The organism is Streptomyces sp. NPDC037421 (assembly GCF_055602105.1).
Genome location: NZ_JBVJWV010000003.1, coordinates 39,157 through 81,556, shown reverse-complemented (window position 1 = coordinate 81,556; position 42,400 = coordinate 39,157). Strand labels below are relative to the sequence as shown.

22 protein-coding genes are annotated in these 42,400 nt (G+C 72.3%); 3 read left to right on the top strand and 19 right to left on the bottom strand.

The features are described 5' to 3' along the window. A partial coding sequence (locus ACZ7IF_RS05845) for an NB-ARC domain-containing protein (protein WP_470963674.1) occupies window positions 1-1,481 on the bottom strand: 1,481 nt, incomplete at its 3' end. Window positions 1,482-1,537: 56 nt separating this feature from the next. After that, window positions 1,538-2,014, bottom strand: a complete 477-nt coding sequence (locus ACZ7IF_RS05840) for a hypothetical protein (RefSeq protein WP_470963671.1) — start codon at window positions 2,012-2,014, stop codon at window positions 1,538-1,540. A 120-nt stretch (window positions 2,015-2,134) separates the two neighbouring features. On the opposite strand from ACZ7IF_RS05840, the gene ACZ7IF_RS05835 reads away from it, so the two are divergent. Beyond that, the gene (locus tag ACZ7IF_RS05835) at window positions 2,135-2,707 is read left to right on the top strand and encodes a protein kinase domain-containing protein (RefSeq protein ID WP_470964612.1); all 573 of its coding nucleotides are present in this window, start codon (window positions 2,135-2,137) and stop codon (window positions 2,705-2,707) included. A 258-nt stretch (window positions 2,708-2,965) separates the two neighbouring features. Here the strand turns inward: ACZ7IF_RS05835 and ACZ7IF_RS05830 are convergent, their stop codons facing one another. The 17 genes from ACZ7IF_RS05830 to ACZ7IF_RS05750 form a co-directional block, all read right to left on the bottom strand. Next, window positions 2,966-4,444 (bottom strand): type 1 periplasmic-binding domain-containing protein, encoded by a 1,479-nt coding sequence (locus tag ACZ7IF_RS05830; protein WP_470963668.1) that lies wholly within the window; start codon window positions 4,442-4,444, stop codon window positions 2,966-2,968. A gap of 4 nt (window positions 4,445-4,448) precedes the next feature. Continuing rightward, window positions 4,449-6,449 (bottom strand): hypothetical protein, encoded by a 2,001-nt coding sequence (locus ACZ7IF_RS05825; protein WP_470963665.1) that lies wholly within the window; start codon window positions 6,447-6,449, stop codon window positions 4,449-4,451. A 737-nt stretch (window positions 6,450-7,186) separates the two neighbouring features. Next, window positions 7,187-8,212: an RICIN domain-containing protein gene (locus ACZ7IF_RS05820; RefSeq protein ID WP_470963662.1), complete on the bottom strand. Its 1,026-nt coding sequence runs from the start codon at window positions 8,210-8,212 to the stop codon at window positions 7,187-7,189. A gap of 124 nt (window positions 8,213-8,336) precedes the next feature. Further along, complete coding sequence (locus ACZ7IF_RS05815) at window positions 8,337-14,075, bottom strand: PA14 domain-containing protein (RefSeq protein ID WP_470963660.1); 5,739 nt, start codon at window positions 14,073-14,075, stop codon at window positions 8,337-8,339. Between the two features lie 423 nt (window positions 14,076-14,498). Further along, entirely contained in the window at window positions 14,499-16,766 is a 2,268-nt protein-coding gene (locus ACZ7IF_RS05810; protein WP_470963657.1) for a serine/threonine-protein kinase, read from the bottom strand. Between the two features lie 45 nt (window positions 16,767-16,811). Beyond that, window positions 16,812-16,952 (bottom strand): hypothetical protein, encoded by a 141-nt coding sequence (locus tag ACZ7IF_RS05805; protein WP_470963654.1) that lies wholly within the window; start codon window positions 16,950-16,952, stop codon window positions 16,812-16,814. Between the two features lie 21 nt (window positions 16,953-16,973). Next, the gene (locus ACZ7IF_RS05800) at window positions 16,974-17,999 is read right to left on the bottom strand and encodes a MupA/Atu3671 family FMN-dependent luciferase-like monooxygenase (RefSeq protein WP_470963651.1); all 1,026 of its coding nucleotides are present in this window, start codon (window positions 17,997-17,999) and stop codon (window positions 16,974-16,976) included. Window positions 18,000-18,039: 40 nt separating this feature from the next. Further along, a complete protein-coding gene (locus tag ACZ7IF_RS05795) occupies window positions 18,040-19,098 on the bottom strand; it encodes a peptidogalycan biosysnthesis protein (RefSeq protein WP_470963648.1) in 1,059 nt (352 codons plus the stop codon). Then, window positions 19,095-20,189, bottom strand: coding sequence for a MupA/Atu3671 family FMN-dependent luciferase-like monooxygenase (locus tag ACZ7IF_RS05790; RefSeq protein ID WP_470963645.1), 1,095 nt, complete (start codon window positions 20,187-20,189; stop codon window positions 19,095-19,097). The genes ACZ7IF_RS05795 and ACZ7IF_RS05790 overlap by 4 nt, the downstream gene beginning before the upstream one ends. A gap of 86 nt (window positions 20,190-20,275) precedes the next feature. Beyond that, on the bottom strand, window positions 20,276-21,082 hold the full coding sequence (locus ACZ7IF_RS05785; RefSeq protein WP_470963642.1) for an ABC transporter permease: 807 nt from the start codon (window positions 21,080-21,082) through the stop codon (window positions 20,276-20,278). Then, window positions 21,079-21,846: an ABC transporter permease gene (locus tag ACZ7IF_RS05780; protein WP_470963639.1), complete on the bottom strand. Its 768-nt coding sequence runs from the start codon at window positions 21,844-21,846 to the stop codon at window positions 21,079-21,081. The genes ACZ7IF_RS05785 and ACZ7IF_RS05780 overlap by 4 nt, the downstream gene beginning before the upstream one ends. Beyond that, window positions 21,843-22,838 carry an ABC transporter ATP-binding protein gene (locus ACZ7IF_RS05775; protein WP_470963636.1) on the bottom strand — a complete coding sequence of 332 codons (996 nt, stop codon included), beginning with the start codon at window positions 22,836-22,838 and terminating at the stop codon, window positions 21,843-21,845. The genes ACZ7IF_RS05780 and ACZ7IF_RS05775 overlap by 4 nt, the downstream gene beginning before the upstream one ends. Window position 22,839: 1 nt before the next feature. Beyond that, the gene (locus tag ACZ7IF_RS05770; RefSeq protein WP_470963633.1) at window positions 22,840-23,682 is read right to left on the bottom strand and encodes a hypothetical protein; all 843 of its coding nucleotides are present in this window, start codon (window positions 23,680-23,682) and stop codon (window positions 22,840-22,842) included. Continuing rightward, a complete protein-coding gene (locus tag ACZ7IF_RS05765; RefSeq protein WP_470963630.1) occupies window positions 23,679-25,952 on the bottom strand; it encodes a lantibiotic dehydratase in 2,274 nt (757 codons plus the stop codon). Before ACZ7IF_RS05765 ends, ACZ7IF_RS05770 begins: the two co-directional genes overlap by 4 nt. Before the next feature lies 1 nt (window position 25,953). Then, window positions 25,954-31,581 (bottom strand): type I polyketide synthase, encoded by a 5,628-nt coding sequence (locus ACZ7IF_RS05760; protein ID WP_470963627.1) that lies wholly within the window; start codon window positions 31,579-31,581, stop codon window positions 25,954-25,956. Beyond that, entirely contained in the window at window positions 31,574-35,224 is a 3,651-nt protein-coding gene (locus tag ACZ7IF_RS05755) for a condensation domain-containing protein (RefSeq protein WP_470963624.1), read from the bottom strand. Before ACZ7IF_RS05755 ends, ACZ7IF_RS05760 begins: the two co-directional genes overlap by 8 nt. Further along, entirely contained in the window at window positions 35,221-38,367 is a 3,147-nt protein-coding gene (locus ACZ7IF_RS05750; RefSeq protein ID WP_470963622.1) for a non-ribosomal peptide synthetase, read from the bottom strand. Before ACZ7IF_RS05750 ends, ACZ7IF_RS05755 begins: the two co-directional genes overlap by 4 nt. A 319-nt stretch (window positions 38,368-38,686) precedes the next feature. Between ACZ7IF_RS05750 and ACZ7IF_RS05745 the strand changes: the two genes are divergently transcribed. Continuing rightward, entirely contained in the window at window positions 38,687-40,327 is a 1,641-nt protein-coding gene (locus tag ACZ7IF_RS05745) for a condensation domain-containing protein (protein ID WP_470963619.1), read from the top strand. A gap of 132 nt (window positions 40,328-40,459) precedes the next feature. Beyond that, window positions 40,460-42,286: a hypothetical protein gene (locus ACZ7IF_RS05740; RefSeq protein WP_470963616.1), complete on the top strand. Its 1,827-nt coding sequence runs from the start codon at window positions 40,460-40,462 to the stop codon at window positions 42,284-42,286. The last annotated feature ends 114 nt before the right edge of the window (window positions 42,287-42,400 follow it).

Sequence of the window (42,400 nt, the reverse complement as noted above, 5' to 3'; positions counted from 1 at the left end):
CCTGTCGCCCCCTGCCACTGAGCGAGGTTGCCCCGGGCGGTCAGAGTGTCGGGGTGGTCCGGGCCAAGGCAGCGGCCGGCGACACCAGCGAGGTGCCGGTAGTGGTTGGCGGCCGCGGCGACCTGTCCGCTGTCGCCGAGGCTGTTGCCGGTGCGGAACAGCACCGGATGGGCGTCTGGACGCCACAGTGCTTCTTCGGCGTGGCGGGTGAGCGCGTCGCTGTTGGCCCGCAGGGCCTGGGCAAGGTCAGTGTCGCGCTCGATGTCCGGCCAGGCCGACAACAGGGCGTCGGCGGCGGTGCGAGCGAGGGTGTCTTGCTGGTCGGCCGGAAGGGCGTCACGGACAGCGCGTTGGATGAGCTGGTGGACGCGCACCGCCTGGTGAGGGGTACCGGGGGTGTGGTCGATCAGGCTGAGGCGGCGCAAGGCATGCAGCGCGCCGACCGCCTGTGCTTCCCGGACCATGGTGCCGGCCCCTCCATCGGCGCCGGCCTCCGTGAGACGGGCGAGGGCGGGCCGGCTGGTCAGGACTGCTGCGGGGACGCCGTTGGGATCGAGCATCGCGGCGAGCTGGAGCATGGGGCGGGCCAGGCGCGCAGGGCGGAGCTGATCGGCGCGGTCGATGGACAACGACCATGCAGCGGCCACGCTGACGCTCTGGTCGTCCGGCAACGCGCCGGGCTCGGGGAGCAGATCAGCCAGCCGGCTCCGCTGGTCGGCGAGGAGCCGCCGGTATGCGGCGCAGTCCAGGTCGGTGTCGATGAGATAGGCGGTGGCCTGAGACAGAGCGAGGGGAAGGTGGCCGAGATCGGCTGCCAGATGCGCGAGCTGCCGCTCGTCCTCGTGGCGGCCGTGGGAGGCCAGGCACGCGCTCAGGTATGCGATGGCCTCGGCAGGGGTGAACAGGCCAACCGGCATGAGGCGTCGGCCTTCGCCAGTAAGGGCCGCGTCACGGCGACGCGTCGTGACAAGGGTCCGGCCATGCGGGCTCTCCGGCGGCCACAGACCTTGGACATCGGCAGGATCTGCGACGTCATCAAGGACGACCAGCCATCGGCACGGCGCGGTGTCGGATCTGGGCTCGAGCCAGGCCAGGAAGGACTCGGCAGCACGCTCGGGATCGGCCGGATCGGCGCCCAGTACCTGCACGGCGGCCTGACCGAAACCGGACACGGCCGCCGACCGCGTGCTGGCCGTGATCCACACGAGCAGGTCCACGGTGCCGGACTGCCTGGCGTGACGAGCGTAGTCAGCGGCCAACTGCGTCTTGCCCACCCCGCCCGCCCCCACCAGTACGGGGGACAGCGCCGCCGCTTGCCGACCACCAATGGCCTGACGTACCTGCTCCGCCACGGATCGGTGCTGGAAGGACCGGGCCCTGGGCGGGATCACGCCGACCAGATGCGGCCACGTCACCGGGGCCCGATGAGCCGCATAGTGAATCACTTGGTCGGCATGGACGACGGCCACGCTGTGGTTCACCGCCTGGGTGACAGTGCGTGCGTTGAGATCAGGGGCTGGTGCGGCGCCGGGTTCGCTCAGCCCTGGTGCGAACCCGGCACGGTAGGGGTGCCGACCTGCGCACCCCCATGGAGCACCCCGGCCGCGACCGAACCTCCGTCGGCACGGATCTCCACGTTCCCGCTGACGGCCAGTCCACCCTCACCAGCCGACACACCGGCCTGCGGCGCATGCTGTACCAGCAGGACACGCAACTGCTCGCCGGCCCGGGTTCGTTCCGGCGCGTCCAAGCTCTCCAACAGGCCTTCGATACGGGTCTGCCAGACCGCCTCATGGCGAATCATCGCCCGCTGCGCTCCGTCGGTCCCGCTTCCCTCGAGCGCGGCTGCGGTCTCGTTCAGCCGTTCCAGTTCGCTCTGCTCTCGCTGTTCGTCGCCCCGGCCGAACCAGCGGGCCACCGCCTGCCGTAGCCCGCCCCAGGCATCCGTCCCTGCAGCCTGCGCCACCGCGCTACCGCCTGCTGCCGCGAGTGCCAACAACGTCTGATCCAGCATTCCCGCCCCCTGACCACTGGCCTTCCCAGCACAGTAGCGTCACCTGCCCTGCCGTACGACGGCCTTGCCGAAGACTCCCTCGTTCACTGAGCGGGTGCTGCCGGACGGGTTCGTGTCCACATACGGGATCACGGCATTGGGCAAGGCAAGGGTGATTGCTGGCCGCTACCGCGTCCTCGAGCACTGGGCGGGGGCGCCATGGGGCAGGTGTGGCGCGCCCTCGACGAGCGGCTCGACCGCCCTGTCGCCCTCAAGACCGTGGCCCTTCCGTCCGACACGGCTACGGCGGAGCAACTACTCGCCTGGTCACAGCGCGAAGCACGCTCGATGGCCCGGGTCAAGCATCCCGGGGTGATCTCGGTCCTGGACGCCGTCGAGTGGCGCGGCGCGCCGGTCATCGTCATGGAACTGGTCGAAGGCCCCTCGCTCGACAAGGTGTTGAGCGAGCGCGGGCGGCTGGAGCGGGGCGCGGTGATCCGGATCGGGCTGGCGCTCGTGGCACCGTCCGACTGTGGAGCACCAACATCTGACGGGGGTCCCGAAAGGCCCGTCGCCCGGGAAGTAGTCGCTGAGACTTCGAACATGATCGGCCGGACAGGTCCAGGTGTGCTTGCGTTCCCCTCCGAGCCGCGCCCAAGCCGGGCGCCAGCGAGCTCAAGCGAGCATCCCTCATGGGTACGCCGAGAGCCCTGACGGCAGAAACCGGTGACCACGCCAGGACCGCAACCGTCCACGCGACAGTGGCGGCCCGCTCGGCGACGGCGCGTGCGCGTGTCCAGTCCGCGACCGGCATGCAGCCGGCCATGGCCCCAGGCGGCCTCGCGCACTTGGATCAGCACCCCTCCCGCCGGCCGGGCAGCCCTCAGCCATTCGGCCACGGCACGGGCCTGGACCGGCCGAGCGGAGGACCGCCCGCCGGCATCCCCGACCTGGCCGTCCCGCGGGACGGCGTCACTGCTCCTGCGGCGGCTTGCCCTCCGCCGCCGACACCTCGACGAACTCGACCTGGCCCTTGCCGTTGAGGCGCAGGACCGGGACGGCCTTGTTGCGCGGATTGCCGTTGTTCTGGAAGGAGATGAAGCCGCTGGCCCCGGCCACCTGCTGGGTGCCGTCCATCTGGTGGAACATCCGGGCCACCGCCTCACCGGCGACCTTCCCCTGCCACCGGGCGGCCATCTGGATGCCGTGGGCCGCGGTGAGGACCGCGTCGTGGCCCATCAGCGCCCCGCCGTCCGCGCGGGGGTCGTGCGGGAACCACTGGTCCAGCAGCCCGCCCGGCTGGAAGTTCTTCGCCGACGGCGCGGACACCGCCTGTGGCGCGGAGCGGTACATGTCGGGGTGGGAGAGGCCCGTGTAGAGCACCTCGATGCCCGTCTCGGCGGCGTGGGCGAGCTGCTCGGCGCTCAGGTTGGTCGTGTCGTCCCCGGCGAACACGGTGAACTGCTGCTCGGTGCAGCTGCGGTTGGAGAGCGCGTCGAGGAAGTGGGTGAGGTGCCTGCCGCGGCCCGCGAAGTAGACGAGCTGTGGGCGCTGCTGGCACAGCTGCCCCGGGATGTAGCGCAGTTCGTTCTGCCAGGCGCTGCTGACGGAGGAGTCGTAGGTCATCCGCTCGGAGACGAGCCTGTGCTTGTCGCCTTCCTGGAAGGCCTTGGTGAATGCGGTGCCGAGGGTCGAGGCGTAGAGGTTTCCCTCCGCCACGTCCTGGAGGACGACGGCAGTGGCGACGCCGCGCCGTTTGAGGTAGCCGGCGGCCGCGTACGCCTCGTCCTCGTTGGTGGGGGCGATCCGTACGAAGCCGTTGATGCCCTGGATGTTCGTGGCGGTCATGGTGGCGCCGACCATGGCGATGCCGTTCTCGGAGAGGCGCTGGATGGCCGCGAGGTTCTCCTTGGTACTGGGACCCAGGCCGGCCACCGCGACGAGCCGGTCCGGGGTGTCCTTGCGGGCGATCAGCTCGTCGACGGTGTGCTTCCACCGCGCTGACCTGCTGCCCGGGTTGGCGATCAGCAAGCGGATCTTGGGGGTGGCGGCGAGGTCGCCCTGGTTGTGCCGGTACTGGGCGAGGTAGGCGCCCTGCAGTTCGTGGCGGACGCCCTCGGCCGAGTTGCTGTCCTCGGCCGAGGTGGTGAACGAGGTGAAGTACGCGACGCTGACGTACGGTTCCTTGTCCGCGTTGGCGAGGACCCTGCGGTTCTCCTCCTCGATCTTCTTGCTGACGGCGTCGAGGTGCGGCGCGAAGACGTAGGAGCCGTCGGTCACTCCGACGCACTCGTCGTCCGGTCCCTGTTCGACGACTCCGTCCCCGCATCTCGCCTGGCGTTCCTGCAGCCAGCCGGCCCCCAGCCAGAACGCGGCGACCAGCAGGACGGCGGCCACGGCCGCGAGGGCGACGCGGCGGACGACGTGCAGGGGCCATTCGAGTCTGGGCACGCGCTCAGCCCTCCCAGCCCGCGGTCTGGGGATCGCGCCAGTGACGGTACCGTTCCGCCTCGTTGAACAGGGCCACGATGTCGTTCCTCCGCAGTTGGGACAGCTGGGTATAGCCGTCGGCCATCAGGTCGCCCAGCCGCATGGCGGGGTCGGCGAGCGGATCGCTCCACACCCAGCGGGTGGTCACCAGGGTGTGGATCACGGACTCGGTGTCCATGACGCGCCCGGGCCTGCGCTGGACGAGCCCGGCGAGGAGTTCCAGCGGTCCGCCGTCGGCGGGCAGGCGGTTCGGCGCGGCGGTGATCGCGTCGAGCTCGGAGATCCACTGCGCGGCCGGTACGGCGGTGAAGCGCCGTGCCAGGTGGGCGGTGACCTCCTCGGTCCGCCCGCGGGCGAGCTGGTGGTACATCTCCTGCACCGGTTTGCCCTCGTCGCGGTAGTACTCGGCGAGGAGTTCGTGCACGGCGTCCCACCTGTCCGGACGTGCCGCGAGCCGCCACAGCAGCAGACGGCGCAGCCAGGGGTGGAGTACGGGGACGACGGCGACGGGCCCGTTCAGCAGCCAGCGGGAACGGATGTCGCCGAACAGGGAGTCGTCCGGGCTGAGCAGCCGGGTGGCGACGGAGAAGTCCCGTGCAGCCGCGCATTCGGCGAGCGTGGCGCGCTGGGTCCCGTCGAAGTCGCGCAAGAGGTGCCCGAGGGCGGTGTCCGCGAGGGAGGCGGAGTCCTCGCCGGCGCGCAGCGGCCGGTCCGGCAGGGTGCGCAGCCAGCGGTCCTGCTGGGGGCCGGATTCCCGAGGGGGCCCGGCCTGGCGGAGTACGTCGAGTACCTGGTGGACGGCGCGCGGCAGTCCGCCGGTGAGGCGGTGCACGAAGGGGGTGAGCCGGGTCAGCGGGGCCAGATCGCTGTTCCCGCCGAGCTGGAGTTCTATCCGGATCCGTACCTCGTCCAGGTTGAGGTCGCGCAGGCGTAACGGGTACCACCAGGAGTCCTCGCTGTCGCGGGTCGGCCGATGGGCGTTCCAGTCGGCCAGGGAGGCCCGGTCGGGGCCCCGTAGCTGCCAGGGCCAGGACTCGCCGGTGGCCGGGCCCCAGCGGGGCAGCCAGCGGTTGGAACTGGCGACGACGGTCAGCGGGTCGCTCGCGTGACCGGCGACGACCGTCTCGTCGTGCCGGGCACGCAGCAGCAGGTCGAGGAAGCGGCGGCCGTACTCGGTGTGGGAGTTGTCGAGGAGCAGCAGGTAGGAGCGGGGCATGAAGTTGCGGGCGGTGTTGCGTCTGAGGTCCTCCAGGAAGGCCGAGAAGAGGACGAGGTCGAGCCGCTCCTGCTCGTTCTCGTCGCCCTCGTGGCGCCAGAGGTTGAGCTCCACGAGGGCCTCCATGGGGTCCGCGCTGCGGGTCATGGGGTGGCGTCCGTACCAAGTGGCCCCGGCGGTGAGCCGACTGCCCGGTCTGCCGCCGAACAGTCCGGGCATGGTGCGGCGGCCCCGTCGCAGGGCGTCCTGGAAGAGGGCGTGCGCGGCGGTGGAGGCGCCTTCGGGCATGCCGACCGCGCCCATGGCCACTTCGAAGAAGGCGGCCAGGTAGTCGCCGTGCCGGGCCTCGTTCTCCTCCTGGAACCGGTCGAGCTGCCGCCGCACCGCGCGCCGGCCGTCGGGAAGGCTGCGCATGCGCAGCTCCTGGTCGGAGGCGAGCAGGCCGAGGCTGAGCAGCGGGAAGTGGGAACGGCCGTAGCGGGGCAGTTTGCGTTCGAGCTGGCGGGCCAGGAGTCCGAGGGCGTAACGCGGCAGCAGGGACTGGGCCCCGCCGAAGTTGACGAAGGCGAAGGGGTAGTCGGGCCCGAAGTGCTCCATGAGGGCACTGTGCGCCTCGCTGGCTCCGCTGCCCGCGGGGCCGAGGAGTACGGTCAGGGGCCGCTCGGCCGCCGGGTTCTCCTTCAGGCATGCGTCGACCAGCGACAGGATGCCGCTGCGGCCCCGCAGGCCCATGCCCGTACCCGGCTCCATCACGCGTGATCCCCCCCAGGACGACGTTTCCGAGAAGTAGAGACTGCCATCCGGAGCCGGAGTCAGACAGGGGTTTCGGCCACTGGAATCGTTTCGCTCCGCGGCTCCTGCCCCGCGCGGGGCCACGGGATCCGCCGCGGGACCGTGGCCGGGTTCCGTCGCCCTGACATCACCTCGGCAGCCCCCGGGGCATCCCGGGGTGGGAAGGCCACGGCGCCGGCATCGCCGCGGACACGGGGGCGGGGTCGACATGCCGGGCCTTTCGTTCTCAGAGCGCCGGTACCAGCCGTGCGCCCATCCGGCGGACTCCGTGAATCCCCTTCGCGGGGAGCAGGCATTCCGGGATCCCTCCGAAGCCGATCCCCGCCCGGCACCCACACACGGTGAACGACGACGCTCTCTCAACCAGGGAACGAAAATCCCAGCTCACGCAGGGCAGTGCTTCCATGATCGCGACGACGTCCACCCGTGGTCTCCCCCTCATGAAGCGCTCCGCTCCGCGCCACCGGGCGAGCCTGCCTACTCCGGGCCGGACCCTGACTCCTCACGCCGATGCCGCTTCCGGAGCCGTTCGGCCTGGAGTTCGCCACCAGCGGTTTCCGACAGGCGTTGTCATTGCCTGCGGCCTTGTCGCACGTCGGGGGACGGCCTCCGTGAGACCGCCCCCCATAGCCCGCCGCACTCCGGCCGCCCAGCGGAACCCACGGGTCAGACGGCGAGATCCCGCTGGGTACTTGTCAGACCCCGGCGCAGTTGGTGAATGTTGCTCTGGTCCGTGCGCTGTAGATGCTCGCGCCGCCGTTGAGGTCGTACTTGAGGGGCACGGTGATGGTGTCGTCGGCGGTCCACGGGAAGCCCTGGGTGTCGAAGGTCCAGGTGCCGGTGGCCTTCGTCGCCAGTTCGGACAGCGTGACCCACCCGTACTGGCGTGGGGGCACGCTCACCGTCAGCTTGTTGCCCATTTCCTGCTTGAGGTCCACCGTGGTGGCGCCGTTGACCTCGGCGGTGACTTCGAGCTGGAGCTTGGCCAGGCCGATGTCGCCACCGACCGACAGGCTCCCGCCCAGTTTGAAGCCGATGGTGTTGGTCCACCCCGTGGTGGTGTGCAGCGAGAACTCCCACGGGATCGTGGTCGAGGTGTCGTTGAACCAGATCGGTGAGACGCACGTCTCGGGCAGGGTGAACGGCGGTGTCTGGCTGGTCGTGGACCACGCGCACGTCGAGGTGTCCTTGTTGCACCGGGCGGCCGCGTAGTCCACGGCGGTGTTCCACGCCGTCTGGTAGACCTCGGCGGGCAGTGTCCACTGCTGGTACGGCGTGTTGTCGCAGCGGTAGGTGTACGCCCAGTTGTCGGTGGCGGGAGGTATCTGGACGGTCAGGCAGGAGTTGTCGCTGACCTGGCGGATCCTGAACGCCTTCTGCGCCGATCCGGCGACCGGTTGGAAGTACCACTGTTCGGACGCGCGCCCATCACAGGGCTGTTGCCGCAGCTGGTAGCGGGCGGTGGTCAGGTCCATGCACTTGCCGGTGGTGGTGTTGACGATGGCGAACCCCGAGCCGAAGCTGGTGCCCGTGTTGATGCGCCACGTCGTGGCGGACCCGGGTGCCGGGTTCACGGAGATGGGCGCGTTGTCGTCGAAGCTGCCGCCCTGGACGTCCAGGAGCTTGCCGTGGCTGACGTTCGTGAAGGTCAACTGGATCAGCGCCTCGGCCGACGCGCCGCCCTCCTCGCGAGCGGCAGCGGGGGACGCCGTGATCCCCACGGCCGCACACAACACCGCCGCGACAACGGCTGCTCTCCTCCAGATGGCGCGTCCGTGTCCCGTTGCTCTTCTTGTCACCAGCGTGATCCTTTCGTAGTGCGCAGATCGAGCGAGGGCGCCCCTGTCACTTGTCCGACTTCCAGCCGTTGCACCAGCGGCAGAGCAGCTGGCCGTTGTCAGGGGTTCCGGAACCACCGTGAGCCTTGGGCTCCATGTGGTCGACGTTCCACTCGTCATGAGACGGCGTCACGCCGCGCTGTGATTTCTGCGGCTGGACGACTTCTCGGCCGCACCATTCGCAGAGGTTGTATCCGTTGTACTTGTCCGCGTTGAGGGTGACGACGTCCCTCTTGCCGGCCCGCGTGAAGTCCTGCCTCGGTCGGCACGCCGCGTTGTGCACCAGGAGCCGGCTCCGCCCGGCCTGGACGTAGTAGGTGTGGATTCCGCTGACGCTGAGGTTGTAGACGGTCGCGTCGGCGACGTCGCCGCGATCGCGGACGGAGGTGACCTTCAGCGCCGCGGCGCCGGGCGCGCCGCGGACGAGGTCGCCGGCTCGGACGTCGCCGGCGTCGGCCCAGCCACGGCCCTCGATCCAGACGGGGTGTCCGGCGGTGGCGGTGATCGTCGCCTGCTGCGGCCCTTCGAGGCCGATGTCGATCAGATGTTTGGTGCCGTGGCCGGTGATGACGTACGTGACGGGTTCCGACGCGGTCTGGCCGGTGGCGGGATCGGTGGCTTGGACGAGGTCGCCTTCGCGTACGTCACTGATCGGCTTGACGGTGCCGTCGGCCATCACGACCGGGGTGTCCGGGGTGAAGGAGTTGCACGACTTCTCGACCGCCTCGGCGGCCTTTTCGAGCGTCGAGGCCTCCCTGGCCGCGCTCCTGGCGACGGTACTGGCCAGCTTGCCGCCGGGGATCATGCCGAGCGCGTTCATGGCGGCGGCCTCCTTGTTGCCCTGTGCGAGCTGCCCGGCCACCGCCACTCCGGAGGCGACCGTCCCCACCGGCCCGGGTACGAAGGACACCACTTCGGCCGCGGTGGTCCCGACGCGGACCACGGACTTCCACGAGAACGTCCCTGCCAGGTCCAGTCCGTTGACGGGGTCCGCGTCGACGTAGTCGTAGTCGTTGGCCGACCCTCCCGGTACCGGGTCGATCTGCAGGAAGCGGCCCAGGACCGGCAGGTAGACGCGTGCGCCCATCTCGATGGCCTGCTGGCCCGCCAGGTGCTCCACCGGCCGCTGGTGCTGGCCCAGCCACCCGAAGTCCATCCCGCCGGCGGCGGTGGCGGGGACGGGGATGTCGGTGAAGGCGCCGGTGGCGGGGTCGATGTTCTGGCCGAAGGGGTCGTAGAGGTGGATGTCGCCGGTGCGGGTGGCGGTTCCGTCCGCGGTGAACAGCACGTCACCGTGGATATTGGGGTAGGCCCAGTTGGTGGTGGCGTTCTTGTCGTAGTTCTTGGTCAGCAGCACGCCGCCGGGCAGCGCCACGATCCGCTGCAGCAGGCCGCCGTCCTTGTCCAGGATGAGGTCTGCGTCGTCGTGCTTGGAGCTGTGGGAGTAACGGGTGGTGCCGTTCTTCGACCCGTCGGCGGCACCGGTGACGGTGCGGGCCGTGAGCCTGTTGGCCGGGTCGCGCGTGTAGGAGATCGTCTTCCCGTCGGCGGTGGTGGTGGCGATGTGCCGCCTGGCGGCGTCATACGCCAAGGTGTCGCCCCCGAGAGTGACCGTGTCGCCGTGGGAGTCGTACGTGAGGGCCAGCGCGAGGCCGCCGCTGGTGGAGGTCAGCCGGTCGGCGCCGTCGTAGCAGTAGCTGGTGGTGACCGGCGCGGCGCCGTTGAGGCTGTCGGTCGATGCGGTGCGGTTGGTGTTCAACCCGGCGGCTTTCGCCGTCCCGCAGCCGTCGGCCGGGTCGAACCGGTAGGTGAGCTGGTGGTGCGGCACGGTCGCCGCGACCAGCCGGCCCACCGTGTCGAAGGTGTAGGAGTAGTTCGCGACGGGCTTCCCGTCCAAGGTCACCGCGTCGTCGGTGACACGGTTGTCGCGGGAACGGGTCACCGTGTCGACGACCGTGGACGCCGAGGTCTTCCAGGTCAACGCCGTTGGCTTGCCGGAGCTGTTGCGCGCCAGTGAGTCGAGGCGGGATCCGTTGCCGTAGACGACACCGGCCAGTTCGGCGGCGGCGTCGTAGGAGGGGGTGGCGACGGTGGTCCCGTCCACCTTGACGCTGGTCAGCTGGTTCGCGTCGTTCCAGGCGTACGCCACCGTGCTGGACGTGCCCTTGACCGTGGTCGTGTCCTTGATCAGCCGTCCGACCTGGTCATAGGTGGCGGTCGAGGTGACGCCGTTGGCGTCGGTGTAGTCGACCTCCTGGCCGAGGAGGTCGATCCTGGTGGTGATCGACCCGTTCGCGTCGGTCACCTTCGAGGTCAGCGGGTCACCGCCGACGGCGTAGTCGGTGACGACGGTGCGCGCCGGCTCGCCCCCGTAGGCAGGAAAGGTCTTCTTGACCACCCGTCCGCGTGTGTCGTAGCCGGTGCAGGTCCACGGCTCGTCGTCGACACGCTCGGCTACGACACGGCCGGTCTCGTCGTACACCGTCTCGCCGGTGAGCGCCGTCCCGCCGGCCGGTTTGGCCTCGGTGGCGGTTCTGGCCATGCCGCCCTGGTTGGCGGCCGGTGCGTTCGGGTCACAGGGGTTGGTCCGGGTCTCGGTGTCGCCGTAGTAGACCGTCGTGGCGTGCTTGTCGGGGTCGGCGAGGTCGCCGTTGGGTTTCGCGGTGGCCAGCCTGCGCAGGTACTTGTCGCCCGGCCGCTCATAAGTGGTCCGTGCCGTCAGGCCCAGTCCGCCGGGGTCGGCCGTGGTGGCCACGGTGAGTCCGTACACCGGGTCGATGCCCGCCGCGGGGTCGGAGTAGCCGGTGGCGGTGCGCTTGGACGGGGCCCGTTCCCGGGTGCCGCCGGAGGTGTCGTCGGTGGTGGAGCTGGTCACCCACCCGTACCGGGGCGCGAGATTCGTCCCGGGCACCGGCGTCGGTGTGGCGGCGCCCGGCGGGGTCCAGGTGAAGGCCAGGGCCCCGGTCGTGCCGGAGCGGTTGTAGTAGTCGACGCGGACACGGTGCCGGCTGCCGGCCGTGGTGTTGGTGTACTTGCCCGCGACCGCGGTGGAGGGTTTGTCGCTCCAGCTGTCGACGGTCAGCACGTCGTCCACCCACAGCCGCACTCCGTCGACCGCGGTGAACCCGAGGCCGTAGTCCCCGGTGGCGGGGAACTCGACCTCGCCGGTGAACCGCCCCGACCAGCCACCGGAGTTCGCCACCGGCGGGCTCCCTCCCCAGGACCGTGACAGTTCCCCGTCGGAGGGGCCGACCCCGGTGGCGAACACCCGAGGAACGCCAGCCAGTTCCGGGTTGTCGTAGAAGGCGGCCGAGAGCCCCGCCAATCCCTCGTCGTAGTTGGTGTGGCTGTGCGGCATCTTCGCCGCACACGCGGCCGTCGGGATCTGTCCGGTGAAGCAGGACGCCGGTGCGGGCCCGTACTTGTCGACCGGGCGGTCGGCGTGGTCGTACACCGTGGTGGAGCGCCGGCCGGCACTGTCGACCGCGGCGGTGGCCTGGTCCTTCGCGTTCCACTCCGCGGCGATGCTCGCCCCGGTGAAGTCGGTGGTGACCAGCGTGCGCCCGGCGTCGTCGTAGGTGACGGTGCGCGAGCGGGTGGAGTCGTACACCCCGGCCAGGGCCACGGTGGCCTGCTTGCGCTCCAGGTAGTACTGGTAGAAGTGCTCGGCGCGTTTGTCGCCGGAGCGGCCGTCCGGGGCGGGTTCCAGGACCTGGACCGCGCGCAGGGACGGCGGTTCCTGGGGCTGTTCGATCACGGAGTCGTAGCCGATCACCGTGCAAGCAGCGGCAATGTCACCGGTGTTGGTGCACCCGTTCTCCGCGGACGGTGCCTGCCGGGCCACCCAGTCGTAGGCCAGGCTGCCGCGGAGGGTGGTCAGCGGTCCGATGCCGTCCAGGGCCTTCTGTTTCTCCTCCTCGTTGTCACCGGCCTGCTCGTAGCGCTCCTTGGCCGAGGCCCGGCCCAGGTAGTCGAAGTCCTGCATGGCCGCGCCGGGGTTCTCGATCCGGGCCAGGGTGCCCATCTGGTACCACAGCCGGGTCTCGCCGCCGTCCCAGTACCGGATCCGGCACAGCATCTGCGCCGGGGCCGGATCCGACCCGGGCGGGCGGGACACTCCGCCGTAGCAGCTGTCGCTGCCGTCCGTGTTGTAGAACAGCCGGTGCGACCTGCCGGAGACCGGGTCCTTGATCTGGGTCAGCCGCGGCGGTGTCCCGCTGTAGAGGTACTGCAGGGCGGCGGGTTTCTTGGCGTCGAGTACCGATTCCACCGCGGCCAGCGTGCCGTCGGCGTTGAACAGCGACAGGGTGTCGCCCTCGGTGACCGTGATCCGCCCCGCGGTGTCGAAGGCGAGCACACCGTCCTCACCCACCGGCGGCGTGTAGCCGCCCGTGGAGGCTTTGGTCCAGGTGTGCTTGCCGCCGGCGGCATCGGTGAGCACCGCCGAGCCGTCCAGCATCTCGGCGTGGCTGTAGCCGCTGGACTGCGCCGACAGCGTCCACCCGGCGGGCAGGGACTGCGAGTCCGCGGACATCAGCCATTCCGTCGGCACGATCCGCGGTTCGAGGTTGTGGCCGCGCTGGTCATCGCCACCAGTGCTGCTCTTGGCCCACAGGACCATGCGGGGACGCTGGTCGGAGTGGTGGTACAGCTCGACGCGGATCGGCACCAACTGGCCTGCCTTCAAAGCGACATCACTGTCCTGGCGCGGTCCGGGCAGCAGAAAGCCGTCACCGGGATCGGCTGGGCTGGGGTTGTCGTAGACCAGCTCGTCGCCCAGCCAGATCCGCGCGCCGTCGGTGTGCGCGCCCGCGAAGCGGAAGTCCCCGGTGACCGGCGCCTTGAACTGGCCCTCCCAGCGCACCACGAACCAGCTCTTGTCCAGGGCGGGCGGCATCGGGTCGTCCCGCCACGGCAGGTTCTCCGGGTTGCCGGTCCACGCGACGCCCCAGTCCAGGTTGACCTGCGACTCGCCGCGCACCATCACGGGCGTCGTGTCCGGGGCACCCGCGTGGCGCGAGTCGTTGAAGTACGAGGCGCGCACACCGTGCGGGGCTCCCTGGCGGGAGTTGTAGGCGAGCCTCACCCCGGCCGACCCGCCAACCGTCTGGAACGCGGGCCCGGCGGCCTCGACGTGGGCGTTGCCGTTGAACAGGTTCACCGTCACCGGACCCAGGTGGTCGGTCGGTGCCGGTCCCGGATCGCCCACCCGCTGGTTCACCGTGAAGTGCCCGACCCACTGCGGCGCCGTCGCCGTCGTCGCCCCGGACATCGCCGTGGCCGCGGTCCAGGTGTAGCGGCCGCCGTCGTGCAGCACGTGCTTGGGCACCGTCCACTGCGGCTGGTCAAGGCACCCGGAATCCACCACACTGCCCGAGCGCCCGTCGAAGCCCGTGGAAATCTTGAAGCAGTACAGGACGCCATCACCGGCCGCAGCCACCTGCAGCACCGGCGTCCCGGTGCCCACCACCGCGCCGTCGACCGGGGAGACCAGACTCGTCTGCGGCGCGGAGCCAGTGTCGTGTGCCGCTCGTCGCGCGTCGAAGCCTGCGTGCTCGCCCACCGCCAAGGGCCCGAAGTCGGCCTTCGGCTGCGTCGGCTTGGGCCGCGGTTTCTGCTTGTCCGCTGACGCCACCGACAGGATCGGCAGGTCCCGCGGGACCTGCCTCGACGCCGCCGACGCGGAAGCCTGTGCCGTTGGCAGGCCTCCCGCCTGGGCCAGCGAGACCACCAACACCGTCGCCACCGCGAACGCGATCAACCGCCACCACGACCGCGCTCTGCCGCCACCCCCGAACAAGGCCCCTCCAACGCTGTCGACGTCCGCCGGAACCCGCGACCCGGCAGGCCGCGCGTCCTGCGCTTCTCCGCACCCGGTACCTGGTCTGCTCGGTCAACGACTGGGATCATCCGCGACCGGCGGGCTCTGGGGAACAGACGTCACACACCTTGGCCGGAATCCCCAAGCCGCCGTCCATCCCGCGGAACGGCCCCTCTGCTGACAGGCCGCCACCGCCCAGCGGCCTGTCAGGGACATGTCCCTGAATGACCACCCGGGCGCCTCGAAGCGGAGCCACGGGAAACGGCCCGGCGCCCTGCCCCATTTGGCTGGAGCGGAGCGGCCGGGAGACCTCCGGCTCCGCCCCGGCCGGGGGCGCCGCCTCCGCGCTCAGCCGAGGGTGGCGAGGTTCTGGCGGACCTTCTGCGCGAGGGCGGGCGGCAGCTTGCCGTAGCCGCTCTGGACGGCTCCGTCGCCCTCGGCCACGACGGAGCCGAGGAAGGGGCGCGTACGGGCCAGGGCGGCGCCGTCGTTGCCCCGGTCACACAGGACGGCGTAGCCGATCTGCGTGATCGGATAGGCGCCCGCGGCCTTGGTGGTGAAGTCCGGCTCCAGGGCGAGATCGGCCCCGGTGCCCGTGATCCGGGCGGTGGCCACGGCCTTGGTGGCCGAGTCCGTGCCGGCGTCGACCGGCTCGGGCGCGCCCGTCGCCAGCCGGACCGTGGTCAGGCCCGCGGCCTCGCCGCCGAACCGGGTGAACGAGATGGCCCCGGCAGTCTGCTTGACCGCCTGCGGCACGAGCGCACTCGACACGCCCGGGCCCCCGTTGACGGCCGCCAGCGAGGACTGGGGAATGCTCCCCCAGCCGGTGGGGACGACCTTCGAGAGGTACTGGGTGAAGGCCAGCGTCGTGGAGGACTCGTCGGTCGGGGTGACCACCTGGATCAAGGTGTCGGGCAGCAGCCGGCCGGGGTTGACGGCCGCGATCTCCGCATGGTTCCAGCGGGTGATCCGGCCGTGGAAGATCCGGGCGAGGGTGGGCGCGTCCAGGGTGAGCGAGTCCACGCCTTGCAGGTTGACGACGACGGCCACGGGCAGCACCCCGAGCGGCAGGTGGACCGGTTCGCCGCCGGGGCAGCGGGCGGCGGCGGACTCGGCCTGCGCCGCCGTCAGGGTCCGGTCGACCACGGCGAAGTCGGCCGAGCCGTCCCTGAACTGCTGGACCCCGGCGCCGGAACCGGTGGGCGCGTAGTCCGTCCGGGCGCCGGGGCAGGCCGCCTGGTAGCCGGCCGCCCAGTGGTCCATGGCCACCTTGAAGGAGCCGGCCCCGGCGGCTCTGACGGCCCCGTCGGGCCCGCAGGCGGGGGCGCTCGCGCCGGGGCTCGCCCCTCCGGGGGCCACGGCGGAGCCACGGCCCCCCTTGTCGTCGTCCCGCAGCCCCTGCCAGGCCGCGACCCCGCCGGCCCCGAGCGCCACCACGACCCCCACGGCCACGGCGACCCTGATCCGCCGCCCGCGCCGGGGCGCCTCGACTGCCCGCCTCAACCAGGCGCGGTGCTCCTGGTCCCGCTTCCCCTCCCCGTCCCGCGCCGGCTCAGACCCGGCGGACACGGGCGGCGCGCCCGCCTCGTCGGGCACCGGCGGCGGACCGGCGGTGACCGTGGGCGGGGGCCCGAAGACGCCGTCGGGCGCCGGGGACGCGCTGACCGCCGAGGCCGGGAAGACAACCCCGTCCGGCGGGCCCGGGACGACAGCCCCGTCCGACGGAGCCGGTGCGGCGGGAGCCGCGGGGGCGGGAGCCGCGGGGGCGGGAGCCGCGGGGGCGGGGGCGCCGGCCCCACCCGCCATGGACGGCCCCGCTGCCAGGAGGGTCAGGAGGTCGGTGACCGTGGGGCGGTCCGCCGGTTCCTTGGCCAGGCAGGACTCGACGAGCGGGACCAGTTCCGAGACCAGGCCCGTCAGGTCCGGGTCCTCGTAGACCACCCGGAAGCCCACGGCATGGGCGTGGTCGCCGTCGAACGGGCCGTGGCCGGTGGCCGCGTGGACCAGGACCGAGCCGAGGGCGAACACGTCCGCGGCCGGGCCGACCTCGCCGCGCTGGAACTGCTCCGGCGCCATGAACGGCGGCGTGCCGACCACCACCCCGGTCCCGGTCAGGGCCGTCGCGTCGGAGCCGTCCACGGCCCGCGCGATGCCGAAGTCGATGACCCGGGGCCCGTCCTGCGCGAGCAGCACGTTGCCGGGCTTGAGGTCCCGGTGCACCAGCCCCACCCGGTGGATGTCCCGCAGCGCCTCCACCAGCCCGGCTGCCAGCCGCCACACCTCGGCCGCCGGCAACGGGCCCTGCCCGTGCACCCGTTCGGCCAGCGAGGGCCCGGACACCAACAGGGTGGCCAGCCACGGCGCCTCCGCCTCGGCGTCCGCGTCCACCACCGGCGCGGTGAACGCCCCGCTGACCTGCCGGGCGGCCGTGACCTCGCGGCGGAACCGCCGCCGGAACGCGGCGTCACCGGCCAGCTCGGGCCGGATGACCTTCACGGCGACCTGCCGCCCGGACAGCGACCGCGCGCGGTAGACCACGCCCATCCCGCCGGCGCCGAGCCTGCCCTCCAGCCGGTAGCCGCCGACCGTGCGCGGATCACCGTCCCGCAGCGTCACGTTCCCAACCCCCGCCATCCCCACCGTCTGACGTTCGGACCGGGATCAGGTTAGCCCCCGGCTCTCCGTGCGCCGTTCGGTCCGGGCGTCCAGCAGCGCGTCGTGCGGCCGGCGGCTGACCCCGGTCCCCCGCCAGGGCCGGCCGGCCATGAGCTCGCTCAGCGCGTACGCGCGGGTGCCGGTCACGGGTGATCGACAACGTAACGGTCAGCCGCAGGCGCGGCGCACGGCGTCGAGGTGGACGAGGCCGTCCAGGACCTCGTCCGTGTCGCCGACGAAATCGATCAGGCAGGCTATCTCGTCGACGCCGATCGCTTCCATCCGGCGGACCACGGCCAGCGCGTCGTCCACGGTCCCGAACAGGCCGCTGGTCTCGAAGTACCGGTTGAAGGACTGCTCGACGAGGAAGTCGATGTCCTCGGGGTCCAGGTCCTCGTCGGGCTCCGGGGCGGTCCCGGTGCGTGCGGACAGGTTGACCGAGCTGCGCAGATAGTCGCTGAAGGGCTTCTGCACGATGCCACGGACGGCATCGCGGTCGGTGCCGACGAAGGTGTGGAGCATCAGAACGACGTGGCCGTCGCCCTGGTGGGCGTCGGCGAAGGCGCGTCGGTACTCCGCTATACCGTGGGTGAGGTCGTCGACGTCCTGTCCGAGCAGGTGGGTGAGCAGGCCGACGCCCAGGCGGCCCGCCGCGCGAAACGTCTCGACGCTGCCGGAGGTGGTGAGCCAGACCGGCAGTTCCGGCTGCACCGGCGGGGGGAAGGTCCGGACCCGTACCGGCTCGCCCGTACCGTCGGTGAGGTCGACCTCTTCGCGCCGCCACAACCGCCGGACGGTGTCGACCGTTTCGGCGGCGACCTGTTTGCGGTCCGCGTAGTTCTCCGGGCGCAGTGCGAAGTCGGTGCTGTGCCAGCCCGACGCGAACGACACTCCCACGCGTCCGCGCGAGAGGTTGTCCACGACCGCCCATTCCTCGGCGATCCGTACGGGCGAGTGCAGCGGGGCCACGACGCTGCCTGCCCGGATGGCGACACGCTCGGTAATGGCTGCTACGGCGGCGCTGGTCAGCGCGGGGTTGGGGTATCCCCCGCCGAACGGGTGGAAGTGCCGTTCGGGGGTCCACACCGCGGTGAAGCCATGGGTATCGGCGAAGCGGGCGCCCTCCATGAGCATCCGGTAGCGGTCCTTGTCGTCCTGGGATTCGTTCGCGAAATAGAAAAGGCTCAGGTCCATCGGGTTCTCCACGGTGTAGGGCGTAGGGATGCGGCTCGGGTCACCGGATGAGGAGCGTGTGCAGCTCGTCGACGGTGCAGCCCCGGGTGGTCTTCGTGCCGATGGACTGGGGGCCTACGTGGATACGCGGGATCCGCCGCGCGATGGCGCGTGCAACCGGCTCGTAGAAGACCATGTTGAAGTAGAGCGATTCCCGGTCGGTCCTGGCGTAGTCGCAGCCCCAGCACCGGATGACCCACGCGTCGTCGTGCTCCCAGATGACGCAGGCTCCGAGTGCCCGGCCGCCGGAGCGGGCGACCAGGGCGAATCCGCTGTCGTCCATGGCGAGGCCGAGTCCGGTGAGGTAGAACTCGATCTGGTCCAGCGTGGTGGACCGCGCGTAGCGCTGTTCCACTTGGTGGACGAGCGGCGCGATCTCCTCGCAGACGTCCAGGACCGGTTCCTGGGTGACCACGATGCCGCTGTCCAGGAATCGGCGTCGTTCCTTGCGTATCCCGGCGCGGCGGCTGCCGGCCAGCGAGGCGACGTAGCCGTCGAAGCTGTCCCAGGTGACGTCCAGCCCGGCAACGGGTTCGGTGTGTACCAAGGCCGTTTCGGCCAGGCCCGCTTCGGCCAGGGCCGCGGTGGCCAGCGATCGTTGGGCGGCATCGGCCAGGGGAAGCAGCACCGCGGTGGCGCCGTCGTGTGCGGCCAGGGCCAGCGCGTGGTCGAGCAACAGGCCCGTGCAGGTCTGCCGCTGCCGCGGGGACAGCGTCGTGGAGACCGCGAGGTGGTTGGCGGTCGCGCCGGGCGCACCGAGCAGGTGGACCGGTTCCCCGTCGCGCCAGGGACCGGTCTGCGGGGTGAGGGCCGGTGGGAGTGGTGCGGTGACGCGGTAGACCGGCAGGACGGCTTCGCACCGTCCGTGGCCGTCGCGGGCCTGGAGGTACCGGACGGTGGTGCCGCGCAGGGATTCGGCGAGTTCGAGGCGTGCCAGCTCGGCGACGTAGTGCGCGGTCCCGCCGGGGACCGCCAGGCCGCCGAGGAGGTCTGCCTCGATGTCCTCGACGGCGTCGGCCTGCTCGATCCGCCAGGTGTGGTGGGGGGCCGGCGCGGTCACCGGAACGCCCGGCCGAGTTCGGCGATGCGGGGGATGGCGGCCAGGGCCAGCTCGGGTGCGACGCCGAAGTCGATCAGACAGGCGATCTCGTCGACGCCGAGTTCGGCGATCTTCTCGGCGGCGGCGGTCGCGTCGTCGACGGTGCCGAACAGGGCGTAGTGCTCGTAGTAGTGGCCGAGGGAGCGCTGGACGATCTCGTCGACGTCGGCGGCGCTGAGGGTCGCGGGGTCCAGCGAAGCCGCGCCTCGGCGCAGCGATCCGGCGATGAGGCGGAAGTTGCTCTTCAAGTAGGCGGCCAGCGGGCCGGTGACGCGTTCCCTGGCCAGTTCCCGGGTGGTGTCGAGGTAGGTGGGAACCATCACGGCGACGTGGCCCGACCAGGAGTTGCCGCTGGCGCGGCGGACCGCTGCCCGGTACTCGCGGATCTTGTCGGCGAGGTCGTCCCGGTCCTGTCCCAGGAGGTACGTCAGCAGGCCGACGTTGAGTTCTCCGGCGGCCCGGAACGTCTCGGCGGAACCCGCGCTGGTGAGCCACATCCGGGGGAAGGTCTGCACGGGGGTGGGGTGTGCGGTCACCTGGACCTGCCTGCCGCCGCCGTCCTCGGCGGTCAGCGGGTCACCGCTCCACAGCCGTCGGACTTCCTCTATGGTCTCGGTCACCCGTTGGCGCCGGTCGTCATAGGCGCCGGGCCGCAGGACGAAGTCCGTGGCGTGCCAGCCGGAGGCGAAGGACATTCCGGCGCGGCCGCCGGAGAGGTTGTCGACCACGGACCAGTCCTCCACGATCCGGATCGGATCGTGGAGGGGGGCGACGATGCTGCCGGCCCGGATCTGCACCCGTTCGGTGACGGCGGCGATGGCGGCACCCGCGAGTGCGGGGTTGGGGTAGAGGCCTCCGAAGCGGTGGAAGTGGCGTTCGGGCGTCCACACCGCGCAGAGCCCTTCCCGGTCGGCGATCTTGGCGCCTTCCAGCAGGAGGCGGTACTTGCCGGTGGCGGTACCGGCCGTGGGCTCGCTCTGCGCCGGGGGCTCGCTCTGCGCCGGGGGCTGCGCGGTGTCGTCGTCGGCGAAGTAGAACAGGCTGAATTCCATGGGGTCTCCCCCGCCGGGGCCGAGGTGGCCGGGCGGATGGTCGTCGGGGTGGAGGGGGCACGGGGGCCGAGGGCGTGGCGCTGGGGTCAGTGCACCGCGTCGAGTCCTCCGCTGCGCCGGCCCCGTCCGATCAGGAAGGCGAGCAGCAGGGCCGCGGCCGCCAGCCAGCCCACGGCCACTGCGGCCTCCAGGGCGAGCTGTCCTGCGACGTGTGCCGCCGGGGCGCCGTCGAGCAGGCCGCGCAGCGCGCGCAGGCCATGGGTGACCGGGAGCACGTCGGCCAGTGCACTGATCGGCGCGGGCCAGAAGGAGGCGGGTACGTTGACCCCGGTGAACGCCATGAGCAGCAGGTACGCGACGTTGAGCGCGCCCCATCCGGCGTTGGGGTAGCGCATCACCACGGCGCCGATGAGCGCGCCGTAGCAGTACGCGGAGAAGCAGGCCGTCAGCACGATGGGGACGATGGCTGTCGTGGCCGCTCCCGGCAGCGGGATGCCGAAGACGGGCACGATGAAGGCGGCCACGACCATGGAGCTGATGAACCCGCTGACCGGGTTGTTGAGGCTGCGGCTGAGCAACGCGACGACGGGGTCGCCGGGGGCGGCGACGAGTTGGGTGAGGGTGCCGTTCCTGCGGTCGCGGATGATGGACAGGACCGAGGAGGTCGATTCGATGGTGCCGACCGCGACGATGTTGCCGACCGCCAGGTAGCGGACGGTGTCCTGGTCGCCGACCACGGTTCCGATCGTGGCGAAGAAGACCACCTGGAAGACCAGGCGCAGTCCCCAGCCGAAGAACCAGGACTGCAGGGTGTACTGGGAGCGGTATTCGGCGAAGCCGAGGAGGGCCGCGTTCCGGGCGATGCCCAGCCGGGAGGTGAGGGCGTTGTTCATGCGGCCATCACCCGTCCGGTGGTGCGGACCCGATGGAGCACGGCGCGGGCGGACCACACTCCGGCGGCCAGGGTGCCCGCGCCCAGCAGCAGGATCGCGGTGATCTGGCCCATGGGGTTGTCCATCGGGTCCGGCCCGGCTGCGGCGCGCAGCAGGTCGGCGCTCCAGGAAAGGAAGATCACGCGGGAGAAGGGCTGGGACCACTCCGGAAGTGCGGCGATGGGGACGAAGACCCCGCCGAGCACGTAGACCGGGTAGTTGAGCGCGTTCTTGAAGGCGAGGGCGGTGCGTCCCAGGACGAAGACCGTGGCCATCACCGTGGAGGTGGCGGCTGTGGCCAGGCAGGTGGCGAGCAGCCCGGCCAGGAACCAGCCGGGGTGCGCGAAGGACAGATCGGCGTCGAAGAACAGCACTGCGAACGCCCACGATTCGGCGAAGCAGACCAGGCCGAGCGCGCCGACCGCGGCGCAGCGGCCCAGCAGGTTCGCGAAGAACGACGCGGGCGCGGAGAGCACCACGTCCAGGACGCCGCTCCAGCGGTCGGCGTCGATGATGTCTCCGGCCAGCATCAGGGACAACGTCCACATCCCGGCCAGCGCGGGTGCCAGGGCGGCCTGCTGGTCCAGGTCCACGCGTCCGCCGTGCCGGGTGATGGAAAGGAAGATGAGGACGTGGAAGGGGAGTGCGATGACGATGGAGACACGGCCGATCGCGCTGCGGAAGAGTGCCAGTTGCAGCCGGAACGCCGAGGTGAAGACCCTCATGCCGACACCTTCAGTCCGCGTTCGCCGAGCATGTCCACGTAGATGTCCTCCAGGCTGGGGCGGCCGGTCCTGATCCGGGTCACGCCGGCCTCCACCAACAGGGCGAGCACTTCGCGCGCGGCGGGCCCGTCGCTCAGCCGGATCCGGGCGGTGCCGGTGGCGGCGGGCTCGACGGAGGCGACTGCCCGGTGGGCGGCGATCTCTGCCAGGACGTGGCCGGGGGCGTCCTCGACGTCGATGTGCTCGTGACGTGACATCAGCTTGCCGAGTGCTTCGGGGGTTTCCGTGGTCAGGATGCGGCCTTCGTTGATGAGGGTCACGCGGTCGCACAGTTCTTCGGCTTCGGCCATGTCGTGCGTGGCCAGCACCAGGGACCGGCCTTCGTCCTTCAGGGCGCGCACCAGGTCGCGGAAGGCGCGGGCGGCGACCGGGTCCATGCCCATGGTGGGTTCGTCCAGCACGATGAGGCGGGCATTGCCCACCAGGCCCCGGGCCAGGTGGAGGCGCTGCTTCATGCCCCGGGAGAAGGTCTCCACCTTGACGTCGGCGCGCTCCGACAGTCCGAAGCGGTCCAGCACCTCGTCGACCTGCCGACGGGCCTCGGCGCGGTCGAGTTTCTGCAGGGCCGCCCAGTAGCGCAGGTTCTGGCGTGCCGACAGGCCCTGGTACAGGCCCCGGTCGCCGCCGAGTACGAGACCGATCTCCCGGCGCACTCCGGCGGCCGCGGTGACCACGTCGTGGCCGTAGACGCGGACGGTTCCGGAGGTGGGGAGCAGGGTGGTGGCCAGGATCTTGACGAGGGTGGTCTTGCCCGCGCCGTTCGGGCCGAGCAGGCCGTGCACCTCGCCCTGGCCGACTCGCAGGTTGACGTCGTCGAGGGCCACCCGGGTGGTGCGCGGGCCGCGCCAGCCCCGGGTTTCGTAGACGCGTCGCAGGTCGCGGATGTCCACCGCGTCGGCGTGGGGATCGGGTGTGTGGGGTGTCTGCGGCATCTCAGGCCTTTCCGGGTGCGGGGCGGTGTGCGCCGTCACGCAGCAGCCCGGACAGCGCGCGGCCCACCTCGGGGCTGCGGAGCAGGTCCTGACGGGGGACGGCGAACGTGTGCCGCTGGGCGGCGTGGCGGGCGGCGGCCCCGGGGGTGGAGGAGGTCACGGCGATCGGGTCGCAGGTCCAGGACGCGTCGGTGGTGAGGTGCGCGGCGACCAGGTAGGCCAGGAAGTGCTCGAACCGGTCGGCGGATTCGGCGGCCAGCTCCTCGCCCAGCTCCGCCCGGGTGAAGGCACGGTTCGCCAGTTCCCGGTAGAGGCCGGCCAGGCAGGCGGCGGCTTCCACGGGGTCGGCCGAAGGAGCGGCGGCGTCCTGTGCGCGGCGCGTCGCCTCCGCCAGCTCGTCAGGGGTGAGTTCGTCCGCCAGTCCCTCGACGGCCCGGGTGAACTGGGCGTGGAAGGTGCCGGTTCCCGGCAGTTCGGGGTCGAAGAGGATCACCAGGGGCGTGGTCGGCTGGGTGGTGGCGAGCCGCGCCGCCAGGCCGAGCGCCAGCGGGCTGCCCATGCAGTATCCGAGCACGGCGCGGACCGGCCCGGGGCGTGCGGCGAGCGCGTCGGCCCACTGGGCCAGGTACGCCTGGGGCTCCAGCGCGGTGCGGTCCCGCAGACCGGTGGCGGGGGGTACGGTCTCCAGCACCGTGTACGGGGTGTCCAGGTGCGCCACGAGTTCGGGGAAACCGGCGTCCGTCCTGCTCTGGCCGAAGTCCACGGCGAGCACGGTGCCCGGCGTTCCTCCCGCTTCGGGGGGCGTCGCCGCGGTGAGAGTGCGCCAGCCGGGCGTCTGCGTCATCGTGCTTCTCCTTCAACAGTCATGGTCACCGGCCGTGGCGCGGTTCCGTCCACCGCGACCAGGCGGAACTCCGCGGTGCACTGCCCGTCGTCCTCGTCGTCGAGCCACAGGTCGTCCGGGCCCGGCAGCATCTCCCCCAGGTCGAGGCAGACGTCCTCCTCGGGGAGGGCGGTGGCGAGCCTGAGTGCCCGTTGCAGGTTGCGGACCAGCAGGGGTGCGTCCAGGTCCACGTAGAACGGCTTGGGTTCTGCGGGAGTGCGGGCGAAGACGTGGCGGGGAACGCCCCGCGCCCGCAGGTCGGCCGCCAGGGCCTCGGCGGACCGGGCGCCGTGCAGCGCGGTGACCGGGATGCGCCAGCTCTCGCGGCAGATCACCATCTCGTCCAGCAGCACCCGTGGCTCGTGGGCGCCCTTGGGACGGATCTGGAACCGGTTGACCACCAGGGCGGTCAGGAACTCACCGAGCGCCTCGGTCACCGGCGCGGACCAGGACCTGTCCGGGGGCTCCACGACCAGTTCCCCGTCGGCCTCGCTGACCCGCAGGGCGGTCGCGGGCCAGGAGACCGCCCCGCCCGGAGCTCCCGCGTCGCCGCCGAACGACCAGTACGCGTAGGCGCCGGGCACGTGGACCGCGAGCGGCGGGTAGGTACGCGGGGACACTTCCGGCGAGTCGTTCGGCTGGAGGGCCAGGACCCGGCCGCCCGCCATGTCCTGCGCGACGGCGTCGCGCAGTTCGTCCCGGTCGTCGGCCTGGGTGTGGAAGACGCGGCTCTCCAGGGTGTTGAGCGCGACATGCAGCTCGCCCAGGACCCAGCGCGCCGGGCCGTCCGGTCCCCCGCTCCGGGCCAGCATCACGTCGGGGCTGTGGTACCGGGCCCCGGACCAGGCCGGGGCCCGTTGCGGGAAGAGCGCTGCGGCGAGCGGAGCGAGCTCGGCGGTGCTCAGCCGTATCTCGCGGGCCCGCCCGGCACCCGCCGGCTGGGGTCCGGTGTCCAGCAGTTCCGCCCAGCGCAGCCGGAAGTCCTCCGCCACGTCGTCGATGACGGTGCCCGGCGCTCCGGCCAGGACATCGGCCACCCCGAGGTACAGCTCGCTGAGCGTGACCTCCTGCGAGCGCCCGCGCAAGGTGCGGTAGCGGTCCCGCACCCGCTCCTCCACCGCTGCGGCCGCCTCCGCCGCCAGCCATCGCGAACTGTCCAGCAGCAGCGCCAGCGGCCCTCGCAGCGCTTGGGTCAGATCGCCGCCGATGGTCACGTCGAGGTCGCGGCGGCTGTCCTGGTACAGGTAGGAACGCCCGTACAGGGTCTGTGTCTTGTCCCGGCTGGCTGCCCGGCCGGTCGCCTCGCTCAGGTAGCCGCCCAGGTCCTCCAGCGCCTGGTGGGTCGCCAGGGCGTCCCCGGCCGCGGTGGCCACCGCGTCCCGTCGCCGGTCCAGCTCGCGCAACTGCTCGAGCGGGTCGCGGCTCGCCAGCGGGTCGGGGATCCGCTCCAGCTGCTCGCGCAGGCGGCGTTCGGGATGCTCGTCCAGCGGCACGGTGAACCCGACGGCCAGCACGCCGGCGCGGCGCAGCCGGTCGAACTCCGCCGCCACCTCGGTGTCCGGGTGGCCGTGGCCGGCGGCCGCGCGCACCGCCGGGCCCGCCACTCCGTGCGCGCCGACGGCGGTGAGCAGGGCCGCGGTGACGCCGGTGGCGGATTCAGCCGGACGCCAGGGACGGCGGATCACGGCGCCGTCGAAATGGACGGCCGGGTGCACGCGCACCGGCAGGTGCGGTGCCAGCAGCGGATCGTCGCACCACGCCTCGGCCAGGGTCTCCAGCGCCCAGGTCTCGAAGTGGGTACTGCGGTGGCGGATGCCGCCGGTGCCGGTCTGGCGCAGACCGGTCGCCCGCTCGTCGAAGCGCGCCCAGGCGACCGGTCCGAAGAACCCGATGGTGTCGTTCTTGGCGCAGTACCGCTGCGCGTAGCGGGCCAGGAGCGCGTCCCGCTTGCCGCCGCGCTTGAGGTCCTGGCCGTCCCCGCGTGCGGTGGCGTGCCGGGCGACCCAGTTGCGCACGGCGGCGGGGTTCTGCCAGGCCAGTGCCTCCAGGTACCGCTCTTCGGAGAGGAACCGGCCGGGGCCGGGGCCGTGGGCGGCGAGGTCCTCCAGCCAGGCGAAGGGCATGCCCGCCCCGCGCAGGGCCGACAGGCGCCACATGCGCCAGCCGGGGGCGAGGTCGAACAGCGGGTCCGGCGGCGTGCCGGGGCCGGTGTCCGGTGCGGTGTCCGTCATCTCAGCGGGCTCCCCTCGTTCGGAGCTCCGCTGCGAGGGTGCGCAGCGTCGGGTTGTCGAACAGCGCCCCGATGCTCAGGTCGAGCGCGTAGTGCTTGCGGATGTGCAACATCAGCTCCACGGCGGTGAGCGAGTTGCCGCCGAGGTCGAAGAAGTTGTCGTCGGGCTGGATCGACTCCGTGCCCAGCGCGGCGTTCCACAGGTCCCGCAACCGCTCCTCGACCGCATCCGTGCCGGTGGGCTCGGCTGCCGAGGCCTGGACCGGGGCCGGGGACGGCACCGGGCGGGCGGGGGCAGGGCGGGGAGCGGAAGGGGAGGCCGGGGCCGAAGCCGCCGGCGCCGGCGGCGCCGCGCGCACGACGGCGACGGGCATGACGGGCACGGGCGCCGCAGGCGGAACCGGCATCGTCGGCACGGCGACCGGCATCGGCAGTCCGTCACGGAACGGTACGACCGTCACTTGACGTGGCGTCACGGAGTCGAGCAGGTCCAGGAGCAGCCGGACCCCGGTGTCGGGGTCGATGCCGGACTGCACGGCCAGCGCGCCGTCCTGCCGGACACCGGACGCCGCGAGCGGGACGTCCGCCGTGGCGGTCGGCCCGGCGGCGGTGGCTTCAGCGGCGGCGGACGATGCGGCGACGGCCGGCTCAGGGGCCCGGAGGAACGTGGCGTCCTCCACCCGGCGCATCGTGAAACCCTGGATCTCGGCGAGCACCGCGCCCTCCTCCGACAGCAGCGTCACGTCGGCGACGATCAGCCCGTCCGCGCTGTCCTGGCGCCGGATGTGGCTCAGCAGCCGGGCGGGCAGCGAGGCTGCGTGGACCGTCAAGGAGCGGTACATGAACGGCAGATGGAACGTGTCGCGCTCCGGGTCGCGGGCATGGGACGTCGCGCAGTCGAGCAGCGCGGGGTGCAGGGCGTGGTCAGCGGTCTCGTCCGCGAAGACCTCGGGCAGCGCCAGGCGGACCAGGTGCTCGGCGCGGTCGCCGGGGACGCTGTCGAGGGTGACGACGTTGTTCCAGCGCGGCCCGAGCGAGAAGAGCCGCTGCGGCTTCTTGCGGCCGGTGGCCGGGGGGCGCCGGACCGTGTGCCGGGCCCGCAGCGCTGCGAGGTCGAGGTCCGTTCCGCCCGCCCGCGGCACGTTCCCGGTGGCGCTGCCGGTGACGTGGACCTGCCTGCCGGCCGCGGCCAGCGAGGCCACGGTGAAGTGCCATTCGCCGTCGCCGGAGTCCGCCGGTTCCCAGGAGATCTCCACCTGGCAGCTCTCCTCCACGACCAGCGGCCGCAGGAAGACGACGTCCGTCAGGCGGACCGGGGCAGGCCGGCCGTCGAGGCACTCGGCCCGGAAGGCCCGGACGACCAGGTCGAGGTGCCCGGTGCCGGGCAGTACGGCCTTGCCGTCGATGCGGTGCTCGTCGAGCGCGGAGCACCGGGCCGGGGTCAGCTCGGTGCTCCAGACCCGTCGCGCGGTGGCGTCCGGCTGCGGCCGGCCGTCGCGGGCCGCCAGGGCGGGCACCGCCATGCCGACGGTGTTCCACGCGGGCCAGTTGACGCTCAGCATGCGGCAGCCGGGCAGCAGCGAGGTGCCGGTGAAGGCGTCCAGGAAGGCATTGGCCGCCGCGTAGTCACCACCGCCCTGCAGGCCTGCGACCGCGGCACGGCTGGAGAAGGAGACGAAGAAGTCGAGCTGCGGGCGGTCGGCGAACAAGCCGGCGAGTGCCACGGTGCCCTGCACCTTGGGTGCCAGGACCGCGCTCGTCTGCTCGCGGTCGCGAAATGCGAGCATCCCGTCACCCGCGACGCCGGCCAGGTGCAGCACCCCGGAGACCGGTCCGAAGCGGGCCACGGCGACGTCCGCGGCCCGGCGCAGCGACCGCGTGTCGGTCACGTCGCACGCGAAGACCCGGTACTCCGCGCCGGACGCGGTGAGTTCCTCCAGGTCGGCCACGAGGCGGGTGGTCCGCGCGTCGCCGGCGGCCAGCAGCCGGTCACGTTCTTCACCCTCGGGCAGGCCGTTGCGGCCCAGCAGCACCAGGCGCGGTCGCAGCCCGGTCCGGGCCAGGCCCTTGGCCACCTCCATGCCCAGTCCGCCGAGCCCCCCGGTGACCAGGTAGACGCCGCCGCGCCGCAGTCCGGGCCGGGTGCCGGGCACCGGGTGGTACTCCCGCTCGGTGCGGTGCCAGCGGCGGTCGCCGCGCAGGGCGACCACACCGGGGAGCTGCCACTCGCCCAGCTCGGCCACGAGGGCGTCCTCGCCGGTCCCGGCACCGATGTCCACCAGCTTGCACACCACGCGCTCGTCCTCCAGCGCCAGGGTGCGCAGCAGTCCGTGCGTCATGGCCTTGACCGGGTCCACCGGTTCCGCGCCCGAGACGTCCGCCGAGTTCTCGGTGAGCACCATGACGGCGGGCATCCCGGCGGCGCCGGCGTGCCGGGCCCCTTGCTGGGTGAGCGCGACCAGGCTGTGGAAGGCGTCGTCCAGCTGGCCGGGCACCGTGGCGGAGGTCGGGCGGGTCCAGGGGGCGAGGGTGAGGGCGTGCACCAGGACCCGGGGCCAGGTGCCACGGGCGGCCAGCGTGCGGAACATCCGCTCGAAGTCCTCCGCCGTTCCCGGGCGGACCCGGAATCCCGCACCGGTCTCCTCGTAGGCGTCACCCGGCTGGACGCGCGTGACGCGAAGTCCGGCCTGCTGCAGCGCGAGCGACATCTCCAGTGCCCGGCCGGGATCGGCGGGCAGCAGTGCCAGCGCCGGGACGTCCTTCGGCGGCCGGGGGGTCGCCCTGCGCGGTACGTCCGTCCACGACAGGGTGCCGAAAGGGGAACCGGCGGCCGGCGGCTGCCCGTCCCCGTCCGGGGCGGGCAGTCCGCCGGGCCGGTCCACCGGGGCTGCGGAGTCCGCCGGGCCGGTCCGGGGATGCTGCTCCTCGGTCGCGGGATCCGGGGCCGCCGTGCCGGCGCCGTCGCGCAGGGCGGGGGCGTCGGCCCAGTGCCGGGACAGCTGGTAGGGGTAGCCGGGAAGGGGGACGCGCCGGACGGGCTCGCACTGGCCGACGGCGTCCCAGTCCACCTCGTGGCCCTCGGTCCAGATGACCGCGAGCGCCTCCATGACGGAGCGCCAGTCGGCGCCGTCACCGTCACGGTCGTCCCGGCGACGCGGAAGGGTCGCGACCGCCGCGTGCCGGTCCTCGGCCATCTCCGGGTACCGGACGGCCAGCGAGGTCAGCGTGCGTCCCGGACCCACCTCCAGGAGCAGGTGGTCCCCGTCGCGGAGCAGCGCTTCCAGCGCCGGGCCGAAGTGGACCGGGGCTGCCACCTGGCGGGCCCAGAAGGCGGGCGTCACAGCCTCCTGCTCGGTGACGGTCCGCCCGGTGGCCGCGGAATGGATCGGCAGCTTCGGCGCGCGCAGTTCGACACCTTCGAAGGCGCGCTCGAACTCTGCGGCGGCCGCCTCCATCAGGGGAGTGTGGAAGGCGTGCGAGGTCCGCACCGGACGGCTCGCTATGCCTTCGCCGCGCAGGATCTCGGCGAAGGCCTCGAGCGCGGGCAGCGGTCCGGCGACCACCGTCTGCCGGGGGCCGTTGACGACCGCCACGGTCAGCTCCGCCGTCATCAGGCGCCGCACCGTGTCGACGGGCGCCGCCACCGCGGACATGCCGCCGGGCTCCGCCCGTTCCATCGCCCGCACCCGGGCCGCCACCAGCGCGGCGCCGTCGGCGAGGCTGAACACCTGCGCGACCGCGGCCGCCGCCAGTTCACCGATGCTGTGGCCCAGCAGCCCGCGGGGACGGACCCCCCAGGCCAGCCACATCCGGCTCAGCGCGTACTCGACGGCGAACAGCAGCGGCTGCGCGAACGCCGTGTCCTGCAGGTCGTCGTCGCTCTCGGCGGAACGCCACGCCTCGCGCACCGCCAGGCCGTGCCCGTCGAGGAGGTCGAGGCATTCGTCGAAGGCACGGGTGAACTCCCGCTCGGTGCCGTACAGGCCCCGGGCCATCCCCGCGTGCTGCGCGCCCTGTCCGGGCAGCAGGAACACGATGCCGCGGGGCACGGCGGCACCGGGCCCCAGAACCGGCTTCCGCCCGTCCAGTCCGGTCAGGGCCGCCGCGGCGGTGCCCGCGTCGGCGGCGACCACTGCCGCGCGGTGCAGGTGGGCGGTGCGGCCCGCCTGGAGGGTGGCGACGCTGTCGGCGAACGCGTCGTCGCCACCTGCCGCCAGGTGCCGGGCGAGCCGGTCGCGGTAGGCCTGCTCGGCCTGCGGGCTCTTGCCCGACCACACCACGAGCCGCTCGCGGCCGTCGAGTGCGGTCAGCGCGGGCATCGGCCCCTCCTCGACGATGGCGTGCACGTTCGTTCCTCCGATTCCCAGGGAGCTCACCCCTGCCAGCCGTGGCGCACCGGCCGCGCGCGGCCACGGGGTGAGCTCGGTGTTGACCCGGAACGGCGAACTCTCCAGCCCCAGCTTCGGGCTGGGCTCGGTGCAGTTGATGCTGGGCGGCAGTTGCTCGTTCTCCAGCGACAGCACCACCTTGATCAGCGCTGTCACCCCTGAGGCATGACCCAGGTGCCCGATGTTGCCCTTCACCGAACCGATCGCGCAGCTGCCCGGCTCCAACTCGCCGTCGGCCAGCCGCTGGTACGCCTGGGTGAGGGCGGCGACCTCGATGGGATCGCCGAGCGGGGTGCCGGTGGCGTGCGCCTCGACGTAGGAGACCTCGCCGGGAGCCACGCCCGCCATTTCCATGGCTTCCGCGATGACCGCGGACTGGCCGGTCACGCTGGGCGCGCTGAATCCGATCTTGCCCGAGCCGTCGTTGTTGACGGCGGTGCTGCGGATGACGGCCCGGATCGTGTCACCGGCCGCGAGGGCGTCGCCGAGCCGCTTGAGCACCACGACGCCCGCTCCGCTGCCGAAGATCGTGCCGTTGGCGTCCTTGTCGAAGGGGCGGCAGTGGCCGTCGGGTGTCATCGGGCTGCCGGGCGCCCACCAGTGCCCGTGCCCCAGGGGGAACTCCACGTCGGAGCCGCCGGCCAAGGCGATCTCGCATTCACCGTTGCGCAGCGCCTGCGCGGCCAGGTGCACCGTCAGCAGGGAGCTGGAACAGGCGGTCTGCACGGTCATGCTGGGGCCGCGGAAGTCGAACTTGTACGAGACCAGGGTGGCCGCGTAGTCCGAGTTGTTCAGCACGCCCACGGACATGCCCGACGCGCTGCGCACCGTGCTGTGGTCGGCACCGGCCAGCAGGTCGACGTACCGGTTGACGCCGACCGAGCCGAATACGCCGACGTCGCTGATGCGCTCCGGGTCATAGCCGGAGTTCTCCAGCGCGGCGTGCGCGGCCTCCAGGAAGATCCGGATCTGCGGGTCGGTCGACGTGGCGTCGCGCGGCGACAGGTCGAAGAACCGGGCGTCGAACCGGTCGACGTCGGGCGCCAGAGCGACCGCCTTGACGTAGCCGGGATCGTCCAGGGCCTCCGGCGGTACCCCGGCCGCCGCCAGCTCCTCGTCGGAGGGGAAGTGCACCGACTCCCGGCCCTCACGCAGGTTGCGCCAGAAGGCCTCGGTGTCACGGGCGCCGGGGAACCGCCCGGCGAGGCCGATCACGGCGATCGGCTCCAGCTGATCATTCATGGGTACTTCGCCCCTCAAGGTGGATGCGCCGGCGGATCGCCCTGCGGCGTTCCGCGGCGTCGTGCAGGTTGGCGGTCGTGGCACCGGCCGGGCGGTGCGGTGTTCGGGTCTCTCCGGTGCTCCGGTCGGAAAGGAAGCGCAGCAGGGACCGGGGACTCGCGTGGGTGAACAGGTCGGTGACGGTGAGCGGGCCGGGCAGCTCGCGCCGCAGCGACTCGTGCAGCCGCAACAGGGTGATCGAGTCGAGCCCGACGTCGAAGAAGTTCTCATCCGGGCCGACGTCCTGGCCGACGAGCTCCCGCAGCCGCCTGGCCAGGATCGCAGCGGCCGGGTCGTCGCCCTGCGGGGGTCCGGCGCGGCCGTCGGACGGCCCGTCAGCGGGCGCTCGGCTCGTCGGCGGGACCCGGGCGGCGGTCTCTTCCTGGAGCCCCGTGCTCGCGATCACCACCTTGTGGTTGGCGTCCATGCGCACGTCACCGGTCAGCGTGATCGACGAAGGTACGGCCAGCGGCGGCAGCCAGGCCGCCAGGTGGCGGCGCAGCCCGGCCACGGTCGGCGCGCTGCCGTCACGGGGCACCACCCACAAGGTGAGGACACCGTCGGGGGTCAGCGCCGCACCGGCGTCTCGGACGTCGGCATGGCGCCGGGCGGCACTTTCGACCTCCTCCAGCCCGACCCGGTAGCCGTTCACCGAGACCTGCCGGTCCGTGCGCCCCTCCACGTGCACCCGGCCCCACGGGTCGAGCCGGCCCAGGTCGCCCGTCCGGTAGGTGCCCGCGGCCGGGCCCGTCGTCCCGTCCGGCCGCGGTGCGAACCGCTCGCCGGGCCCGGTGCCGTCGAGGTAGCCGGTCGCCAGCAAGGGCCCGCGGACGAGGACCTCGCCCCGCTGTCCGACTCCGGCCGGGCTCCCGTCGGGTGCCAGGACGACCAGGTCGGCACCGGCCGCACCGGATCCCACCGGGAGGGCGGCCTCGGCGGGCAGTGCGGCAGCGACCGGGGCGTAGCGCGCGGCGACCAGGTGGGCGGAGGCGATCTGCGGTGTCTCGGTGGCTCCGTAGGCGTTGACGACGGCCGCCTGGGTGAAGGCCCGGACCCGGTGGGCCTGGCCCACGGTCAGCGGCGCTCCCCCGGACATGACCAGGCGCAGGGCGTCCAGGCGCAGCGCGGGCCGCTCCTCGTGGGCGGCCGCCAGGAGCTCCAGCAGGGCGGGGGTCGCGTGCAGCAGCGTCACCCCGCTGCCGTGCAGCAGGTCGAGGAAGCGTGCGGGGTCGGTGCGCACGTCGGCCGGCGGCAGCACGACCGCACCGCCCGCGCGCAACGGTACGAACAGATCGCGCAGTACCGGGTCGTGCCCCAGGCCCGACAGCAGCGCGGTGCGGTCCGCGGCCCGGGTGGCGTAGGTCCGGTCGTACCAGCTCAGCGCGGACTCCAGCGCCCCGCGCGGCACTTCCACCGCCGAGGGCGTGCCGGACGTGCCCGAGGTGAACAGCACATGGCTCGCACCGGGCAGTGTCCGGGCTCGCGCGGCCCCGGCCAGCAGCGTCGGCGGCCGGTCCGGGCCGCCGTCCAGCCGCAGTGTCCGCGCGGGCCGGACGATGTCGCGGCAGGCAGCCAGCCGCTGCTCCGGCAGAGTGCCGTCCAGCAGTGCGACGACGGCGCCCGCGTGCCACACGGCGAGCAGCGCCACCGGAAGCCACACGCCACGCACCGCCTCGACGGCGACCACGGCGTCCGGCTCCACGCCGTCGGCCACCAGCCGGGCGGCGAGCGTCGTCACCTGCCCGGCCAGCCAGCCGTACGGCAGGGCCGTGCCGTCGGCCGTCAGCAGCGCCGTCGCCGAGGGGTGCCGCGCGGCCGCGGCCAGCACCTGGCCGGCGAGACCGGGCTCCGGTGCGAGCCGGGTGCGGGCAGGCGATGGCCGCTGCTGGGGGACCCGGGCGGCACGGGAGCGCTCGGTGACCAGGCTGAGGTCGGCCAGCGGGACGTTCGCGTGTTCCAACACCTGGTCGAGCACGGCAGTGCACTGGTCGGCCAGCTCCTCGGCCACTTCGGCGGGGACCCGGTCCGTGGCGCGCACCAGATCCAGGCGGTAGGCCGGGCCGGTGCGGCGCAGGTAGAAATTGACGTCGAACAGCGCGGCGAAGCCGGGGACGTCCACCAGCGCGACATCCAGCCCGGTCATCGACGGCGCGGGCGCCACCTGACTGAGGTCGTTCACCCACACCTGGAAGAGCGGATTGCCCGTCGGCCGGGTCGGCACGCCCAGCGCCTCGACGATCGTGTCGAAGGTCGGCGTGCCGTGCTCCAGCGCCTCGACCTGGCGTTCCCTGACGTGCTGGAGGAACGCCGAGAAGCCGGCGTGACCATCCACGTCGATCCGCACCGGCAGGCTCTCGACGAGGAACCCGACCAAGGCGTCGTCGGCCGAGCTGCGCCGCCGCGAGGCGGGCATTCCCAGCACCACGCCGGAGCGCCCCGACCAGGCCGACAGCACGAAGGCCACACAGGCCAGGACGAGCACGGCAGGAGTGACCGCGTGCTCGCGGGTGAACGCCTCCATCTGCCGGGTGCGGTCCACGCCCAGGGGGCGTGGGTGTGTCTCCCCGGTGAAGGTGGGCCGGTCCGGGCTGGGCAGCCGGAACGGCAGGTCGCTGTCGCGCGGGGCGTCGGCCAACCGGTCGTGCCAGTACGCGAGATCGGCCTTCCAACGGGATCCGCCCACCGCGTCGGACTCGGTTTCGGCGTGGTCGGCGAAACGGGGGGCGGGCGGCAGCTGCGGGGGTTCGTCGTGCGACCTGGCGTTGTACGCGGCCGCCAGGTCGGCCAGCAGCAGGTCGAGCGTGTGCTGGTCGGAGATCATGTGGTGCAGGGACAGGACCAGGACGCTTTCGTCGACCGTCCGCGAGCGCAGCAGCGCCGCGTGCCACAAGGGAGCGCCGGTCATGGCGATGGGGCGCTCGGCGGTCTCCCGTACGAATGCCGCGACAGCGCTTTCCAAGGGGCCCTGAATGGTGCGTACGCGCAGATCGGGACGGACGGCGTCCGCGTAGACCAGTGAGGGTTCGCCATCGGTGACGCCCGTCGGCACGTCGACCGACGCGCGCAGGGCGTCGTGCCGGGCGGTGAGGTCGGCGAGCGCTGCCCGCAGCGCGGGCAGGCTGAGGTGCCCGCGCAGCCGCAGCGCGGTGACCACGTTGTACGCGGCGGAGTGCGGGTGCAGGCGGCTGAGCATCCACATCCGGCGCTGCGCGGGCGCCAGCCGGGACCGGGACCGGCCGGAGGCGGGGGGCGAGAGGGGCCGGCCGGCCTCGGCCGCCGGGCCGGGTTCGGCCGGCCCGGCAGTGACGAGCTCGCGCAGTCGGGCCAGCGAGCCGTTGTCGCGCAGCAACAAGGTGAGGGGGATCTCCACGCCGAAGTGCTCGCGCACCCGTGCCTTGAGCCGGACGGCCACCCACGAGGTGCCGCCGTTGCTGATGAAGCCCGTTTCGTCCCCGTATGCTCCGGGCGGTAGTTCCAGCAGCTCCCACCACAGCCCGGCCAGCACGTCGGCAGCCGGTTTGCCGGTGCCGGTGGTCCTCGGGGCGGAGGCCGTCGCCATCGGCGCCGGCGGCGCGCTCTTGCGTGCGGTCTTCTTCCTGCTCACGCCGCGCCACCTCCCGCCGGCGCCGACCGGGCGGTGCGGCGGGCGACAAGACGGGCCGCGAGCGCGGAGGGCGTCGGCGCGCCGAAGACGTCGGCCAGCTTGACCTGGGTCTCGGTCACTTTTTCGATCCGCCGTACGAGGCGGGCCGCGAGCAGTGAATGGCCGCCGCTCACGAAGAAGTTGGTGTCGGCGGTGACGTCCTCCCGTTTCAGGAACTCGCCCCACAGCGCCACCAGCTGCCCGGCCAGCGTGTCACCGCTCCGCGCGGTGCCCGCCTCCTTGCCGTCCGCGGGTCCGGAGGGGGTCCCGGCCGCGGCATCGGGCACGGACGCGCGCCGGGCCCGGCGGACCAGGGCCGTCTCGGTCAGCGCCCGGTAGTCGACCTTGCCGTTGGGCGTGGTGGGCAGGCCGCTCACCGGCACCACATCGTTGGGGACGAACGAGGCGGGCAGGACGGCACGCGCGTGGGCCCAGGCATCCGGGACGATCTCCTCGCCACGTGCGGTGTGGACGAAGAGCACCAGCCGCCCGTCGGCCGTCGGGTCGCCCGCGATCACCGCGGCCGCCGCGGAGACTCCGGGGCATCCCGCCATGGCGGCCTCCACCTCGCCCAGTTCGATCCGGTTGCCCCGGAGCTTCACCTGGCGGTCGGCACGGCCCAAGATCTCCAGCGTGCCGTCGTGCCGCCACCGGGCGAGGTCGCCCGTGCGGTAGTGGCGGCCGAAGCGCGGGTGGTCACGGAACCGGTCCGCCGTCAGCTTCGCGTCCCGGTAGCCGAGGCCCACGCCGTCCCCCGCGACGCACAGTTCGCCGCGCAGGCCCAGGGGCAGTTCGCGCCCGTCGGGGTCGGAGACGAAGACGGTGGTGTTGGCGATCGGGGTCCCGATGCCCACCGCACCCGTCGGCCGCGCGCGCACCTCGGCGGCGGTCGACCAGATGGTCGTCTCCGTCGGCCCGTAGACGTTGTGCAACCGGCAGCCGGTGTCCAGCAGCCGGCCCGCGAGGGCCTCAGGCATCGCCTCGCCGCCGCACAGCACGTGCCGCCCGGCGAGGCGGCCGCCCGCCTCGTCCACCACGAGCCGCCAGGTGGTCGGGGTGGCCTGGATGACACGGACGTCGTGCCGTTCGACGAGCCCGAAGAGAACGGAGGCGTCGGTGCGGGCCTCGTCCGGTGCGACCACGACCCGCCCGCCGCACGAGAGCGGCAGGAAGAGTTCGAGCGCGGAGATGTCGAAGGCGAACGTCGTGAGCCACAGAACGGCCTCGCCCGGAGCCGCCGACACGGTCCGCGCGAAATGCCCGACGACGTTGGCGAGGTTGGCGTGGCTGAGTTCGACGCCCTTGGGCCTGCCGGTGCTGCCGGAGGTGTAGATCAGGTAGGCGCGCTCCCCGGGCGTGGGCACGGTCCCCAGGCCCTCCAGCGGGCCGTCCGGTCCTGACTCGGCAAAAGGAAGGACAGCGCACGGCCCACTGATCCAGTCCCACCCGCCACGTCCCAGGAGCACCTTGGCACCGGAGTCCTCCAGCTGGTAGGCCAGCCGTTCACGGGGATGCGCCGGGTCCAGCGGCAGGTAGGACGCCCCTGCCAGCCACACCCCGAGCACCGCTGCGGCCAGCGCGGCGCCGCGTGTGGCCTCGACCGCCACCACGTCTCCCGGGAGCACGCCCGCCGCGCCGAGGGCCGCACGGGTGGCCGCGGCCGTACGCCACAGCCGGCCGTACGTGACGTCCTGCCCGCCGTCCACGACGGCCACCGCACCGGGCTGCTCCGCCGCTCGCGCGGCGATCGCCGCCAGCACGTTGGCCGGAGCGACGGCCCGCTCCGTACGGTTCGCACCCTCCAGCACCGCGCGGTCCCGCCCGCTGGACAGCGGGAGGTCGCCCATCGGCCGGTCCAGCTCCAGGCCCACGGCCAGGATCAGTTCCTCGTAACGCTCCAGCAGCGACCGGACGTCCGCGGCCGTGTGGATCTCCGTGCTGTACACGGCCTTGACACGCGTCCCCTTGGGCGACGGCGACACGAGGAACTCCAGGTCGAACCGGCTGTACCCACGGTCCACGTCCAGCGTGCGAGCGGGCTGCCCGCCGACGGTCAGGCCGTCCCCGCCGTCGTCGGGCATGTAGTTGAACATGTGCCGGAACAGCACGCCGCGCCACGAGGCGTCCTGGCGCGGGATGCCGGGCAGGACGAGATCGACCGGCATGTCGGCTCGTGCGACAGCGCCCAGGAACACGTCCTGCGTCGTGTGGACGAGTGCTCGGAAGGTGTCACCGAGGTCCACCCGCACCCGGCAGGCCAGCGTGTTGACGTGATAGCCGATGCGGTCGCGCGCCTTGGCGCCCCGTATGTCCACCGGCGTGCCCACCACCAGGTCGGGTCCGGCACCGTGCCGGGCGAGCAGCAGGTAGTACGCCGCGAACAGCACGCTGCTCTCGGTCGCCTTCAGCTCCTTGCGCAGCCGGCGCACCACCGACCGCGCCTCGCTGGAGAGTTCGTGCACGATGCGCGCTCCGGCCAGGGTCGGCGCGTCCGGCTCGAGACGGCCGCACCACAGCTCCATGCGGGCCGGGTCCGCACCCGACAGGTGCCGGCGCCAGTACGCGGCGCTGGCGGCGGTGGGCTCCGGTTCCACCAGGACCGGCACTTCGCGCAGCAACTCGGGCGCGGGCGCGGCGTCGACGGCCAGGGCGCCGTACAGCGCGGCGAACTCGGCGAGCACCACATTGGCGGAGCGTCCGTCGAAGACGACGTGGTGCACGACGAAGCAGAACACGTCACCGGTCTCGCACAGCAGATGCGCGGCACGCACCAGCGGCTGCCCCTCCAGTGCGAAGGGCGTCGCGGCGAACGCCTTGATGTCCTCTTCGAGGCTCTGCGGAGTCGACCGGATCACTTCGACAGCGATCTCCACGTCATCGGGCGGAAGGACTTCCTTGCGCAACGCGCCCTGCTGACCGGACTGCCGCGTGTGGAACACGGTGCGCAGCACTTGGTGCCGCCGCATCAGAGCGTCGACCGTCTGCTGAAGGGACCACCACCGCAGCCGGCCCGTCACCTGGACCGCCAACGGCACATTGTTGATTCCACTCTCCTGCATGATCTCGTGCAGGAGCCACAGCGCATTTTCCTTGGCGGAAGCCATTACGGAACCATTTTCGTCCGCGTTCCCGCTGTCGGGATCCAGCACCTTCACCGTCGCCACCAACCGTCCTGGAAAATTCGATCGCTGGCGAGCCTAGGTTCTCCCCCACGGCACGGGAAGTGACCGGAGGGGCACATCAAAGGGCACCTTCAGCTGCCCTGCCGCAACCGCCTCACCTGCCTTTTCCGCGAGGTGTTCACGCACCGACCGCTTCCCTTCCGTACCTGTCGGCCGGCGATCCGCCGCAAGAGAATCCATGGATGACCCGCGTCACCCAAACCCCGCGGCAGTGGCAGGTCGGGCAGGAGAAGGCATAGCGATGGACCATCTCAAACTGGTGTGCGCAGTCAGCGCCGCCGTACTCGGTACGAACAACCTGGATCCGAACGCCAATTTCTTCGCGCTCGGCGGGAGTTCGCTCAAGGCAGCGAGGGTCTGTCTCAGACTGCGTCGCGAACTGGAGATACCCGTTCCGCTGGAAATCCTGTTCCGGAATCCCGTGCTGAAGGATTTCGCGGTGGTGCTGGCAGAATTGACGGACCGTGAGTCCGCGCCCACGCCGGATTCCGGACCGCGCCCGGCCGCCGCCGGGATCCGCCCCGGCGAGCCCCTTCCGGTGACCCCCTCGCAGCAGCGGTCGCTGGAACGCGACCTGGCCCACCGGACGCTCGGCGCGAAGCCCCACGTGCGCACCGTGCCGTGGTGCGTCTCGCTGAACGGTCCCGTCGACGAGCACCGGCTCACCACCGCCCTCGCCGCCCTGGCGGCCCGGCACGACGCACTGCGCACGGTGTTCACCATGCGGGACGGGGTGGGTGAGGCGACGGTCCTGCTGACGGGTGATGTCCCCCTCCGGTCGCACGACCTCTCCGGTCTCCCGGAGCAGGACCGACTGCCCCGGGCTCTGGCCCTGGCCGCCGAGTTCTCCGGCCTCCCGTTCGACCCGCGCGAACTGCCCCGGCTGCGCGCCGCGCTCTACCGGTTCACCCCGGACCGGTCGGTGCTCCTGCTGGTCAGCGACCACAGCATCTCCGACGGACGCTCAGCGGAGATCCTCGGCACGGAACTGGCCCGCCTCTACACCCGGGGGGCGACCGGCGACACCTGCGAACTCCCTCCGGTGGCCGTCCAGTTCTCCGACTGGGTGAGCCGACGGCACGGGCCGGAAGGCCTGCGGCAGCTGCGCGCCCGGCTCCTGCCCTACTGGCTGCCCGAGGTCACCGCGAACCGCTTCTTCCCGCAGCTCCACCTGCCGAACGCCCGGCCGTCGGCAGAACCGGCTGCCGACGGCGTCCGTCATCACAGCCTGGTCCCGGCCGGCACGGCCGACGCCATGCAGGAGTACGCACGACAGCACGACACCACGCTCTTCACGGTCCATGCCGCGACCTTCGTCGCGCATCTGCACACCGTGACGGGCGAACACGACCTCACGATCTGTGCTCCCGACGACCTGCGCGGAACGGACGACCTGGAGCACACGGTCGGCTGGCTCTCCACCACCGTGGCCCTCCGCTTCCGGTTGCCCGAGCGTCCCACTTTCGACGATGTCGTCGCGGAGACCCGTCGCGTCCTGCTGGGCGCCATGGACCACCGCGGACCCGGCTACCGCGACGTCCTGGACGCCAGCGGCGTCCCGCAGCAGGGCCCGCCCACCGTCATCTTCTTCGAGTACACCGAGGCCGACGACAGCGACGACGCGCCCCTGCTCTTCGCCGGTACTCCCGCCACCCGCCTGCCGCTCCCGCTCGCCGGGACGACCCCCGGGCTGTCCCTGTGGTCCCGCCGCACCGCCGAAGGCCTGGCGACGACGGTCGTCCACGCCGCCAACCACCTGGACGCACCGGCCATGGAGGACTTCCTCGCCGGCTGGCGCGCTCTGACGAGCCACGTGCTCAGCGCCTCCCACCTGCCGGTCGTCGAGGTGGCCCGACGGTCCGGCGAGGGGCGGACGGCATAGGCGCGGCGCGGCAGCCGACGGCCTCCAGAAGCCGGGCGGCTCCCCCCGCCACGGGCCCCACTCCTTCCAGATCCTCGCCCGCCGTCCCAAGGCCCGGCGTGGCGTCCCACCCTCTCTACGAAAGGCGTCCCAATGACCACCTACCCGCAGGAGACCTCCCTCTCCTCCCGTGCACAACGAGCCGACGGAGTACGGCTCGCGCGCTTCACCCTGCAGGACCTGCCCACGCTGGACTTCGCCGCACCGATCGTTCCCGAGCTGGTGCCACTCGACGAGCTGCCCGCGCCCTGGGCCTACAAGCGCTTCCGTGACCTGGAGGGCAAGGAAGCCTTCCGGGGCCTCCTTCTCCAGGAGCTCGACAGTGCCTTCGAGGCACTGGACCGCGACGCCGCGGCCGAGACGAGCGCCGGCCTTCGCGACCTGCTCGGCCAGCTGACGGACAAGGGCGCGGTGGTGCTCGCGGACATCGTGGCCACCATGGACTTCTTGTCGTTGGTCGAGCGCTACGACGAGATCATGAGCCGGGAGGGCAGCGGCAGCTTCATCCACCGCTTCGTCGACCTGCGCAGGACCGTCGGACTGCTCACCGACCCCGAGGTCAACCAGCCGCTGCTGCACCCGCTGATGGTCGCCCTCATCGCCTACGCCGTCGGCGGGCCGGTGCGGATCGTCGACGCCCGGGCCAAGGACGCCGAGCCGTTGTCGGTTCTGGCGCAGGACAACATGCTCCACATCGACAACACCCCCTTCAACGACGAGTACAAGATCCTCGTCACCTGGCGGCGCGGGACGGCGGAGGGCCCGGCGGGCCAGAACTTCACGTTCCTGCCCGGCACCCACAAGCTGGCCCGCACCTGTCTGGCCAACGGCGAAGGCGTCCCGTGGTCGAGTGAGAACGCTTCGATCTTCACCACCCCGGACAGCATCCGCAAGGTCTTCGCCGCCCAGAAGCGCCTCAACGGCGAGGCCGAGCCGACCGTCGTCGAGGTCACCGACCCCGACCGGCCGCTCAGCAGTGTGTTCGCCGCGGGCTCCTTGGTGCACCACCGCTTCCGGACCGCGACCGGAAAGGCCCGCAGCTGCGTCATCATCGCCTTCCACCGGGTGGCCGACAACCCCGGCCGCCTGGTGAGCGACGTCGAGGACACCGCGGATGCCTCGTTGAGCGAGCTGCTGACCTGCGGCACCCCTGACGAGGCGTACGAGCGGCGGTTCCTCGCGAGCCTCCAGGCGTCGGCCGGTGACATCGCCGAACTGCTGACGAAGTGGCGCAACGCTCCGGAACAGCCTGTTCCGCTGCCGCTGCACGAGCAGACGCTCAGCGGACCGCGCTTCGAGGAGTGGATGACGGCCGCCACCGAGGCGCCGAAGGTGCAGGAGATCAGGGGCCGCGAGCAGGTGATCCCCTTCGGTGACATCCTGCTCCGTGAGGAGTTCTTCGACCTGGTCTGGCGCCTGATGCGGTTCGACAAGCACGGCCCGCTGGACCTGATCCTCCACCACGACAACCACGAGGAGCCGCGCAAGTGGGCGCGCAACCTCATTCGTGAGGCCTCTGCGGACCGCCTCCGGGAGCGACTCGCGGGCTGGAGCGACGGCCTTGAGCAGCCGCGGCCGTCGGACGCCCTCCAGGCGCGGCAGGTCCACGACCTGGCGATGCGGGCCCTCGACCTGACGACCCTGGACGGCACCCAGCAGCCGCCCGCCGACTGGCAGAACGATCTGGCCGGGATGAGCCCCGCCATCGCCGGACGCTCGGTGACCCAGCTGATCAAGGACCTGGCCGAGTCCGTACTGCGCTGCGAGGACCTGCCGGCCTACCTCTCGACATGCCTGTTCGTCTTCTGGGCGGTGGACTCCGCCTACAGCCTGGACGGCAGGCGGGACACCGAAACCCGAGAGATCGCGGGCCGGCTTCTGCGGCACTACGTGCTGCTGTCCCTCACCTCGGCCGAGTAGACGGTGTGCTGGCCCGCACGGTTCCCGTGCGGGCCAACACACCAACCCCCCACCCGCCGGGGGCCCTGCGTCTGGCGCCCCCAACCACACGGGACCCTCCCTCCTCTAACGTAA

Bases quoted from the DNA above. Each gene is read 5' to 3' on its own strand.
- ACZ7IF_RS05840 (WP_470963671.1), bottom strand. From the start codon at position 2,014: ATGCTGGATCAGACGTTGTTGGCACTCGCGGCAGCAGGCGGTAGCGCG.
- ACZ7IF_RS05825 (WP_470963665.1), bottom strand. From the start codon at position 6,449: ATGGAGCCGGGTACGGGCATGGGCCTGCGGGGCCGCAGCGGCATCCTG.
- ACZ7IF_RS05800 (WP_470963651.1), bottom strand. From the start codon at position 17,999: ATGGACCTGAGCCTTTTCTATTTCGCGAACGAATCCCAGGACGACAAG.
- ACZ7IF_RS05790 (WP_470963645.1), bottom strand. From the start codon at position 20,189: ATGGAATTCAGCCTGTTCTACTTCGCCGACGACGACACCGCGCAGCCC.
- ACZ7IF_RS05785 (WP_470963642.1), bottom strand. From the start codon at position 21,082: ATGAACAACGCCCTCACCTCCCGGCTGGGCATCGCCCGGAACGCGGCC.
- ACZ7IF_RS05780 (WP_470963639.1), bottom strand. From the start codon at position 21,846: ATGAGGGTCTTCACCTCGGCGTTCCGGCTGCAACTGGCACTCTTCCGC.
- ACZ7IF_RS05775 (WP_470963636.1), bottom strand. From the start codon at position 22,838: ATGCCGCAGACACCCCACACACCCGATCCCCACGCCGACGCGGTGGAC.
- ACZ7IF_RS05770 (WP_470963633.1), bottom strand. From the start codon at position 23,682: ATGACGCAGACGCCCGGCTGGCGCACTCTCACCGCGGCGACGCCCCCC.
- ACZ7IF_RS05765 (WP_470963630.1), bottom strand. From the start codon at position 25,952: ATGACGGACACCGCACCGGACACCGGCCCCGGCACGCCGCCGGACCCG.
- ACZ7IF_RS05760 (WP_470963627.1), bottom strand. From the start codon at position 31,581: ATGAATGATCAGCTGGAGCCGATCGCCGTGATCGGCCTCGCCGGGCGG.
- ACZ7IF_RS05750 (WP_470963622.1), bottom strand. From the start codon at position 38,367: ATGGCTTCCGCCAAGGAAAATGCGCTGTGGCTCCTGCACGAGATCATG.
- ACZ7IF_RS05745 (WP_470963619.1), top strand. From the start codon at position 38,687: ATGGACCATCTCAAACTGGTGTGCGCAGTCAGCGCCGCCGTACTCGGT.
- ACZ7IF_RS05740 (WP_470963616.1), top strand. From the start codon at position 40,460: ATGACCACCTACCCGCAGGAGACCTCCCTCTCCTCCCGTGCACAACGA.